This window comes from Vibrio thalassae (genome assembly GCF_900089835.1).
Lineage (GTDB): Bacteria > Pseudomonadota > Gammaproteobacteria > Enterobacterales > Vibrionaceae > Vibrio > Vibrio thalassae.
The window spans coordinates 1-54429 of record NZ_OANU01000047.1 but is presented as its reverse complement, the minus strand read 5'-3'; the positions used below and the strand labels follow the sequence as shown (position 1 = coordinate 54429).

Sequence of the window (54429 nt, the reverse complement as noted above, 5' to 3'; positions counted from 1 at the left end):
TTAGTGCGTCTTCTGACAACGAACCGTGGTTTCTTACTCATTAAGTGGCCATTGGGACAGTTTTAAAGCTTTGTGTGTGTATCGCAAAGGTAATTGTTACTGGGTGCTTAACGGTGCCTTTGTGGAGGCTTGAGCCGTATGCAGTGAAAGTTGCACGTACGGTTCTGAGGAGGGAGGCACCTGGTAACAGGTGCCGCCTATCCGACAGTTTATGGTGATTGAGTTATATTACAATAAGATTACTCTAATTCGGGCTCAGTTTGAATAATCAGGTTGATAGTGCACTGCTTAGCGAGGAGGTCAATGCTATGTTTGACTTTACGAATAAAAAGGCTTACATCGAGTCAGTGGCGAAGGATGTAGCGCCTAAACTATGTTGCAAATTTGGGAAGAAATACGATTATTCGTTTCAGGAGATTAGTTGGGTATTGAACCAAGTCGATCGAGCCGACGATAAATTATATAAATCCGTTGCTTACGGAATGATTCGTCCCTACAGTAATGCATTAGATCAGGAACTAAATGAACATTTAGGTGATTTATTGGAGTTTAAAAAGTCCGTCGGAAAGTCCCTATTTAACGTATTTGAAGTTCCTTCTTTTGATAGCTACTTATTATATGCCGAAGTAAATTTAGTCCCTAATAATAAAGTTACGAATACTAGTCTAGATAGCTTCGGTGCAATAAACTTTCTTGATTTGTGGAATGGTGAATAGTAAAAAGGGCTTTGCTCCCTAAATTCAGAGGGCTAAATCATTAACCTGTGGTCTGCTCGGCTAAGTTCACTCAAATACTTAGACTGATCTGTTCCAGCCAAACTAGACACCGATAGAAGAGACTTTTGCCATACCTGAAGTTATTCATTAATTGCTAATGTTCGATTTTCCGAAGCTTATAATTGTCCAAAAACGAGCTTAAAAGCGATCAATCTCTATTGTATTTTTTTGCTCTTTGGAAATGGTAAATCTCTGAAAAACGATCAAACTTTAGCTTTAAAAATGGCCATCCATGCCAGTTTTAAGTGCAAAACCGATCAAACATTATTGTTGTATCCCGACACTTGGATAACCCACCTGGCCATAGTGGTTCGTGATAGCTCGATTCCCGACTGGGTAAACAGCGACTCTTGGCGGTAAAGTGGCATCGCGTACTGGTATTTGAGCCCATTTCACAGTGGCTTGTGCATGTCATCAAGGTCCAGCGAAAAAAAGTGATTGTAGCAATGCATGTACATACGCGTTATGCGATGGTATTTTGCGGCGTGAAGAAGGGGGATTGGCTTGAATTTACGAACTTACTTGTCGAGCGCCTGTTTAACAACCTTCACTTCTTTATGGAAGAGTTAGGGAGGGGCGAGGATGACAGTTTTCGTGAGATGTTTAACTGCTTCCCTGCTCACCATCCACGTCCTTATTTTTGCCAGCGAGGCGATCGCAGCGTGCAAAGCCATATCAATGATGTAGCTTGGCAATTCGAAGACCGCGTTTATCAAGTGGGTACGCTGCCTGATAATGAGTTTGAATCCGCTTCGTTTGACGAGTGGGTGAATAGCTTGCTTCGCAAAACTAAAGTAAGTAAGGATTACTTCTGTCCCGATGAAGAGATGTTCCTGCAGTGGGCAAGCCATTATGGTCAGTTGCACGACGATGAATTGCGGCTAGTTCGTCCGTTTTTCTCCTCCCTACGTTGTCAAATGATAGATAGTATTCAAGATGAAGCAAAAATAGCGGAAATCCAGGCACAAATGGAAATGGTCGCGGCCTCGATGACGGATGGGACTTCACAAGAAAAAGCGACCATCCCAGATCACGTGGTTGATCTCTTTGCTTTCAAAAGTGACGTTAAGCATTAAGTGGAGACCTAGCATCTTAAATAGGTGTTCCTTTTAGGAGGTCGATTCATCCCCACCATTTAGGTTCATCATCATAATCCCCATCATATGGAACAAATGCAGCAAAAGTGGCGATGACCGCTTAGTTTTTGACTGGTTGTTCATTCGTGACCCAGGGTGTGCTAACTCTAACCTAACTGCCCCTTGTGCTTTTTTACTACGACCTGATGGTTTCCTCTCCTTGTACGTTTTAATACCTTTGAGGGCACCGAGCCATTCCGATTTATTTATGCTGCTATCGAGGTATTGCGTTGCCGCGCGCCAGTGCGACTTAGGGATAAATAAGTGGGTTGTCGCCAGAAACTTGCTCAACTCAATGGGTGAGTTGAAATGAATACCCGAGCGAGAAACACTGGCGTGCTTGAGGGCATACGTAATGGTATCGACGATAGCTTCATGGTGTTGGTGGTAGTGTTCTTTCAAATCCTTTATGTATTGATTCTGCGTTTTGATTTCAATGGAAGTTTTGAGTGCTGAGGGCAGAAGTTTTGTCGAGCGGGCATTAGAAAAATGACGGGAGTATTGCTGACCAGCCGACTCCGTGGAAAATGCTTTGATGTGTTTGGCATTGCTGATCCACTTGTTTAGTGTTGCGTCGGTGATTCTTAGCCTCGCACAAATGTCTTCACGACTAAAACCTTGCTGATAAAGCTCTAGAGCACTTTGGCAAATCGGAAAGGATTGGACTTCTCTATCTTTTTTAATATGGAGCGTGGGAACAATACCATTGTCTATGTTGGTTGATAGCTCTTGAATAGCGAGCGTTTTCATCAAGTAAGGCAGGACATATCGTTTGAGTCTTTTCTCTAGTGGGACCCTTTGAGGCAATAAGCCCACTTGGCTCATTGCGCCTTGAGGAAGTGAAAAGTCGATCTCTTTCAGTTTTTGAGCAACGATCCAATCAGAAAAATGGAAGTAATGCTCAAAGGTCATCCGTGGCGATTCATGACCCGCCATAGCGGCGATGGCATCGTAGCCGTTCATGGCCGATCGTCCAAACACGATGCCTTTGATTTTCTGGAGCTGGCTTCTATCGTATGGGGATAACTGTTGGGATAGTGATCTTAAGTCATCGACTTCCAAGATAAGTTGCAGCCTACTTAGACAGCTATGGCGAAGGTGGTGAAACACAAAATAGTTCAATTGGGAAAGGGACTTGAGCAGTTCCCCGACAAGCATAGACACTCGAAAGCTATCTACTGGAAGCTTTGCGTCGGCACCAAGCGAAAAGAAGGGGTGTTTTTGTCCAAGCTGTTGTTCCTGCTTGATATGGTAATAGTCGTTGATGATTTTGGTTTCGTGCTCAAGCAACATTGGGTAGAGCGGTACTTTACGTAAACTTGCCGCGGTTTTGTTTTGACCGAGGTGATTGTCTCGAATGGAAAGCCAGCCAATTCTGGAAGGCTCAATGTCTTTGATTCGTAACTTGACCAACTCATTGAGTCGTAGACCACATCGATAGGAGAGGATACACATTGATTGAAGGCACAGCTTATCGGCTTCATTTAGCCCCTCAGTAGAAGAGATACCGTTAAGTAGACCTGTGAATAGTGCTTCATCGACAAATGCGGCGCGAGTATGGGCTTGCGTAGGGTCAGTGTGTAAATAGTCACTCGAAATAGGCGTAAGCACATTGGCTTCCACAGCAAAAGCGTGTAAGTCTTTGAGTCGACCAGCAAAGTACTTCTTTGACTTGACTGTCGTGTGGCTGTCGATGGTTTGCTTATAGATTTGTTCTAATTCTTCACTGTTGAGTGAATTCAGTTGATATCTTTCGCTGAGGTAAAGCCATTTGCGTGTTAGGCTCGAATGGTACGCTTTTAAGGTGCCGACACTGCAAGAGTCTAGCTTGTGGCGATACCACTGGATGAGTAAGCGCTGGTTTATTGCTTCTTCACTCGATATTTCCGCTATTAACGTTTCCAGGCTTTGCTTGAGTGTTGCTTTGCTCACTGGTTTGAGGGTTCCTTTGGGGCGCAAACAAGCTTTTAGTTTGTCAAAGAGCTCAAGGTGTTGTGATATTGGTGTCGCATTCTTTGCGCTTAACTCAGAATCTGAGGAAGCCGAAGCGGAGGTAAAGTCGATATCCGTCAATGGATAGACCATTGGGTGAATCAAGCGGGCAAGATTGCTCGGCGGAAGACCGTAAGATTTTGTTTTGCTCACCTGGTATTCAATGAGCGCTTGGCTGATCGCTAAATCAGATTGGTTTTCTGCCACGTATACCGAGGTTTGGCAAAGTTGACTGAAAGTCAGGTCGCATTGATTTCTTGTCAATATGGTGCCCAACTCGCCTCTATCTCTAGGCGCATGCCAACTATGGCGCCGCCACCGTTTCCATAAACGCAGTAAGCCAAGCGTAATCGGGTGAAGGTAGCAATGAAATTGGGTAACTTTATTTCCCGCGACATCAACATTGGTGTTAAAGCGTTCAGAGTCGATAGTCACGCTAATAAAAGGCGAGTAATTCCAATGGTCCACTTTGACGTTTGAGCTAACAATTAATCGTTGGAAGGCGTCTACAACATCAGGATTCGCTTGGCCGCTATGATAGATGAGCGAAAGTATGAGATTCCGAAAAGCTTGCTCTTTGGATTGAGTGGGCGACTTCAGTAGCTCACTGAAGTACCAATGTTGATAGAACTCATAGCCTTTCCAAGCATTCTGCATCCAATCGAGCGTGCGAAGTGGTTTAGGTGACTTTTTAGTGACAATGTAACTTGGAGGGCTGACCTTCCAGTTATGGAGTTTTTGATAACTGAGGACGTTTTTTACACCGATGTTAAAGGCACGTCGGTAATCGCCAATTCGCCCAAATATGTGGGTGATGTCATCGATGAACTTCGCCCAATCTTTATAAAAACGTTCTGGTTTCGGTACTATGACTGGGTTCGGGAAATATTTCTCAAATACTTGCTGTGCTTTTTGATTGACTCGCTCTATCTGGTTCAGTCGATTTTTACGGCGAGCCTCAACACCAATCTCAGTCATATGTGGCCTCCACACCAATATCTAACAGATGTTCGTTAAGGATGTGTGAGATCGTCACCATATGTTGGCGGGTGAGCGTACTAAACTCGTGAAAACTGCGCTTCGATTGATTCATGTGTCCCATCCAGGCGTTAATGACTGAGGTGTCAACGCCCTTTGCCGTTAATAGTGACCGAGCGTGATGCCGTGCCCAATTGGCTTGGAGAGGGAAGACAGAGTCAATGAAAAATGTGTAGTTTGATGGTGTACACGGCTCATACTGACTTTCTCTTAAGTAGAAAAAGAGATGAGTCTCCCCTGTGAGTAAACGTTTATACTCGAGTGATAGTTCCGGTTGAGTGTTGGCGAGCTGTAATACTCGTCGCTTGCAATAGCTCAAATAGTTGTCGAGGATTTTAATCGTGATGTCTGGAAGCTTGATGACGCGGCTATTATCACCAATACCGGACTCTTTGTCTGAAATCCAATAGTCGCCTGTTTGCAGCGATAGGTGCGTGATTTTTCCAAACCAACCGGTGACGGGGCGATAGCCTGATGCAATCGCAAGAATAAGCTGAGTGTAAATCGTGATGTTGTTATGGAAGCATTCATCTTTTGGCTGCTTTGAGTTCAGTTTTGACTGAAGGTGTGAAAACAATGAAGACAAGACATCCGTTTCAATAAATAGGGGTGAACCAAGCGATGAAGGGCTGGGAGCTTCATCGAACAGAGTTAACGCGGAGGGAGCTGGGGTTAAGTGTGATAGGAAGTCCAAGTAACGGTTGTATGTTTGAAGTAGGTAGCCATCAGAAAGCTGTAGGTAAAACACAGCAGGTATGGTGTTAATTGGCTCACCTGTAAGCAAAGCAATAATGGTCGATTCAACATTTTCATGCGACAGCTTCTGTCTGAGATAGGATGTAACTTTTCTCAGTGTTAGATGTGTAACATGCCGTTTGTTAATGTAACTGAGCAACCCTTTCAGCTCCGTTTCTTCCACACCCTTGAAAGTAAGGCTGCTCAAGCTCTGACAGACAATCTGCGGTAAAGGCAACCAAAACTCTTCCGAGGTTTTTTTCAGAAGGGGTAGGAGCTCAGCACGCTGCTTTTGAGAAGGCAGCCTGTGCTTTCGGCAAAAGCCTACGAGCTTTCGGTGCGAGGAGCGTTTACTTTTCAGCTTTTTTGCTTGGGTGTAGGTACTGCCGCTAAATAGCATAACAAGCAATAACTTGGCTGCCATCAAAGTGTTTGAATTGGTGCTGATTTGTTCCATGCAATAGCGAACCAAGGCACCTATTTCATAAATAGTCGCACTGTCTATATCGCAAGCAAGACTCATGTCTCTCTTTTCAATACGAGCTTGAATGGCGCGAGCATGCAATGCCCCAGCTGCATAGCTCGGTTGATTATGGGTATAGCTGCTGACTATACTTGTCGTTCGACTGCTCTCACCGTGGTGGTCTTCTTTTTGCCAGCTATGACTCGTTGATTTGGGGCCTTCGTTGAACTGTGTTAGCTCAAATAACCCCTCTTCACCATCGTCATCGAGTGTTTTGAGTTCACCTTGTTCAAGGCGACCACTTTTTTTGAATTCGCTGCCAGTAACATTACGGCTGTAGCCGTCCAAGTAGTTTAAAGTGGACTCATAGGGTCGGCGATAGTGATTAAGTTTGTCGACCACTTGGTTCGGGGGACGATCTTCATTCTCTTCATCAACAAGAGTTTTAAACGCTTCTACTAGCTGGTGAAAATTGAGTTGCTCAATGTCTGGCAAGTAAGCTGCCATCGTTTCTCGTTTACCATTGGCAAATAACCTGACGTCATTACAGATTGCTTCGATTTTAGATTGATGCGTGCCAATAAATGAAAGACGCGCCACGGACAAAAAAGTCAGCGCTTTGTATTGATCGAATTTGTTGCCGTCATAGGAAGTAAGTAAAAGATTGGATGACAAGAAAGCAGGCAGATAGTGGACACCAAGATTCTTATTATTCGAAATTGAGATGACTATGTCGTGCAAATTTGCCGAAACTTGCGGGCGTTGTATTCTTTGGGCTTCTGAAACAAGAAAGGGGATTTCGGGGAACTCGTTTCTATATTCTTCTCTGATGATGGTACATAGCCGAATGACTTCGGTTGCGAGAAGGGCATTGTGACTCTCATCGAATGGGAAGAGTTTCCTCAAAAAACGCTCGATATTCTTGTGTTTAAACCGCTCTTTTACGCCCTCAAACATCTCGTTTTGTCTCCCGTAACAGCTGCTCAAAAATCGAAGGTTCTTCACTGGACGGCGTTTGTAGGGTTTGCGCTTTTGCGTTTTGCTGAGCGAGAGAACTTCTCGAAGAGTGTGTCATGACGGAGAGCTGTTTTTGGCTCAATTTATTCTTATCAAAAAGAGATTTAATGATTGTGTTTGGCACCTGTTGATTAAGTGCTCGACGAAAGTCTTCTGCTGATTTGTTGTCGATTGAGGAAAGCATGGTGCGTAACACGGCCAACCAAGCTCTTTTCTCGACTTCAACATCACTCATCTCATCGTGAATAAGTACTTCGCAGTCGACGAGCTTCAGTGTTGTTAATGAAAAACTGAACGATTCAAATCCGGAGATAATGGCGATTTTGTTGTTTGATATGCGTACGGCCTGAAGCGTGAGTCCGACATTAATCTCATCTAAAGACGACTGCTGCATAACCGCTTTATCCACCCAAAACTGCCGAGAATGAAAGAACGAAAAGGCGGGTAGGGCAGCACTATGAATCGAAAATTCTAATCGATTTTTTGAACGATTCGACAAAAGATGAGACATTTCAAACACTCGTTTAAGTCACAAAATGTACAATAAGTGTACATTAACTGAGACTCAAAATTAAAATATTCGATCAAAAATGGTCAAAAATTGGGTTGAGATTTGATAGGGGGTGGTTGAATAACACATTGAAATTAAAAATTTTTAGAATTTTTCGCCAATAAAAAATTGAGTGGGTGTAATGCTTCCAAGCTGATGATGCGGGTTCGATTCCCGCTGCACGCTCCAAGTCTTCTTCAGTTACATCTCCTAATATTCATAACACATTAATCCACCCCTCGTAGCTGTGCCTTTAAGTTTGCTAATATCTTCAAGTGTTCTGTTTCTTAAAATAGTCTAGATTGGTTTTACTTTTATGCTGCCAGCGTAGGTAGAGTATTGAGTAGGAGCGTTAGGATTATCCACTTCATCCTTCTGGTTGCTCAACGTTAAAACCGCGTAGAATGTTCGAAAGAGTAACAACAGCAAAAATAGCAATCACAATCGCTAAGTGCCATGGCTGACTCAGTCCTACTTGCACCAGTGTCATACTCACGATGGATGATACGACCATCTGTCCGCCACCCGATAGCGCTGCCGCCGCACCTGCTTGCTTCTTATAGGGCAGCATAACCATTGCTTGAGCACAGGGTAGAGCGATACCATTGCCAAGAATCATCACCAGTTGACCGAGCATTAGGTATAAAGGCTCAAGCGGAGCAAAGAATAACCATATAGCCGACAATCCATGAAGAATAGGGGTACAAAGCAGCATTTTCTTAGTACCTATTAATGGACGAACGCGGTTACAGATGGTGGTGCCTAAAATCATTCCAAGTGCTGGAATCAAAGCCCAAAGCGCGTATTCATCAGAGTTCATTCCGATTTGATTTTGCATAATAAATGGCATCACCGAAACGGTCGTAATCATCAGACTAAAATTGAGCCAGCTAATACTAGCAAAACTCATAAAATAGCTAGAGCGTATCAATTGCCAATATTGAAATAACATTTTCTTTGGTGATGGGATCGAAGACTTTTGGGCCACCGTTTCTTTGAATTGAAATGCGATCACCACCCAGGCTAAAGCAACATAACTGAACAAAGAAACGAAAACCATACTCCAACCAGAGTGGAAATTGATAAACCCGCCGAGGACTGGAGCGATCACGGGTGTGATTGATGCGGCCATCGCAATATAAGACATAGCAAGGGGTAAGTCCGCTCCGTTAAATTGGTCACGAGTCGACGCTCTTGCGAGCACTGCGCAACATCCCGTGCCTAAACCTTGCAGAAAACGACCCAGTACCATTCCCTCGAAGGAATGTCGAAAGAACAGAATCGTAACAAGTCCAAACAGAGCAATAACCAGACCAGACAACAAGACTTTCTTTCTCCCGACCGCATCTGAAATTGGGCCATATAAGAACTGAGAAGGACCGAAACCTAACAGATAGATGCCAACAAGCAGTTGTGCTTGATCTAGAGAAATATCAAAGTCCGCAGCGATCCAAGGTAATGAGGGAAACACCAATCCCATACTCAACTGGCCAACACTGATGATTAAGCAGGCAAGCAATATTATTCTGTAGCGAATTCCGTTTGTCATTATGGTTCCGTAGCGGGAGACTAGAAATGGAAAAGAGGTTATCTAGATATGGCTGATATAGTACTCGGTTTATTATCACTTTGCGCTATGGATGAATGTAAATCTACGTAAAAAGCCAATGGTAACAATGTGCTACCGTTGGTTTGACGAGGCTAAATTCCCTTTGAATATTGATTATTGGTCGTGGGCGATATCAACGCCCCGATAGTGTCATTGTGCGTATGCTCAGGTTGGGCCAACCACTGTAAAAATGTTTTGATAATAAGTGGCTTGTCGTCGCTGATTTGAGTTTCTGTTTGAATGCCTCGCAAATCTATAAACACATCGGTAATCAGATCGTTATGATCGTTGACTACCGCTAAGTTAAGGACATTTAACTCACTATAAAGACTGTTGTATGAACCTCTTTGTTTATCGATCACGTATGGATTGTCTTTCAAATTGATGATGGATGTGCGTTTATTACAGCGTTTCAAGCACCCATTGTTTACCTTTATTTTTTTACATCCTGCGGTCTGCTGGAACAAACACTGGCGACTGGTAAGCAGTGTATTTGGGTGATAGATACTATAAAAGGTTCGCATCTTTGTCGGGCGACGGATGTGTTTTAGCTGCTTACTACTCAACTCATTAGACAAAAACGCACCGCTAGCCTTATATTCTTCGCTGAGGCATTTTAGCGAGTAAGAATTTGCCGTGTTCATATGAGGCCCTGCCACCCAGTTGAGCCCGAGCCTCTGAGCATGAAAGCCGACACCAGAGTTGTTAGCGATTAAGATTGAGGGTGCTACGGTCTCTAGCAATAATTTTGCCGTTTCAAAATCGTCGCCGATTAAAATAGCAGGGAACCACGGCTTGAGTAGAGGATTAGCCTCAAACAGGGCGATAAGTGACGTTAATTCAGCATGCAACCCCATAGGAAGTTGGTAATAGACATCAACGTCAGTATTAACAGACAGCGCAGCGTCCTCTGCGGATGAAATTAGGATAGATAGGCCCTTAGTGTTATCAAGTGCTGGGTTGTCAGGCAAGCACGCTAACACTGGAGCTTCAATCGCCCCTTTTAGGCTGCTCGCCGCTTTTGTCGTATTGAGCGTCATCGCCGAGATTTTTCTCTCAACATTCTCAATAATATCCGTTTTCTTGTCATATAAACCACGCTTAACCGACTGTATATCATCGGTGGTTGTACACTGATAAACCTTTGAAAAGTGCGTTACTGCATGGTCGCGTGGGTTATTGATATACATGTTTTTTCCGTAGTCAACTTGTAAGAACCCGTTAGAAAAATCGCGATTGAAGACAGTGTAGAGCTCGGTGGTATCTGTTGACAGTGCTTCGCCTTGGCAAAGACGATCAATCTGTTTTCGCCAGTTGTCGACGACGGTATAAACATAATGAGCCTTCTTAATGCGTCCCTCGACTTTGAGTGAATAGACGCCAGCATCGGCGAGAGCTTGAAGGTCATTAAAAGCAGAATTATCTTTTAAATTTAGAGGATAGTCTGAGCCTGCGTTGGTCGTTTCATATTGTTCACGGCAGGGTTGACTGCATCGACCACGGTTACCAGAAGCGCCATTACGGGCAGAACTAATATAACAAAGGCCAGAAAAACCGATGCAATAAGAACCGTGAACGAAGACTTCCATTAATACATCATGTTGGTGGCAAAAATGCGCTAGGTGGCGAATCTCTTGGAGATTCAACTCGCGCGAAAGATTGACGCGACTGACAGTCATGCGCTTTAGAAATTCGATTTGTCCCGCATTGTGAGTATTCAGCTGCGTAGATGCGTGAACATCCAAGTTGGGAAAGTGATGCTTAAGTAAATACGCGAGCCCCAAATCTTGAACGATAACACCATCGATATCCGTTTGCGCGAGTTGGGAAAGAAGTCTTAGAACCGCAGGAATTTCACTTTCCAAAATCAAGACATTGAGAGTGAGAAAGATCTGACAGTTGTTCGCATGTGCTAGTGCTAACACACCGGTTAAGTTAAGTTGTCCAACGTTAAGTTTGCCGCACGGTTTCTAGCATTGAAACGATCTAATCCGCAGTAAACTGCATCAGCACCCGCTGCAATGGCTGCTTTTATCGATTCAACATCACCACCAGGTGCCAATAGCTCAAACTGATCTCGCGTCACTTCTTATACCTTACTAACAAAAATGAGGACGTATTTTACGGCAATTAGCGCTGAATGGCTAAAGTAGTGTCCTCACAAGTAGTAGGGAGGTTTAAATATCGATTTTTCTAAACAATGCTATCAGTGGCTGGATGCGTAAAGCTAAGCAAACAGGGAGTTAAAGAACAATCTATAAAGAGGAAAAACAATCGACTCGGAGGATTATTTTAAACACCGGCAGAATATTGAATGGGTATGAGAATACTTAAAGATGCCAATTGTCTTCCCTCTGCGATTTAAATGATAACAGAGATTGAGGCTAAGAAAGCGCCGTATAAACAAGCGATTGACGAGCAAATAAGAAAAGGTTTAAGAGAAGAAATTATCGCGTTAGATCTCAAGAGAAATCTGCCGATAGAGAGCCAATAGGTAAGGGTTCTTGCTGAGCATAGCTATTAACAATTGGCGCATTCTCACCCAAGGATCTTATTACGACCTGTCGTTAGGAGATTGATGGCGAGAAAATCGATGCGAAAGCAAAAAATAAAGTTCCAATTTCCTGTATCGACGGCACTGACTTCACGATGGCACAATATTGACTTGGTTCACAAAAAAGCTCAGAATCGCCGCTTAAATTACAATGTGGACTTCCGTCTCATCACTAATGAAAGGCAAAACTATGACTAACTCAGCAACCATCGTGTTGGAAAAACCGGTCGAACTTATCGATTCGAAATCTAAAGTGTTTATGCGCGAAGCGCTTACTCTAGTGACAATGGCTGCGTCAATCGCAGTACCTTTACTCTTTATCGCTCTTGTTTGGATTTAACATTTTTTATTCTGCACACATGGACGTGCAACATTTCTAATTAGCCTCACTACCACTCAAAAGCGACGTTGATTAAACGGGGTGTGCAAACGGTCGTTCTCAATCATATCTTGAGTCAATTTTCGGTCAATTCTCCCTAATTCTGATTAAGATCAGTGTTATAGCTATTTGTAGCTTAGCTGCTCACGTGTTGTGAATAAGATCACTCCTCGAACTAGCATTAGTCAGTAAAATGATCGGTCTGCACGATGTAGTCAGTACGCTCGTCAAATACTATCCGTTTCGCTAGGAAGCGAACAAGTCTGGTTTATCAATGCTGTCCATAGAAGATAACAAAAAGAAGTGGGATTTTTTCCAGAAGCATCATTGGGTTTCTCCTGAATTCATGTTGTCACCTATTCTGGAGTCGTGGGAACGTTGCTCGAAGCAATCTAGTCCTTATAACTGGTCGAAACCTCATATTGCTTCAGGCTATACCTTAAAGTCACTCATCAAGCGCAATGAGCGAGTGATTACCTGCGCAACGACTGTCATTGAAGATACTTACGACTTGCTGCGTGACGAAGCTGTTATTCTGTTTGTGACAGATGATAGCGGCTGTGTCCTATTTACGGTTGGACACGACGATTTACTGCGTGAGGTGAATGAACTGGGTTTGAAGAAAGGCTGTTTCTTCTCTGAGGGGAAAATAGGAACCAACGCTATCAGCCTGACCTTAAATACACACATGCCAACGGAAGTGTTTGCTGCTGAGCATTTCAATCGTCATTTGCACCCTTATGCGACAACAGCCGCACCGATTTTTGATACATTTGGTCGCTTAAGAGGCACCATTTCTCTACTTAAGCGAGCCAAAGAGTACAGCAAAGAAAACCATGTCATTATCTCTTCTTGTGCGAAAGAAATAGCCTTGCAAATACATGTTCAAAACGAGCAGGAGAATATGAATCGTCTTTTGAACGCACACAATGCAACGCTAGAGTGTATGGATGATGGCTTGTTAGCATGGAATGATGAAAACCGTATCACCATGGCAAATCAACAAGCAGAACGTTTGCTGAAGTTCAAAACGTTGGATGTGATAGAAAAAGACATCTTTTCTATTGTTCGTTTTGCGCCCTCTATTGTGACAAGTATTAAAGAAAATAAGATGATTCGTCGCAAACAAACGACGGTGGAGATTGGTGGCGAATTTATTGAATCGATCATCACTCTCAGACCGCTAGTCGATGGGTCTAAATTACTGTTCATTCACCCAATCGACAAAATTCGTGAGCTAGCGCAGCAGCAAATTGGTGGGAGCGCAAAATACACCTTTGCTAATCTTAATGCACAATCAAAAGGCATGAAACATGTCATCACGGTTGCCAAACGCGCGATCAAATCTAAATCCCCCATCTTGATTACTGGCGAAGAAGGCGTTGGAAAAGCTGACTTGGCGATGGCGATACACAATGAAAGTGACTTTAAAGAAGGCCCGTTTATTAGTATCAATTGCCGCTCACTGTCGTCAGAAACCATGATTCGTGAAATGCTTGGTTATGATGATGAAGAAGGGCATGGTTTGCCCTCTAAGTTCGAGCTGGCGCACAACGGCACACTGTATTTGGAGAAAATAGAGTATCTGAGTCCAGAGTTGCAAACGGTTATTTTAAAGCTGCTGAAAACTGGCTTAGTCAGCCGAAGTGACAGTCAGAGATTGATTCCGGTTGCATTTCAACTGATTACCAGTACTACCTCTGATATCAGTGAGTATGTGGCCCAGCGCTCCTTTGGTCGTCAACTGTATTACGAAATTTCTTCTAATGAGCTTAATATTCCTCCGCTAAGAAAGCGTAAGGAAGACATCGAACAGTTGGTGATGATGATCATTACCAACTATGAGAAACGTCACAATGTGGCGGTGTCTATTGAACGTACAGTAATGGAAGCGTTAGTGCAGTTTAGTTGGCAAGGAAATAATTCGGAGCTAAAAAGTCGTATGGAACGGATTCTACTCAATCGCAGTTCTAATATGATTGCTTTGGACGATATTCCTGAAGAGATTAAACACAACTCTAACGATGCTATGGGCAAAAGTGGCAAACAAATTCTGACACTTGAGGAAGTAGAAAAGAAAGCCATTATTCAAGCTTGGAATCTGTTTGACGGTAAGATGCAAGACATGGCGAAGGCACTGAACATAGGCAGAACGACGCTGTGGCGTAAGATCCAAAAGTATGGGTTGGATGAGCAGACCTTAAGTTGATGTGTAGTTATTCATAGTCGATCTTTCACTGCGTTTAGGTGACTAAAAACATTCGACTAAGTCACGTAAATCAGTTTCGCGACGCGCTGGATGAGATCCCCTTTTTCAAGGGGATGACGCAAATTTTGGGAATGGTTTGAAACGCGAAAAGGAGTAGATTAGAGCCAGCCACAACAGCGAGCTCAGAGATGAACAGAAACGCTCTATACTCCTTCATTTTTGCTACACTCAATTTTAGTCGTCATTCTAACGAAAGTGAGAATCTCCCACCGCGCGTAGGTGACTATAAATAATCGATTAAGTCACGTAAATTGGCTTCGCGACGCGCTGGATGAGATCCCCTTTTTCAAGGGGATGACGCAAATTTTGGAAATGGTTTGAAACACGAAAAGGGCCAAACCGATTTGGGGAGCGCCTGTCAGTTCTATGCACATCAGCGAAACAAAACCGACAGAGTGCATTTAGACTAATTCAGTTGATGGTTAAAAATGCTGACTACTACGGCGTAACTCTGCTGGGTTTAAACCATAGTGTTTTTTAAACTGTTTACAGAAGTAACTCACATCACCAATTGCGATTTCCTCGGCAATACGGCTTAAAGGTAGAGTCGAGTTACTAATGCGCCAATGAGCATGTCCAAGTCGAACTTTTAACCAATATCCTTTCGCTGTAGTATCGTATTCTTCCTTAAACAAACGATCCAATTGACGTCGGCTAACACCAATTCGGTTTGCGATATCATCAACGGTTTGTTTTTGAGAGAGCAACTGTCGCATTAGTGCAGTCGCTCGTTTGAGTTGAGGCGGTGAGTAAGAGCTGTTGGTTTGTCCAATGGATAGGGACTTTACGCCATGATGATTTTGCCGAGTTTCATCGACGAACATGTCGGCAAGCCCTTTTAGCGCTCTTTGTCGACCGCTGTGCAATGCAATCAGTTCTACGGCCAGTTCAATCGCGGCAGTGCCACCTACGCAGGTAATTCTCTTTTTATCAATACAGTAGAGCTGTTCAGAGAGTAACTTAATATCTGGGAATTCACTTGCAAATTCCTGTTCATGACGCCAGTGAACAACAGCGCAGTGGTCACTCAATAGTTGACAGGCAGCAAACAAGAAACTGGCATTATCGATAGCGACTAATGTTGCTCCTCTCGCCGCGGCTTTCTTAAACAATGGTTTGTATTGTGCGGCACTTTGCATACTTTGCGCTGCACCTCGTGATCCAAAAACTACCACATAGTCATAGCGTTCAAACTGCGCCTCTTTAAGAGCGAACTCAGCTTCAATCGACACACCGCTGCTCGAGGTAACCAAACCCTTTTCGAGAGAGACGACGTTCCACTGACAGTAACGTTGCTGACTATAATCCTCTTCATCGGCAGAAAACCGTAGTTTGTCTAAAAATCCCCCAAAAGGAAGCATGTTAAATTGAGGCAAAACGACAAGTAGAAAGCGAACATCGATGTGCGCAGATGAGGTCATGGTAGTCGCTCCGCGAGTGAATGAAGTGTCTAAAAATTACCGTATAAAGTCTATATATTACCTAGTCCAAAGGCTAGCGATTCGTATACTGACGTCATAAGTTGTTTACTGAGATCATGAATAATGACATTTGATGTCTGGCTTGTTTATCTGTTTAGTGTGGTGTGTTTGTCGTTAGCTCCGGGACCCAATGGCATGCTGGCGTTAAGCCATGGTGTGGTTTATGGCAAAAGGAAAGTACTAGCAACGATTTCTGGGGGAGTGGTTGGCTTTATCTTAGTGATTGCGATGACGATGTTCGGTGTTGGCGCGGTGATGTTAGCCACTTCAGAAGCGTTAACCATCTTAAAATGGCTAGGGGGAGCTTATCTTATTTATTTGGGCTACAAGCTTTGGAATAGTCCAAGCCCGTCTGAGGTAGATATTGATAAGACGACGAGTACAAGAAAGCGTGGTTTGTTTATCCAAGGGTTTGTGGCAGCGGTTTCTAATCCTAAGGTGTTATTGTTTTTCGGTGCGTTTCTACCCCAGTTCATGAATAGTACTACGCCGTTAGTTCACCAATTTGTGGTCATTGCTGCGACGTTTGCGGTGGTGGAATTTGCGGTTGAATACCTGATTGCTCGCTTAGCAAACAAGCTGCGTCCGTGGTTAGCGCAACATGGGAAACGTTTTAATAAAGGGTGTGGGTCCGTTTTTGCGGTACTTGGAGCGAGTTTTATCGCTTCCTAAATCAAGTTAGGTCTGACGATAGATGGCTCTATCGAAAACTCGCGACCAATCAAACATGAATCGTCATCACAAGCGTGTAAAAAAGACACCTGCTTATTGCTGCAAAACTAAATTCAGCGATTATGAACGTTCAAAATAGTAGGAGAGGTTAGCGATTACTCAATGGAAGTCAGTAATAGCACCAACTCCCAACTAGAGCGTGGACGTGTATGGTTTGGGTTTATCAGGAAAGATTCCGAAAATAAGCGAATTAGCTTTCCTTCATTGCTGAAATGACTGAAGGATCATTGAGCAAGTTGAATAATAGGCTTTTAGCCGAAGAACGCTGTGAATCAGTCAGCACTTTTTTCGGGTTGTCTCTGGTTTGAGTGATAATATTCTTTACAAAGCGACTGTTTGTACCAGAGAGCTCATAGACATAGCTAAGTGTGCTGATCAGTTCGTCCTGAGGTAAGCTATAGACCGCCATTTCACAACTCAGTCCATCCATAGCTAGGAAGTTGTTGACCACCTCTTTACGCTCGGCATTGAACTTTTCTTTTGCTATATAGCCATCAATCAATGCTTGTACTCTATCTGCGATGGCGACAGGTACTTCCATTGTTTTTGTTTCATGGGTCATTATTAAATCTCCTCTAAATGGGATTAACCGCTGCTTCATTTCGCTACTAATTATTGCAACCATTGATATTAACACTGCAAATAATGGTGGCTTGAGCTTTCGTTGTTGTTTGATCATTCTGCCATACGCTGGGCGTGCTTAATAGTCACCAAGTTCATTTCTGCGCTTATTGGAGACTATTCGATGGGGATTTGTTCGATTATTGCAAATAAGCCGATGTTGAAAGGTTTTAATACTGAGAGAAGGCGATTATTAATAATGAAAATAGCTGAAGCTCTGCGCTTCAGCTATACAGGATTGCTATAAAGATGATCAGTTGCTCACTCGCTCAAGTACGGATGAGTCCGTATGAGCAAATTCTCCGTCGTAAATACTCAGAATCGTAGACTGTGAGTAGGTTAGCGTGTCACCATCGATTTTGATATTCATGCTAAAGCCCGTTGTACTGGCCTTGTCTTTCATAAAATTGGACTCGGCTACACCTCTTGAAGACATAACCAATGTCATATTGTTACCAGCGGGGCCTTCTGCAGTGACGCATGTTGTGCGTGGTACACAAAAGGAGTTATAAACGATTTGGTTTTCCTGATCATAGATGAAGTAACCTCGCTGATCATGGAACTTAGAATCGTCCGCTTTTCGGAAAACTTCTTGTTTGTAATACAGGGCAACTAACGTTTGCTCGCTCGCGTTAACCGCATCGGCAGCGACTTCAAACGTCATTGTCTCATAAAAGGGAGTAATTGCAGGCGCACCTTTACCTTGTGCCGTTCCTTCTTGCGCAGGAGAGATATCAACGCCGCCACTGTCGACTGATTTCCAGCTCCCGACGAGCTGAGCAAGAGGACCAAAGTCCATACCATCGATGACAGTGTGATCCGCCATCGCAGGCAGAGGTGCCAATAATAAGGCTGAGAGACTGAACGTTATCGTTTTATTCATATTTGCTTCCTTTTGTGTATTTAGAATTGTTGTGATGACAAAATGTTAGCCAAATACAGGTGAGCAAAAATTATCCGAAATCATCTTAACTGTTTGGAAAGTAATGAATTATGCAAAGATAGGTAACAGCTTGTAACAAAGGATAAATATCAGGGAACTTTCTCACGCCGAATAAAAAAGAGCCAGCATAAGCTGGCTCTTGTTTCTCATAACGACAGAGACAATATTATTGACCAAGTTGGTGTGCAGTAAGGATTGCTGCAAATACACTTTGTGCCGTGACAGGGAATGGCATGTTGTGAATGGTTTCACCTTCAGCTGTTGCGCCTTCTGCGACTGCAAATAGTTTGTCTTTATTGATTTCTTTCACGCCCATGTCAAATAGGTTGGTTGGTAGACCTACTGAACGACAGAAGTTAAGAACGGTGTTGATCTCTTCCATTGGTGCATTTTCTAATACAAGCTGAACCAATGTACCGAATGCTACTTTTTCACCGTGATAGAGGTGGTGACACTCTTCAAGCTTAGTTAGACCGTTGTGAATCGCATGCGCTGCAGCTAAGCCAGAACTTTCGAAACCGATACCACTTAGATATGTATTTGCTTCGATGATGTTTTCAACAGCGGTTGTACTCACGCCATTTTCTACAGCAACTTTTGCTTTCAAGCCGTCTTCAAGCAACGTTTCGTAGCAAAGTTTAGCTAGAGCTTGAGCAGAGCGTGTTAGTGCGCCGCCAGCCATCGTTGACTTGCCAGACGTCATGTTTGCACGGGCTTCGAAGTAAGTAGATAAAGCATCACCCATACCAGCAACGAGTAAACGAACCGGTGCGCCAGCGATGATTTTGGTATCCATAACAACCATATCTGGGTTTTTCGGGAAGAGTAAATATTCAGCGAATTCACCCTCAGGCGTGTAAATTACCGCTAGAGCACTGGTTGGTGCATCGGTAGACGCGATAGTCGGCACAACCACAACAGGAATCTTAGTGTAGAACGCAACCGATTTAGCAGTGTCGAGTGTTTTACCACCACCAATACCGATGATGACGTCATTCTTCTGTGTCGCGCAGATGTCTGTAAGACGGTCGATCTCGACACGTGAACACTCGCCATTAAATACATCCATTGCTAATGGCATATCTTCTTTAGCAAAGCTTTCTTTTACCGTTTCGCCTACCAGGCCAGTTACAAATTCATCAGCAATAGCAAGTGGGTTAGCGCCAAGTGCTTTTACATAGCTAGCGATAGAGCCTAAGACGTTTTCACCTTGAACATACTTACTTGGGCTAATAATAATCTTGTCCATTTTTTCAGACCTTCTGTTAATGGTTATCTTTGTTTCAACGTTGGATTCATCATAGGTATCGAGACTGCGTTTACTAAGTCATTCTCCACTGTGTTTGTTGTTTTTATGACATAGCTAGCAAAGCAAGTTTTACTGAGAATACACAGGAAGCTTATATCTTGGAGTAGATCACTAAAATGCCGAAATAGCGAAATTCACGTTCCAAAATGAAACGATAAATAAAGCGAAATGTTTCATTTTGGAACGTAAATTCTTTTCGTTGTCGGTGCTGAAATTGTTCATATTATAGGTTCAAACCTACACAAATTTAATTAAACGAACATTAAAAATTACAAAAGAGAAACATGGCATGAAAAAGCTAATCAATAGTGTTGAAGACGTTGTAAAACAGCAAATGGAAGGTCTTGCGGCCTCTCGCCCTCAATTGAAAGCAAACTACGAGCCTCGCTATATGTGGCATGAAGAAACGCCTGGACAAGTTGCGCTTGTCTCTGGTGGTGGTGCAGGACACGAACCATTGCATGCGGGCTTTATTGGTAAAGGTATGTTGACCGGTGCTTGCCCAGGTGAAGTGTTTACCTCTCCAACACCAGACCAAATGTACGAATGTGGTAATCAAGTGAATACGGGAGAAGGTGTTTTATTCTTCATCAAAAACTACACAGGCGATGTGTTGAACTTTGAGACAGCTGTAGAGCTGCTTCATTTTGATGGCATCAAAGTTGGTTCTGTGCTGATTGATGACGACGTAGCGGTAAAAGACAGCCTATACACAGCAGGTCGTCGTGGCGTTGCCGGTACCGTTCTTGTAGAAAAAATTGTCGGCGCTGCAGCAGATAAAGGTTATTCGTTAGAGCAATGTGAAGAACTGGCACGTCGCATTAATAACAATTGCCGTTCGTTCGGTGTTGCCCTAGATGCATGTGTTGTACCAGCAGCGGGTAAACCATCGTTCCAACTTGAAGATGATGAAGTTGAGTTTGGTGTAGGGATTCACGGCGAACCAGGCATTGCGCGTATCAAATACACCAATGCTGATGAGTTGGTAGATAAGATGTTCCTTGAGCTAAAAGAGAACATTGCCTACAGCCGTACCTTGCGTATTTGGAACCGTGTAGAAGGCCAATGGGATGAAGTGGAGTCTACAATCGAGAACTTCGAAACGGATCATGATTACATCGTGATTGTTAACGGTCTTGGTGCAACACCTGAGTCTGAGCTTTACGGCGTTTATAACCGTCTTGCTCAAAACTGTGCGAAAGAAGGGTTCTGCATCGCTCGTAACTTGGTAGGTAACTACTGTACATCACTGAACATGGAAGGCGTGTCAATCACACTTCTAAAAGCAGATAAAGAAATGCTAGAGCTATTCGATGCTCCAGTAGATACAGCAGCAATGAAGTGGTAAGCCGAGGATTTAGACATGCAAATTGAAAAACAACACATCATTAATTGGCTTGAACTTTGCGCGGTATCGTACGAAGAAAACCAAGATTTTCTCACTGATCTTGATCGTGATATTGGTGATGCAGACCACGGCCTTAACATGAACCGTGGCTTCAAAAAAGTAAGAGAAACATTACCGAACGTTGAAAAGCAAAATATTTCAGCGATCTTGAAAAACACCGGTATGACTCTGCTTTCTAGCGTCGGCGGTGCGAGTGGTCCGCTTTACGGTACACTATTTATTCGTACAGCTGCTTCGGTGGGAAGCCGTGAATCGTTGACCTTTCAAGAGCTGATTGATGATCTCAAGAGCGGTGTTGATGGCGTTATCTCACGCGGTAAAGCGGAGCAGGGTGACAAGACGATGTGTGATGTCTGGTTACCTGTGCTTAATGAGATGAAAACATCTCTAGAGAACGGTACTAGCCCAGACCATCTACTTGATGAAATGGTGGAAGTCGCAGAGAAAAGCGCAACTTCAACGATTGAAATGCAAGCGAAGAAAGGCCGTGCAAGCTATTTAGGTGAGCGTAGTATCGGTCATCAAGACCCTGGCGCGACGTCATCACTTCTTATGATTAAAGCGCTAAGACAGGCGATAGCAGGAAAGTAAGCATGGTAGGCATTGTAGTAGTATCGCATAGCCGCCTATTAGCAGAAGGAGTGGCCGAACTGGCCACTCAAATGACGCAGGGCAAAGCTAATATTGCGATTGCAGCTGGGGTAGATGATCCCGAGAACCCAATCGGCACCGATGCCATCGCCGTGATGGGTGCGATTGAACAGGTCTGTGACCAAGATGGCGCAGTTGTTCTTATGGACTTGGGTAGTGCGCTACTGAGTACTGAAATGGCATTGGAGCTGTTGGATGATGAGATTCGTGACAAAGTCGCGTTAGTCTCTGCGCCAATCGTCGAAGGTACAATGGCTGCGTCAGTTGCCGCCGCCGCTGGTTTATCCATTGAAGCGGTTATCGCAGAAGCATCAAGTGCTTTAGACGTGAAAAAAGAACATCTAGGCGAAGAGAACGCCCCGCAGGCGGTGAATGTTGTTCCTGAGCTTGCTGACGATGTGAATGCGCTCAGCTTTGAATGGGACGTCAAAAACCCGCACGGTATCCACGCGCGACCAGCAGCGGCAATCGTTGGCTGTCTAGCGCCTTTTTCTTGTGATATGTATCTAGAAAAAGCAGGGCAAAGAGTCAGTGCTAAAAGTCTGAATAGTATTGCCAAATTGGGTGTTCGTTGTGATGAGTCGATTACCTTCTATGCCAGTGGTAGTGATGCCCAGCAAGCACTAGAGGCGTTTATTGGTCTTGCTAATGATCACTTTGGCGAAGCAGAACAAGTGGCGAAAGGCGTTACGGCTCAAGAGGTACTGGAAGAAGCTCCAACCATTTCAAACGATATTGAAGGTGCGTTGGCTGGTATTAGTGTCAATGGCGGCATCGTAACTGCCCCAGCGGTCATCTTTACTCAAGAAATGCCAGTGGTTCCGTCGCGTCCATTTACCGACATACAACAAGAAGTTGCTAAGCTGAAACATGCTGTTGCCGACGTTAAACAACATCTAGAGGCTCAAGCTAAGCTCCCTCATGGTGATATTTTTGCTGCTCATGCCATGATGTTAGCTGACCCTGAAATTGCCGCTCAAGCAGAAGCAAAAGTGTCAGCGGAGTTAATCGCTGAACAAGCGTGGATGGATGTGATGATGTCGCTCGCGGCACAATACCAAGCGGCAGACAGCCAATACATGCGCGAGCGTGAAGCGGACGTTTATGATATTTGTCGTCAAGTGATGCTGTCATTAACGGGTGAGAAGCCAAAGGCGATCACCATTGCTGAGCCAAGTGTTCTACTAGCGCGAGATTTGATGCCTTCTGATGTAGCAGGTCTTGATAAGTCGAAAGTCGTCGCTATCTGTTTAACTGAAGGCGGTAAAACGTCCCACAGCGCTATTCTAGCCAGAGCGATGGGAATTCCTGCGATCGTTAAAGTACAAAGCTGTCTTGAACAAGTGAAAGTAGGCGATATCATTACGGTAGATGGCTTTAGTGGTCTATTGTGGTTTGCGCCAACTCAAGCGATTCAAGAAGAGCTCAATAGCAAGCGTCACGAATGGCTTGCGGCGCAAGAAATTGCGTTACAGCACGCTCAATCACAAGCAGTGACCCAAGATGGCACAACGATTCACGCACTTGCGAACATAGGTGGCCCGGAAGATGTTGAAGCGGCGATAACCAATGGTGCAGAGGGCGTGGGTCTGTTCCGCACCGAGTTCTTGTTCCAAGAAAGTGCGGAGCTGCCAACAGAAGATGAGCAATATATCGTCTACAAAGAGATTGCAGCGGCGTTTGGCGACAAGCCAATTACAATTCGTAGTCTCGATGTTGGTGGTGACAAACCGCTTGCAGCGTATCCGATGCCGGAAGAAGAAAACCCGTTCTTGGGTCAGCGTGGCGTGCGCCTTTGCTTGAAGCATGAAGCGCTATTTGAAACCCAGCTGCGTGCTATTTTAAGAGCTTATGAAGAGCAACCTAATATTCAATTGATGATTCCAATGATTGCAACGGTTGCGGAAGTGAAAGCAGTGAAAGCGCTGATCACGAAACAGTGTGAAAAGTTGGGCATATCTGAATCCACTTTGCCGGTTGGTATTATGATTGAAGTGCCAGCGGCGGTGTTCAACGCGGACGCTTTAGCGGAAGAGGTCGATTTCTTCTCAATCGGTACTAATGACCTGACTCAGTATGTTATGGCTGCTGACCGAGGGAATACCGAAGTCGCCGAGCTCGTTAATTACTTTGAACCGGCAGTGATCAAAGCCATCGAACTGACCATTCAATCGGCAAACAGAGCCGGCATTTCGGTCAGTATGTGCGGTGAGATGGCCGGGGATGTAAAAGCGACAGAACTATTGATAGGTCTTGGGCTGAGAAAATTCAGCGCCAGCTCTACGCTGATTCCAGAGCTTAAACAAAAAGTACGTTCTCTTGATTTTGCACTTGCATAACTATCGTTGAGAAACCAAAAAGCCAGTAGTTCACTACTGGCTTTTTGGTTTCTCACCTCTTCTAACGAGTGCCGTTACGTAAAAACTTAACATGTGAACGTAATGAAAAACTCGCAATCCGAGCAACGTGCGCCACACTTGGTTTACCAGAAGTGGAGGAATGTACAATGCAAAGACGAGATTTTCTAACCGTTTGCTCAGTGTGGTTTGCATGGCCAGTGTTAGCTAAGGCACGCTGGTCCAAAACGCCTTCACAGGCACAAGGTCCATTTTATCCTGTTAACACGATTCCACTTCGCTCAAACCTCATTGTTAATCCATCAACGCTTGTAGGCAAAACCCTCGAGCTTTTTGGCCAAGTAAAAACGGTAAAGGGTGAACCTTTAAAGCAAGTTCGCGTGGAAATCTGGCAATGTGATGGTGCAGGGGTATATGACCACCCGAGACAGCCTAGCGTAGAGCGATTTGACCGCAGTTTTGCAGGTTATGGCGCGACTGAATCAAACGAAGAGGGGCGGTTCAGTTTTACTACGTTATACCCAGTACCGTACACCGGCAGACCACCTCACATTCATGTCAAACTATGGCACAACCACAAAGAACTGCTGACGACACAATTGTATTTAAAAGGCCAAACAGGAACGGAGTGGTGGGGTGGGAGTGAGCGTGAGCTACTTCAAATCGACGTCAAAGACGTGACAGGAAGCGCACGCGCTCAATTTGATTTTATCGTAGCCTAGCCCGGACGACGCTTAGAAACCGAGTTCTAAGACTGGCTCGGCAGAGGCTGATAGCGCCCCGGCTTGTGGTTCATTGCTAAAATGAGGTTGGTTGCTATCGCGCCGACAACGGATAGCGCGATGAGATAAACATCGACCACAAATAGTGATAAAACGACAATAGTGCAGTCTAGCGCCATTTGAACTTTACCTGCACGAATGCCAAATCGCTCTTGCAGGAACAGAGCAAGAATATTAAAGCCACCCAAGCTCATTTTATGGCGGAAGATGACCAGCATGCCGATACCGATGAGCCCTCCGCCAATAAGTGCGGCATAGATAGGTTCGATATGGGCGATTTGGATCACATGATGGAGATGGTCTACCGCGAATGACACGATACTCACGGCAATAAAGGTATTGATGGTGAACTGCCATCCCATTCGTGTGACCGAAAGAATGTAAAAAGGCAGGTTAAGCATGAAAAAGACTTGACCGAAGCTAAGCCCAGTCACCTTTGTGATAAACAGTGCAAGTCCTGCGGTGCCACCTGTGAGTAGCCCTACTTGATTGAAAAAGATAACGCCAAGTGATACCAGTGCACTGCCAAGAATTAGAGCGAGCAGGTTCTCTCTAAGGCTATGATCTTTGTCCATAAAGACACTTCCTTTGATAATCCGAACGATATGAAATAGCAAAAGCTTCGTCATGAAGCTTCGCAAATCTAGGGGACGCGATGTTATATGCGCCGACAAGGGGTGTCGAGTGAATGACTCAGATCAGGTTTTTATTGGGTGTTTCGTCAGATTTACACTGCAGGTGCTGACAGTGTCTCAACGCTGCTCGATTTGACCATCTGAATAACAGACACCACAATGTAGCAAACACCACGCAACGGAGAGTTATGAACTTTTTAGCACATCTGCATATCGCTGATCATTGCCAAAGCAGTTTGCTGGGAAATCTGCTTGGCGACTTTGTAAAGGGAGACCCTTCGAAGGCCTATAGTGCCAAGATTAGCCAAGGAATAAAATTGCATCGCTTTGTTGACTCCTATACCGACAATCACATCATCATAAAACACTGCAAACAGCGCTTTGACTCAAGCTTAAAACGATTTGCACCTATCGCAATGGACATGTTTTGGGACCACTGTTTAGCCAAACATTGGCAAGACTATCATCCTCAATCCTTGAAAGAATTTGTTGATCGTGCCGAAACGGACATTACGCGGGAGAAAGAAGTGTTACCCGAGCGATTCATTGCGATGACCGCTCATATGTGGCGGGGGCGTTGGCTAGAGTCCTACAGCGATCTTGCGAACATCAAATACGCCTTGGAAAGAATGTCCCAAAGAAGTATGAGGATGACGCCGCTGGCAGATTGCGGCCTGCAGTTGGAACAGAACTATCATGAATTCTCTGGCTTTTTTGCTGAGCTATACCCCGAAGTTCTAGCGCAAACGATAAAAGTTGCCAAGGTTATGCAATGATTCGTTTTGTTCAGTCAATCTTGTTTGAACTTATCCAAGTTATTAAGCGTAAAAGAAATTTTAGTGATATACAGACGATGATGGGCTATCGATGAATCGTATTAATCCAATAAAACTTCCCAATAGTAAATGGACGGCAGTCAAGCCACTCAAGAGGGAAAAGCACTTTTTAGTGTCACAGGTGAAGTTTGACGAAGATGGCACGGTGATGTCGTGCAAGCTTGAAGCTGTGCTGTCTCGCAAGGAGTATCCTATTGATTGGACCGAGTTGAAAGACAGCGATAAATGGCTTCAAGGATGGAAATAGAGCGGCTAGGTCTCTAATGCGATGCTATGCCGCAAATTTGCTTTGCACGCCAAAGCTTTTCTTTAACTCAGCTAAAAAGACCTCGTCTTCACACATCGCTTTCTCAGGCTCGTCGCTGATTTTTGCAACCGGACGACCATTGCATTCGGCCATTTTGACGACGATAGACAAGGGTTGATATTGAGCGCCATTTTGATGCCAATCTCCCATATCGTTAGCAAGGAAAGTACCGATGCCAAAACTGATGTTCGCTCGACCTTCGAAATACTCGCAGATATCGAGGGCATCCGTGAAATTTAAGCCATCGGTAAAAATCAGAATCTTCGACATTGGATCAATATTTAAAGATTGATAATGAGCGATCATTTTATCACCCCACTCATAAGGGTTGCCTGAATCGTGACGTACACCAACGTAGTCAGTCGCTCGCTCAAGATTGAAGTCTCGTAAAAAGGCATCAATACCGATGGTATCAGTCAGAGCAATGCCAAGTTTTCCGTCGAATGTTGTTTGCCAAAGGTCAAGAGCGATTTGTTGCGACTGAGCTGGCTCTACAAGTGCTTGATGAGCCATAAACCATTCGTGTGCTACCGTCCCAATTGGCGTCAGATTTAATGCTTTTGCTAAGTGGTAATTGCTCGTGCCACTCATCAGCTCAGGCGCGTGCTGGCTGAAATAGCGAACGACATCGTGTTGAACTTGAGCACTATAACGGCGACGGCTGCCCATCTCTGAAAACTGAAGGTTGCTAATCGATCGCTGCTTTAGCTCGGCTTTAAGTTTTGACACTTTTTGCTCAAGGGTGTCAATAAACTGTGAATAGGGAATATTACTCCAACGATGACGACTGCGAACTTCTGAGATAATACTCATCACCAAGGTTTCGTAAAGAGTGGTTTCGTGCCAAATCCCTTTAATTGACACACTTAACTGTCCATTGTTTTCTGATACTGTGACTTGCTGCAACGGGTTGAATGAAAAACCTGACAAATAAGCGAGGAAATCTTGGCTCAAATAAGGCGCTTGAACCTGTAAATAAGCGATATCAGCCGGGGAGAAATGACATACTGATAGCCCGTTTATTTCCTTCTCAATTGAAGCTTTTAGGTCAGACAAGTCTTCTTCTGATCGCACAATGAGCTCATAACGCACCTCTGTCTGCGGGTAATGCGTGAACGCCGCAAACATCATATTGATTTTGTATACGTCTAGGTCTAATGCGCTTTGAATAATACGATCGTTGAAAAGTGAGCCTGACATCCGGCATTCCTACTGTGTTACTAGGATTGATAAAGAAGTGGCACTCTAGATAAGGCTGAGAAAATTGTCAAATATCCTGTTAAGTGAGGATGTTATTCGTAAACATCGTGAGTTCTTAAATAAGTTAAGTATGATATGCAGCAATACTGTGTTTATCCGAGACAAATCGCGAAGGAACCCCCATGTCTTTGACCGTTTTACAACTTCTAAAATCCCAAACTGCAGCCCTTGATGTTGACCCTCAGAAAGGATTTAGTGAGCTTTGCCCTAACGAGTTACCCGTGGTAGGTGCATTGGACATCGTCAAGGAGCTTAAAAATAACCACAGTAAAGCATCGGTGACGTTGGTGTCGCGAGATATGCACCCACCGGGAGCTCTTTGGGAAGCAGAAACACCAGAGCAGATGCTCGAACCTGTTGGTTTACCTGAGGTCGATATTAAATGGAATCCCCATTGTGTAGTAGGTACTCTAGGCGTGGAACTATTACCAGGCTTACCCTCCGTTCGTGACTATGATTTTCAGATTAACAAAGGTATTGATCCAGATGCTCATCCGTACGGGGCATTTTTCCACGATCAAGCCGATACTTTATCCACTGGGGGCATCGAATTTTTGCAATATAAGCAAATTAAAAACGTTGTCGTAGGTGGCTTAGCGTTAGACTTTTGTGTAAAAAAATCGATTGAACAACTCATTGAAGCCAAGTTTAACGTGATCCTTAATTTAGCGGCCACTCGTGCGGTGTTCCCAGAAAATGTTCAAGACGTTGTGTCTCATCTTTCTAACTTGGGTGTCAAGGTTGTAAAAGACTCCGCTGCTATTCAATTGATCGATGGCTAGACGAGGCATTTGAACATAATGACGTTAACCAATGTCGAGTTATCTGATACACTCGCGCCCCCTAAATACAACCTGTTGGCGAATTTATGACAGACAAGACTATGCTTGATGCTTCCGAAAATGTGACGTCGTTTGATTCTTTTGCTTTTTCTAGCACCATTTATCAAAACTTAACCGCTTTACATTATGAGTCGCCAACACCTATTCAAGCACGAGCAATTCCACACGTTCTTGATGGCAAGGATATTTTGGCAGGTGCACAAACGGGTACGGGAAAAACCGCGGCATTTGGGTTGCCATTGATTCACAAGCTTGCTCAAGAGCCAAGGGAGCGGGAGTCTCACTCAAAAGTTATTCGTTCTTTAGTCCTGACACCAACAAGAGAGCTCGCTCAGCAGGTGTTTGATAGCCTAGTACCACTAGCAAAAGACACTGGACTTAAAGTGGTCGTTGCATACGGTGGCACCAGTATGGGCGTGCAAACTAAGAACCTAGTTGGTGGTGCTGACATTTTGGTAGCAACGCCAGGGCGTCTTTTGGATCACCAGCATAACCGTAATCTCACCTTATCTGAATGCGAATATCTTGTTTTGGATGAAGCCGATCGTATGCTCGATATGGGATTCATGCCTGATCTTAATCGTATACTCAAACGTTTACCCAAAGAGCGCCAGAATATGATGTTTTCTGCGACGTTCGAACAGCGCATTAAAACCTTAGCGCATCGAATTATGAACGAGCCGGTGGAAGTTCAAGTCACGCCTGCTAACTCAACGGCGGATACGGTAAAACAGATGGTGTATCCGGTTGATAAAAAACGCAAGCACGAACTGCTGGCTTATTTAATTGGTTCTCGTAACTGGCAACAAGTCTTGGTGTTCACCAAAACAAAGCAGGGCAGCGATGCACTAGCAAAAGAACTCAAGCTTGATGGAATCAATGCGGTCTCAATTAATGGTGATAAGAGTCAAGGTGCGCGTCAAAAAGCATGGGATGATTTTAAATCTGGAAAAGTACGAGCATTGATAGCGACAGACGTTGCAGCTCGCGGGTTAGACATCCAACAGCTTGAACAAGTCGTCAATTTTGAGCTGCCTTATAAAGCGGAAGACTACATCCATCGTATTGGCCGGACCGGTCGTGCGGGGCATGCAGGCTTCGCTGTTTCTCTGATGAGCCACGATGAACAATACCTTCTAGAAGCGATAGAGCGTTTACTAGATACTCGCTTACCACAAGAGTGGTTGGCAGGTTTTGAACCAAGTCCAGTTTCTGAGATTGACCCTGATCGAGCACCGCGACGAAACAGTCGAGGAGCGGATAAGCGCAAGATGAAAGCTAAGCTTAAGATTCATGCGAATCGTGGTAAAAAGCGTTAGTTAACCTCATATAAAACAAGGGCAAGAAGTTTACTTCTGCCCTTATTTTTCGCATAGAGATCAGCTACAATTTCGTCATTATTTTCTCTGTAATCGTGGTACACAGTAATCCGATGACGTCACCTCAAAAGCCCCAAAACCTGCATGATAAATATCATGCGCACGTCTACTTTGAGCAGTCTTCTTTAGCAGAGGCTACTGCATTAAGTGAGACCATCACAAAAAAGTTTGGTTTGCATGTCGGCCGTGTACATCAAAAACCGGTTGGGCCTCATACCAAATGGAGCTTCCAGATCTTGTTCTTTCGTGAAGATTTTGAGGCGCTTATCCCTTGGCTAGACAATGCGAGAGGCGAGCTTAGTGTTTTAGTTCATGCCGACACGGGGGATGATCTGATTGATCACACGACTTATGCGTATTGGCTCGGTAAAGAGGTGCCCCTTAATCTAGAGGGGTTCTAATTTACTGCGCTATTTAAAAGAGAATACATGCGCTGTTATTTAACGGATGAATAGAATGCAGCGATGTCTTTTAAGTCCTTTTCATTTAAGTGTTGAAGTTGCGCTTTCATAAGCGCTGCCATTGCTCCTTCACGCTCGTCATTTTGATAGGCCTTCATTGCATTAAAGAGGTAGAGCGAGTTTTGCCCGTTAAGATTTGGATAGTCAGCATGGTTGGGCGCGCCATTAGGGTTATGGCAGAAAATACAGCTTGGCGCTTTCATTTCTCCTAGCTCAGGATTTCCAAACTCATTAGCATGAGTAAGTGACGAACATGCCATTAAAGCGACAACGGCTAATATTTTGTGTTTCATAAAGATGTCTCTAACTGCGGTTAGCAAAACCATAAGGCTTTACCTAAGGTCAACCTCAAGAACTTATTATTTGCCAAACTCAACTTGTTCCAACAAAAAAGAGAACTCAACGTTCTCCTTTTTGTGTTGGGTTGATGCTAATTAACCAACGAGTGTTCTGATCTTCTGAAGCAATGTATCAACGTCAGTGCTGCTGATGTCTTTGTGAGTAACGAATCGAATTGGGTTGCCTGGGGTAATGGTAATACCGTCTATAGATAACGATTCTGCAACGGCATTGATATTGATAGAATCATCGAGCTTGGCAAATACAATATTCGTTTGCACAAAGTTGGTGTTTACATGAAAACCAGCAATGTCGTTTAACCCAAGCGCCAGTTTGTTGGCATTAGCGTGGTCTACTTTTAACTGAGCAACTTGTTCTGTCAGCGCCAGCTTTCCTGCGGCGGCCAAAATACCCGCTTGACGCATGCCACCACCGACCATTTTACGTAATCGTCTTGCCCGCTCGATAAATGCACTTGAGCCAAGTAAGAGGGAGCCGATTGGCGCGGCTAAACCTTTTGAAAGACAGATCGTCATCGAATCAAAATGTTGAGCAATCTCTTTGACATCAACGTCGAGTGCCGCGGCTGCGTTGTATACGCGAGCGCCGTCCAAATGTAGGCTTAGACCGTTTTCATCAACGAATTTTCTTGCTTCAGCCAAGTAAGATAAAGGCAGAACTTTGCCATTAATAGTATTCTCGAGGCTGAGTAATTTAGTGCGTGCAAAATGGCTGTCGTCAGGTTTTATCGCCGCTTTTAACTTAGCAAAATCAAGCGTACCATCGGGGTTATTCTCTATAGGTTGTGGCTGGATAGAACCGAGTACGGCAGCACCGCCAGCCTCATATTTATAGTTATGGGCTTGTTGACCGCATAAGTATTCGTCGCCGCGTTGGCAATGTGCCATTAAACCCAGTAGGTTTGCCTGAGTGCCAGAGGTAGTAAACAGTGCTGCCTCGAAACCGTGTCGCTCTGCCGCCCATTGCTCTAGTTCATTGACCGTAGGGTCATCTCCGTAAACATCGTCACCAACAGGTGCATTGGCCATTGCTTCGCGCATGGCTGGGGTTGGCTGGGTAACTGTGTCTGAGCGAAAATCCATTGATACTCTCCTATATGTATCCGCATAGCGTAGCTTTACTTAAACACGCTATTGTTTTGGCATCTGTGATGTGACCATCTGCGATTCTTAGTTGTAATTGTGCTTTCGACATGGTCACCAGTTCAATAACTTCATCTTCATCGCAGGAAAAGCTGTGGTTTGGTTTTAAATCTTTGGCAAGATAAAGGTGTTGTATTTCGTCGCAAAACCCCGCCAGCGGCGTTACCTGCCCCAACGACACTAACGTACCGGCTTCGAACCCAGTCTCTTCTATGAGCTCACGGTGTGCGCACGTCGCCGAATCTTCACCTGGCTCCATTGTTCCAGCGGGTAGCTCCAACAGCCATTTTTTTAAAGAAGGTCGGAATTGATTGAGAAGAAGAATGTCTCCAGAGTTGGTGACAGGCAGAATAACTGCTGCACCGGGATGCTTGATAGTTGTATGGGTAATGTTTTTCTGGTTTGGTAATTCAATGTCTTCTTCTACGAGAGCGATAGATTTCCACTGGTGAATAGTTCTTTGGGCCATAAAATCATCCGTTGATGGCGAGTAATAAGGACGTAGAAGGTGTACGTAACGAGTCATCAATATGACCATAACGTGACATAAATGTCGATGGATAATGAAAGAAACGCCTTATTTCGTAATGATCGAAAATGAAAACTAGGATTTCCTGTCTGTAACATTATGAAAAAGTTAGGTATATCAAGAGGTCTACGTAATTGTGAAGTTTATTTATAGGTAGTGAGATGCTTGGGGCAGACAGTCTAAATTTGGCGATGATGGTGGCAGAATCAGGGATCATTGATTCTGCAGTGAGAGACATCATGCAGCAAACCGATCTGCTATCCATTGGCAACGACGAAGGATTGAAAGAGAGTCTCACGGCTTCTATGGCCAAATGGTCGAAGTCGGTTAAACGCAAACTCGTTAAGGGACAAGAAACCGTTTCTCTGCAATCTGAACTTGAACTCTATCAGCACGCTGTCTACCTTACCGAGCAAGAGTTTGATAGCCAACTTAGTCGTCTCATCGACCAACTTCCCGAAGATTCAGCATTTTTGCCCAAAGCTCGTCAGCTAGCGAGTAACATTGATGCCTATCCTCAATCACTGTTTGCTCGTCAGTTTTGTAAACAATGGTATGAAAGCCTGAAGCAATCAGTTGAATCGAAACAGCAACAAACCGTTGACCAGCAAAAATCTAAGTTCTTAAAGCAGATGTATCAGAAAATCGATACGCTAAAAGATATGGAAAACCTGCAGAAAGGGGGCGAGCAGGGCAAATTAGGTAGACTCTGGGATTTAGCAGGTGCTGAACTTACAAAACAGGATTGGCGACATATAGAGCGCTCGGCTGAATACCTTGAGAATCACCAGCAGTTAAAGCATATCGCTGACAAATTGGGACGCATGGCTGAAGAGGTCGACGCTCCAGAGCTAAATAAGGTGTTAACCCAAGATGACGTAGTGGTCGAAGAGAAAACGGACTTTGCGACCGATGATATTGTTGGTATTCACGAGAGTAACGATATTAACAATCTTCTACCTAACGAAACCATGTACTTGGCCTATCCAGAGTTGGAAACGGTTTTCTATCAGCATTTGGTGGAGAAGCGCCTGTTAACTTATAAATCGGAAGGGAAACAACGAACAGTACGCCAGTTGCATTCACCGAAGAAAAAAACCGGTGAAGCGACAAAAGAGACAGGTCCAATGCTGATAGCAATAGACGTTTCAGGCTCAATGCAGGGCGCTCCAGAAAAGTCGGCAAAAGCGATGGCGTATTCATTGATGAAAATGGCGGCACAGCAGCAACGTGAATGTCATGTAATTTTGTTTTCGTCAACATTCATTAGTTACGATTTAACAGGCACTAGTGGTCTGAAAGAAGCGAGCGATTTTTTATCTTATACATTTAAAGGTGGTACAGACCTTGGAAAAGTGTTGAACCATTGTGTAGAAATGATGCAAGGCGACCAATACAAAAATGCCGATTTGTTAGTGATCTCAGATTTTATTGTCCCTAAGCAAGAACAAGAAATTACAGACAAAGTAGCAGCGCTAAAAGGCCGCTACAATCGCTTTCATTCGCTCTGCCTATCGAAATATGGCAATCCGGAAGTACTCGGTTTGTTTGATACGCAATGGCGTTACCATCCTAGTTTAGTTGGTCAACTAATAAAGAAACCAACGTTTCAGTTCCAAAGAGCAAAACAAGCGCTCTCTCATACTTTTGGCTAATCATCCTAGCGATGTGATTCCATTATTGGTGACAAAACTTCATAAAAATCAGCTTGATAATTTTAACTAAGCCGTCATGCTTAAAAGAAGGCATAGATGAAAAATCTTGTAACATAATAATAACAAATGTATAAAATCATTTATGCATTCCTGTTTTGTGCACAGAGGTAAAGGCATGATTAAGCCCACGGTTGTCTCCCACGCTGATAAAGCGTTGTTATCTGAACGAATTAATAAACTCGCCTCAGCACTCTCAGATGGTGTTTATGAACGAGAAGAAACGATCAAGCTGTGCTTGCTGGCGGCGCTGTCAGGGGAAAGTGTATTCCTACTTGGCCCTCCTGGAATTGCAAAGAGCCTAATCGCGAAGCGCCTTATTCAAGCGTTTGATAATAGTAGTTATTTTGAATACTTAATGACTCGTTTTTCAACACCTGAAGAGGTGTTTGGCCCCCTTAGTATTCAAGAACTCAAAGATCATGGTCGTTATTTGCGCTTAACTCAGGGTTACCTGCCAACCGCACAAGTCGTGTTCTTAGATGAAATATGGAAAGCGGGCCCTGCCATTTTGAATACGTTATTAACGGTCGTGAACGAAAAAACGTTCAAAAACGGCAGTGATATAGAAAGAGTACCGATGCGCCTACTGGTATCTGCCTCGAACGAATTACCTGACGAAGACAGCGGATTAGAAGCGTTGTACGATCGCATGCTGGTGCGCATTTTCGTCAATCGTATTCAAAATAAACAGAACTTCAAATCGATGTTAACTGTCGGCACACCAGAAGAGGCAAAAATACCAGACGGTCTTGCTATTACCGATCAAGAGTATCATCAGTGGCAGCGCGAACTTGACGGTGTCAAACTTACCGATGCTGTGTTTGAAAAGTTATATCAACTAAAAACGCTACTTGAGAGTGCTGCTGAAGAAAATCAGGGTCGTTTGTCTGAATCGGACTTATATGTTTCTGACCGCCGCTGGAAGAAAGCGGTGAAACTGCTCAAAGCTAGTGCGTTTTTTAATGGGCGAGATAGCGTCAACCCACTAGACCTTTTGTTATTACAAGATTGTTTGTGGAATAGTCCGGAATCGTTAGAGATCGTTCGAAATGTGGTACGCGACTTTGCATTGAACCATGCTTTTGACCAACAAGAAGTGTTTCAACAGATTGAAGAGGGCAAAGAGCAACTTGCCGATATTCAAGAGGAAATTGAAGCAGAGTTTGCGATGCCGCTATCAATGGAATCCACTACGGGACTGCTGAGAAAAGATATCTATCAATATGACATTAGTAACGCAAAGTCATATAAAGTGGGTGCCGCTACCGATCTAGTAAAGCTGGTGCTTTTACAAAGTAATATGTCAGTTTCAGAGAATGAGAAAGGCGATAGCCGATGGGTTTACGTTGCAAAAGATGAGCTCGGCCGTGCTATCAAAGAAGGTGGTAGTGAAGTGTATGGATATGTGAATCAAAATGGCCATCTGTGCCGCTTAAAACTCGATGTCGATGCGGCCAACAATCTGGTTATCAAAGATATTGCTAATCGTTCTGTTCTCACCACATTGGTTACCACTTCAGGGCTTGATGCTAACTTGTTGCAAGAATGGACCACCCGGGCTGATCAAGTGCTAACTCAGCTCACTCATGCAGAATATCACTTAAGACAAGTTCGCTCTAACTTCCATGGTGCGCTGCCTCACGGCTTTATTCAGCAAGAGATTCCAACAGAGATGGAAGTCAGTTTACAAAGTGTCACTCAAACACTCGAAACGACGAGTGCAGATGCGGAGAAAGCGGTCGCTCGGATTAAAGGGCTTAGCGGTTTTTTTGCCTAATCGTTTTGGTGATTAAATTCACCCAGTCACCCCGTAAGATATTAACCCGGAGGCATGGATGCTCGGAGCAGACGGACTAAACTTAGCGCTTATGATCGCTGATTCAGGTTTGATTGACTCAGCGGTTAACGATCTGATGGCGAGGTCACAGGTTGCTGCGCTTACTGAAAAACGAGGCGTTCGTTCGGCGGTTAAGAGTCATCTATTGAAATGGCGAGGGTCAGTAAAAAAACGGATGACTAGAGTGTGTGAGACTGAACGTTTCCAGAAAGAACTGGCGTTATACCAAAAAGTGATTCATTGGGATGAAGCGACGTTTTTTGAGCGCATTAATGATGTCGTCAAACAGCTTGAGTGGCATTCTGCGTTCTATATGCAGGCAAGACGTTTGTTGGAAAAAAACAAGTCTGTCCATAACCCCATGTTTCCTCGTTTCTTCTGTGATTTGTGGTACAAAAGTTTAGCGGATGCCATCAAACAAGCCGAAATCTCTGAGCTAGAGGCAAGCAAAGAGAAGTTTTTAGCCGACTTGTATCAACGGATGGAAACCATGCAAAACATGGATACCGTGACAGAGCAGGGCGATGAAGCTGCGATGGGACGTCTGTGGGATATGGCATCGGCTAAGTTGACAAAGACCGACCTTAAAGTCATGCACAACCACGCCGAATTTCTTAAAAAGAATAAAGGTTTGCAAGATATTGCCGAGCAACTTGGACGAATGGCTAATGAGCAAGATGACCCTGAGCTCAACAAAGCGCAAGCAGAAGATGTTGAGATGGTTGAGCAACTCAGTGATGAAGCCACGGATGATATTGTCGGTATCCATGAGTCAGATGATCTTAATAAGCTCTTGCCTAATGAGACCATGTTTTTGGCGTATCCAGAGTTAGAAGTTGTGTTCTATAAGCATCTTGCGGATAAACGTCTAATGAACTTCAAGACGCAAGGCAAATCTCGCACGTTGAAAAAGGTACGCACCAGAAAGCCAGATAATAACGAGGTAGAGCTTGAAAAAGGTCCGTTTATCGTTTGCATTGATGCTTCGGGATCAATGAGTGGATTTCCGGAGCAGTGCGCCAAGGCAATGGCCTATGCGCTGATGCAAATTGCACTCGCAGAAGACCGAGAGTGTTATGTAATCTTGTTTTCTACCACTCATATTACCTACGAGCTCACTAAACAAGATGGTTTGCGAGAAGCGGCTGACTTTCTAAGCTATTCATTTCATGGTGGTACAGATTTGGAACCTGTGTTGCAACAGTCTGTTAGTTTGATGAGGTCAGATACATACAAAAATGCGGATATGGTTGTGATTTCTGATTTTATAGCGCCAGAGCAATCCGATGAGATGAAACAAAAAGTGAATCGCTTGAAAGAGTGCAAGAATCGTTTTCACGCTATTAATCTGTCCAAATATGGTAACCCTGCGTTGATGAGCATGTTTGACCATTGTTGGTCCTATCATCCTAATTTGGTTGGACGTTTGCTGAAAAAGTGGTGAAGGACAGATAGCCTTTACTCCGCTATCAATGATACGCGCATGAAACATGGTGTTGAATTATGCAAAGTGGCGTGAATCTCGACAAGCAAACAGACAATGACGATTTTTATTTGACTAATGTCTCGTAATCCTTAAAGTACGTGCCGAACACGACAGACTAATGTCTCTATGTGTTACAGAAAGGCGCCTTGGCAGAGTGGCTATGCAGCGGATTGCAAATCCGTGGACCTCGGTTCGACTCCGGGAGGCGCCTCCATTATTCAGAAACCTCGACAAATGTCGGGGTTTTGTTCGTTTTAAGCCCCCCAATATACACTTCTATCTTTTATTCACACATTTGCTTTAGAATAATCCGACTGAGATCTAAGCCCCGAATTACCGCTTCGACATTGCTAACCGTTTGCGTTTAAGTCTGCCGACGACTATGGTGAATTATCACTATAGCCGCAGAGGTGCTTATGTCCGAAGTGTTAGTTATTCTTATTATTTTTGGCGCTATTTTTGGGCGAGGTATGTTACGCAACTTTTTGGCTCATCGTGAAAAGATGAGAGTCATTGAACTTGAGAAAGCCAATGCGAATGCTGACAGTGCGAATAGTGAACTGAGCCAACAGATAAAACGGTTAACGGAACGCGTTGAGGTTCTTGAAAAAGTTATCACAGACGAAAAATATCAACTCGACCGCAAGATCGCCAGTTTATAACTGGCGTGGAATTAGCCGAATTGTATGGGGTTCGTACCGCTTGGCTCGATATTTAGGCAGTTGATTCATAAAGTTAAAATTTACTATTGACGCAAAAATAGAATCCGTTAAAGTACACCTCGTTCTCACGGAGAAGTCTGTTGAAAACGCATGCGACACTAGCTCAGTTGGTAGAGCGCAACCTTGCCAAGGTTGAGGTCACGAGTTCGAACCTCGTGTGTCGCTCCAAATTAAAATCTTACGGCAATAGCGGTAAGGTATAGATGGTGTTTTACTATTCGGTAAGCGGCATCGCAAGTTATTGCGTGCCCTGGTGGTGGAATTGGTAGACACAAGGGATTTAAAATCCCTCGGCGTTCGCGCTGTGCCGGTTCAAGTCCGGCCCGGGGCACCATCTCTTAGCTAATCAAATAGCATACAAATTTAAGGCGCCTTGGCAGAGTGGCTATGCAGCGGATTGCAAATCCGTGGACCTCGGTTCGACTCCGGGAGGCGCCTCCATATTAAAATCTTACGGCAATAGCGGTAAGAAACAGATGGTGTTTTACTGTTCAGTAAGCGGCATCGCAAGTCATTGCGTGCCCTGGTGGTGGAATTGGTAGACACAAGGGATTTAAAATCCCTCGGCGTTCGCGCTGTGCCGGTTCAAGTCCGGCCCGGGGCACCATCTCTTAGCTAATCAAATAGCATACAAATTTAAGGCGCCTTGGCAGAGTGGCTATGCAGCGGATTGCAAATCCGTGGACCTCGGTTCGACTCCGGGAGGCGCCTCCATTCTATTACTCATGACTCGACTCCCATTGTCAGTAGATATTGTTCAGTAGATGTAACAGCTATTATCGCTCTCGCGTATTGCCAATTAGTCAACTACAACCGCTGTACCGCTGGCAGACACCATAAGCATGCCATTACCTGTACCTAGTACTTCATAGTCTAAATCGACGCCTACCACCGCGTTAGCGCCAACATCTGCTGCTTTTTGTTCAAGTTCTCTTAAAGCAATTTCACGCGCACGTTGCAACTCTCTCTCATAGGTGCCTGAGCGCCCACCGACAATATCTCTAAGGCCAGCAAACATGTCTTTGAAGACATTGGCACCGAGTATCGCTTCACCAGCAATCACGCCCTTATATGCGACAATACGTTTCCCTTCAACGGTTTGAGTGGTAGTTACGATCATACTTGCCTCCTATTAGGCTAGAATTATGTTGGTTACATAACATATCAATTTGCAGTGAGATGGGAAATGACGAAAGTGTCGGATTTACGTATTGATGATGTCCAGCTTTGATGGGATTAAGGGGAGCGGTACTCCCCTTGAATCACAATGGACTACTTTTTAATTGGCGTGTAGCCATATTCTTGAATCAGTAGCTGTCCTTCGCGCGATAAGACAAACGAGATAAATTTATCTGCATCATCATCGATGTCATCTTTCTTGTGAAGTAATAGGAAAGGTCGCGCAAGTTTGTATTTACCCTCGGCAATGTTTTTAGTCGTTGCTTCTACGCCTTCAAAGGTGATCGCTTTGATGGAACGGTCGACCGAACCTTCGGAGATATAGCCTATAGCGTGCGGGTTGTTATTAACAATGGTTTTTACCATGCTGTTGCTATTTACGACGAGATTGGTTGGATTGATGTCAGAGACTAACCTGTCATTAATCACTTGGGTTAATCCCAACAAACTTTCGAAACTTGAACGTGTACCAGAAGAGGCTTCTCTGGTCACCACCGCAATTCTTTGGTCTGGTCCGCCAACTTGTTTCCAGTTGGTGATCTTTCCTTTATAGATATCGAATAGCTGTTCACGTGATAGGTCTTGCATTGGGTTAGCTAAGTTAACCACGATAGCTAGGCCGTCATAAGCGATCGGCAACACATCGAGATGTTCGCCATTTTCGCGCTCGGTAAGATAGCGACTACTCATGCCAATATCGGTCGCTCCTTTCTCTACAAGCGTAATGCCTGCTGTACTACCGATGCCTTGAACCGCAATAAATGTATTACTATGGTTGCTGTTGTATTGTTCTGCTAATACATCCATGACTCGAGCAACAGAAGTAGAACCAGAAATATTGACTTCTTGTGCCGAGACAGAACTGACAGCGGAGAAAGAGAGAAGGGCGGCTAACGCGACGCGAAGCATAAATAAACTCCAAATTAAGTGAGAATTTGCCACATCTTATTTCGTTTGTGTGACAGTTTTGTGAAGTGGAGTTGCATAGTCGACGAATATGAGAATAAAAATGATTGCAGTGTGGTGTGGAGCGCTAACAAATTTTGCCAAAAGCAGTTATATTAAACGCATAGTCAGCCAAAAGGTGGGGTATATGACACTTATTGAAATGTCACAATGTCGCCTAGAAAGATGTGCCGAAATTGTGTGCAGCAACCGAAACAAGAGTATGCCTGTCGAGTTAGGTAAGTCATTGTTTGAAATGGTTGAACATGGCGTATTGTTTTCCAAAGCTCATTATTTATTGGACTCAAGCTCTTCAAGCTACACCAGTGTTGTTGCAAAAGTATTGTTCGACTCCTCGAATAGAGAATGGTCTATTCTTGTCCCCGATGAAGATGAAGGGGACAATTGGATGTCATATCCTTTTCTGGGCAAAAGCAGCGATCTCACCGCAGTGATGAGAGAGATCGAAAAAGATCCTAAAGCGTATTTTTGGTGATTTGAAAGCTGAATAACATTACTCGTTACTACGAAAAAAGGGAGCTATCAAGCTCCCTTTTTACATTTTACTCTTGGACTATTGAGTGGCGCTATCACTGTTTTCTGTTGCTGTATCAGCAAACACTTCGACAGGTTTAGCGATTAAGCTACGGGTTTCTTGGTTTACGTCGTTTAACGTGACTTTAAGTGTATCACCTAGTCGATACACCACTTCTTTATCAACCAATACTGTGCCGTTCTCATTGTTGCCTTCGATTCGCTCTTTATTATCAACGATCAATGGGTTAGGAATAAACACGGAAGCCCCGTTCTCAAGTAGGCGTGCACGAATTCCAGCGCGATTAATATCGAAGATTTCTGCAGTGAACTGAGTTTGCTTTTTAGGCTCTTCTGCTAGGGTGCGTGCGTATAACCAATCACCCACTGTGCGCTCAGCTATCTTGTGATGTTTACGATGTAGAGCAAGCTCTTCACCTAACGCATCATCCGGTTGTTGTGTTGGTTCACAACCAAGAATGTAGGCTTTCAACAGACGATGGTTGACCATGTCACCATATTTACGAATCGGCGAGGTCCACGTTGCGTACACGTCCAAGCCCATCGCGTAATGTGCATCTGGCTGGTTGCTGATTTCACTATACGCTTGGTATTTGCGAATTCGATTATCTAGGTAACTTGAATCTAAACTATCAAGGTTACGACGCAATTGAGCGAATCCTTCAAGAGTCGATAGGCCTTCTTCAGTATAAAGGTTGTCTTCTTTGCCTTGGTTGACTAGCTCCACGACATCTTTTAGCTTGTCTGCCTTAAAACCAAGATGAGTGTTGAAGACACCATAGCCGTAGGCTTTGCTCAGCACACGGCCTGCACAAATATTAGCGGTAATCATGGACTCTTCAACTAGACGGTTCGCGACGCGACGCATGTCTGCGTGGATCGCTACCACATCGTTGTCTTCACTTAACTCAAAACGGTAGTCTGGGCGATCAGGGAATACAACGGCATGAGTCTCGCGCCACGTTGCACGAGCGTTGGCAAATTCATTGAGCTCAGTGACAACTTGGGCGATTTCATCACTTGGTTGCCACTTGTCACATGTTCCAGTCTCTAACCAATCAGACACATTGTCGTAAGCTAGGCGAGCGTGAGACTTGATGTTAGCGGCGAAGAATTGAATATCATCTTGAATGACGCCGTCCGCACCTACCGTGACTTTGCAACAAATCGCAGGGCGTACTTCGTTTTCAATTAGCGAACATAGGTCGTCTGCTAAATCACGAGGTAGCATAGGGATATTGCGTCCAGGAAGGTAGATAGTAAAGCCGCGTTCTCTCGCCACTTTATCCATATCGTCTTCTGGTGTGATATAAGCGGTTGGGTCGGCGATCGCAATAGTCAGCTCAAAGCTGCCATCATCATTTTTCTTTGCGTAAAGCGCATCGTCCATGTCTTTTGTTGATTCGCCATCAATAGTGACAAAAGGAACGTTTGTTAGGTCGACACGCTCTAGATCAGAGTGATCATTAATTTCCCAGTTTTCGATGCCTGCAGGCTCGGTCTTTGGTAAATCGTTTTGAGCTAACGTAACCCACCAAGGTGCAATTTTATCATCAGTGTCGGTGATCTTTTCCGTGATTTCTACGAAGAAACCGCCATCATCTTTTAAAGGGTGACGAATGACGTGCGCTACAACCCAGTCACCGTCATTTAAATCGTCAGACTTAATCCCTTTTTTAGTTTTGGCTTTAAGTGTGAGCTTTTTAAGAGTAGGGCTATCAGGAACAACGTTGAGCTTCCCTTTAATCAGTTTCACACGACCAATGAATCGAGTGATAGCTTGTTCTACAAGCTCTTGAGGCTCCGCTACTTCTCTGTCTTTTTCAGTACGGATAATTGCGACAACTTTGTCACCATGCATACACTTTTTCATATATGGTGGTGGGATAAAGAAACTATTTTTCGCGTCAACTTCTAAGAAGCCAAACCCCTTTTCGGTGGCTTTAATCGTCCCTTCTTTTTTAGGAAGAGTTTCTTGAATTTGCTGCTTTAGCTGTGCAAGTAACGGATTGTCTTGGAACATGTATCTACTTCTTAACAATGAAAGTGCGGACACTATACCCAAATGCCCGGAGTATGCCTAGCCGAAATACGGAGCGAGAGATTAGGTTTTAAGCGTATTGGATGTAAAACTGATAACGGTTTATACAGAAATTTGTCATCGACAAGAAAATTGTGATGTATTTCAATTTTTTCTGGCTTTTTTTGTGCTTTTAGGGAATAATCCGCCTCCTTGTTTACGTCCCTAGCGGCTTGATGCGATTTGCTACTTATCCGCATCTGAATGGAATCAGCTCTTTAAGGTTTGCTTTAGAAAGCAATCTGGATCAGTTTGGAATTGGTAGAGCTCGTGGGACCTTAGTTAATAATTGATAAATGGGATCCCAATGCAAGATTCTTCAATTCAGTTTAGCGATTTATCGCTGAACGATTCAATCCTTTCTGCTCTTGACGGAATGGGTTTCGTATCTCCAACTCCTATCCAAGCTGCGGCAATTCCGCACTTGTTAGCGGGTAAAGATGCACTAGGTAAAGCTCAAACTGGTACTGGTAAAACAGCTGCATTCTCTCTTCCACTGCTTAACAAGCTAAATCTTGACCAGCGTAAGCCACAAGCTGTGGTTCTAGCGCCAACTCGCGAACTTGCTATTCAAGTTGCAGCGGAAATGAAAAACCTTGGTCAAAATATCAATGGTTTAAAAGTATTAGAGATCTACGGTGGTGCGTCTATCGTTGATCAAATGCGTGCACTGAAAAACGGTGCTCACATCGTTGTTGGTACGCCTGGTCGTGTTCAAGACTTAATCAACCGTGACCGTCTACACCTAGACGAAGTACACACGTTTGTTCTTGATGAAGCAGACGAAATGCTGAACATGGGCTTTGTTGATGACGTAACAGAGATCATGGAGCACGCTCCAGAAACAGCACAGCGCGTTCTATTCTCAGCGACTATGCCTCCAATGCTTAAGAAAATCGTTGATCGTTTCTTGCGTGAGCCAGAGTACGTTGACGTTGCTGGTAAAAACCACACAGTAGACAAAGTAGAGCAGCAGTTCTGGGTTGTTAAAGGTGTAGAGAAAGACGAAGCAATGTCACGTCTTCTTGAAACCGAAGAAACCGACGCGTCAATCGTATTCGTACGTACTCGTCAAGACACTGAGCGCCTGGCTGATTGGCTTTCTGCGCGTGGCTTCAAAGCTGCAGCACTTCACGGTGATATTCCTCAGTCTCTGCGTGAGCGTACTGTTGATCACATCAAACAAGGTGTTATCGATATTCTAGTAGCGACTGACGTTGTTGCACGTGGTCTTGACGTACCGCGTATTACACACGTATTCAACTATGACATCCCATTCGATGTTGAGTCTTACATCCACCGTATCGGCCGTACTGGTCGTGCTGGACGTAAAGGTAAGGCGATCCTTCTAGTTCGCACTAACCAAATTCGCATGCTTCGTACCATTGAGCGTGTAACTAAGTCTTCTATGGAAGAAATCCAACTTCCTCTACGTGACAAAGTTGCAGAAGCTCGCCTAGTTAAGCTGGGTGCTGAGCTAGAACAAGAGAAAGAGCATACCGCTCTAGATAAGTTTGCTGAGCTTGTAGAAAAACTACAAGAGAGCTTAGAAATCGACGCAGCAACATTGGCAGCGATTTTACTTAAGCGTCAACAAGGCAAACGTCCTCTTTTCTACATTGGTGAAGACCCAATGGTTGCGGCTATTGAGCGTGACAAACAACGTCGTAAAGAGCGCCGTGAAGGTGGTCGTGAGGGCGGTCGCGAAGGTCGTGAAGGACGTCGTAGCTTTAACACTGCTGATTGGGATACATACCAATTACAAGTTGGTCGCGAACAAGGTGTTCAAGTCAAAGATATCGTAGGTGCGCTTGCGAACGAACTTGGCCTGACGAAAGGTTCTATCGGTGCTATTAAGCTAGATCGTGAATCTACGTATGTTCAGCTTCCAAAACAGATGACTTCTGAAGTTGCTGGTAAGCTTCGTAAACTTCGTATTCGCCAGAAAGAAGCGGGTGCGGTAGTGGTTGATTTCACTGATTTCCGTGAGCCTCGCGGTCGCCGTGAAGGTGGACGTCGTGATGGAAACCGTGATGGCAACCGCGGTGGTTACCGTGGTAACCGTGAAGGTGGCAGCTATCGTGGTAATCGCGAAGGCAACCGTGAAGGCGGTCGTGGTCGTGATGGCGAGCGTCGTTTTGATCGCAACCGTGGCGGTGACCACCGTGGTAGCCATCGTGGCGAGCGTAGTTTCTCACGCAACCGTCGTGACGAAGCATAATACTTCGCATACTCAAAAATAGTTGAAAGCCGGGCTGATGCCCGGCTTTTTTGTATGATGAATATGCAACTTAGGCGAAGATGCCCTATAATCGAGGAATACGAGGGATTAAATTCAAGATTCGAATTAAAGAAGACCTTGATCGTTGTCAATAAATATCATTTTGATACAGTTGTTTGTATAAAAGAAAGTTGAAAGATTCAAAAAATATTGAATAATACAAACAATTATTAGGAAGTTGTCTTCCCGCAATGCCCAAAACAGGATATCCCCCCATGTCTAACTCGTTTGTTCTCGTGATTAACTCTGGTAGTTCATCTTTGAAGTTTGCTGTTATCGATTCAGCGAATGGTGAAGCAGTTCTGTCTGGCCTTGGAGAGTGCTTTGGCCTTCCTGAATCTCGTATGAGCTGGAAGTTTAATGGCGAAAAAACAGAAATCGCTATTGAAGGTGATGATAGTCACCACAAAATCGCCATCAGTAAATTGGTTGGTTTAACCGAGGAGCTGGGTCTTCAAGAGAACATCGTGGCGGTTGGTCATCGTATCGTTCATGGTGGCGAGAAATTCACTAAAACTGTGCGTATCAACGAAGAAGTGACAGCAGAGATTGAGAAACTTGCGGACCTAGCTCCACTGCATAACCCTGCTGGTGCAATTGGTATTCGCGCCGCAATGGAAGCTTTTCCTTCTCTTCCTCAGTTCGCGGTCTTTGATACAGCATTCCACCAAACCATGCCTGAGCGCGCGTACACAGGCGCAATCGCTAAAGAGCTTTATACAGACTACGGTATCCGTCGCTATGGTTTCCATGGCACTAGCCATTACTTTGTTAGCCGTGAAGCGGCAAAAATGATCAATAAGCCAATTGAAAACTCAAGCTTTATCTCTGTGCATCTTGGAAATGGCGCGTCTGTTTGTGCCATCAACAAGGGTGATTCAGTGGATACGTCGATGGGTTTCACACCGCTATCTGGCCTTATGATGGGAACGCGTTGCGGTGACTTAGATCCAGGTATCATTGAATACCTTTTAAAGAAAGGTTGGTCACAAGATAAAGTGTTTACCGCACTGAACAAAGAGTCAGGTTTCTTGGGTGTATCCGGTGGTCTAACGAGCGACGCTCGCGGTATTCTAGAAGCTATGGAGCAAGGGCATGAGGGCGCAAAACTGGCGTTTCAAGTCTTTACTTACCGCGTGTCAAAGTACATTGCTTCTTACTTGGCGGCTTTGGATTCATTTGATGGCATCATCTTTACTGGTGGTATTGGCGAAAACTCAATGCCTATTCGCAGCCAAATCCTAAGCAATCTAAAACTACTTGGTTTTAAAGAGGATGTGAAAGGCAACGAAGACGCTCGCTTTGGCAACGCTGGTATTATCGGTAACTCTGAGATGCTCGATGCGGTAGCAATGGTTATCCCAACCAATGAAGAGTATGTTATAGTACAGCAGTCAATGGCGCTACTTAACAACTAATCATAGCTACTAAATTTGATATACTAAGCCACTGGAAACAGTGGCTTTTTTTATAGGAGATGACATGGAAGTCAGAGATGCTTATATATATTCGCGCGTTAGTAAAGAGAGCCAAGCAAAAGAAGGGGAAGGTTTAAAAAGGCAAATTGAACGTGCTGAAAAGTTCATTGAGACTGAGAATAAGGTTAATACAGAATACCGCTATCAACTAGTCGATGAAATTGTAGATGCGGGTTTGTCTGCATATTACGGGAAGAACACTAGTCAAAATGGCGGACTTGGGGCTTTCTTAGAAGCTGCTAAGCAAGGAGAAATTAAAGAAAAGTCATTGTTGATTGTGGAGGCAGTGGACAGGCTGAGCCGTTTACCAGCCGATCACAGCCGCCAACTTTTTGCAAAGTTGAAACGGTACAAAGTTGATGTGGCTATTACTAAGTTTTCCCTCATAATCCCTCACGATGAGCAGCTTGATATGGGCGTCGACCTTCTCCTGACCGCTGCATTTCACTTAGCTCACATGGAGAGTGAACAGAAATCTCAGCGCATCAAAGCAACGTTTGACAAAAAACGCCGTGACGAAGCGGAAGGAGGTGAGAAACGTACCTCTGTTTGTCCCGCGTGGATGAGGCTTTCATCGTGCAAAACACACTTTGAGCTAATTCCTGAGCATGTTGAAGTGCTTACAAAGATGATTGATATGAAGTTGGAAGGTTATGGTTGTCATAGGATTACCAAATATCTGAATGAGAATAATATTTCCAGCTTTAGTGGAAAGTCTTGGCGTACTGAAGTGGTTAATAAGTATCTAAAAATGATACAACTTAAAGGCGAGTTCCAGCGTGTAGAGCATAAGGAAGTTGATGGTAAGACGAAGAAAGTACCCGTAGGTGCTCCTATTGAAAACTACTATCCTCGCGTCATCGACAACCCGAAATTTCTAGCTTTACAGAGTACATTCCCAACCTCCGTCAAAGGAAGAGTTGGCAGTTCTTTTCCAAATTTATTTCGTGGTCTACTAAGGTGCCCCAGCTGTGGAAACATTTTAAGTTACTCAAAGCCGTCACGCGGTCACCCTAAACTTCGCTGTCGTTCAAGACTTGATAATCAAGGTTGTACGCAAAAATTCACTAGATACGCCCCAATAGAGAAGCACCTTGTTCAGAGCTTGGTGGGCTTAGATTATAGCCGATTGATGGATAGTTCTTACAAAAAGCTTGAGGCAGAGATTTCGACTATTGATGGTGATATCAAATCCAAGCAACAATACCTTTTAGATCTATCTAGTGAGATAGAATTGGCAGAGCATATTGAAACAATCAAATTGCTTCGCTCTAAAATGGACAAAGCGAACAATACACTCGATGTTTTGTATGATAAACGAGATGAGCTGACTAAAGTTTCATCAAACTACGACTATAATGCAGTCAAAGACTTGGATTTATCAACCGTAGAGGGAAGGCAGAAATACCACGAGTATGTATCTAAGTTTATTGAATATGTAGTTGTTCAAGATCCAGACACAAAAGGCTCTGCTACAGCTGTGAAGTTTCGGACGCAAAAACTAGGGCTATTGTTTTTTCCTTATGACAAATTGAGTTGGGACTTGTCTCATGAAAAGATCTTGACGGACTATTACACTAAGGAAGATGATATTGAAGTTCAAATTGAAAGGCCGCTTTCATTGACATATGCACTTACTCAAAGGGATTTACTCAAGCAAGTTAGCGCTGTAAAAGCACCAACAGAACCGGAATATTTATCTGATATTAAGTATCTATTTGAAATCAGGCAAGAGTTTAAGAAAGAACCAGAGAAGTGGCGAACTCTGAAAAAGAAGTTGAGACTTTAGTTTTAATTTCAGGTAATTATATTGTGTTGGTCGAAAAATGTGGGCCAACACATATACATAAGCTAATCCGAATTTTGCTAATGTAGTAAAGCCCCCACCAAACATCTGCCTGAAGGTCTTGTTTTCGATTGGCGCATAATTTATTTCTACTAGCAAGGCTAGAAATCGAAACTCAAAACTGAAGAAAAAACAACTGGTTCCATCCCGCGCAGCGGGCTATTCACAAAAACAGCTTGACGTCAACAAATATTTATGATAAATTACCTCTCCACTCAGCGAGGGGTATATCAATGCTTAGATTTATTTCTTTTCGATACATTGCTTTGCTTATCATCGTCATTCTCATTGTAGATTACGCCTTTTTCAAATCATCGCAAACAGCAAGTTTGCTTGAGACAGCACTGTTCAGCAGTAAGTCATATTCTTAGTTTTTAATAGTTCAATCTGCAAAACCAAACGTTATGCGCTTAAAGCGTAGGGCACTTTACATCCTCACAACAGGAGTTTGAACTATGGCAACTAAACCAAATTTTGATCGCAAGAAGTTCGAGCGATTGATTGAGATAGCAACTACACAACCGGGCATGCTGGATACTCTTGAACAAATGGAATCGCTCGTTATCAAGTTGTCTCCTGAGGTCGATCAATTCATAAAGAAATATGGTTGCATGAGCTTAGATAGGTTTTTGAGAGTGCTTCCTTATGCACCAGTTGCAGATGATCTTCGTAGCTTTTTCAAATTTCAAGCCACTGATGAAGCTGTGCAGTTTTACATGTGCGCTTATCAAACCAGTATGAGTGCTGAGTTAGATACCTTTGTCGTTTATATCTGTACTCAATCAGAAGACGAGGAATTCGGTATCATCGATACGCTTTTGCAAGCGAGTGATAATCAGCTTCCCAATTTGCCGCCTGATGGGTTGCCAGTTTCGATAATCGAACCAACCGTCGACTGGGGGGACTTGGACAGCATTGATTTGAACGATCTCGAAGAATTCGACGAGTTGGTGAAATGATGTTCGTAGAACAAGCAGCAGAAAGACTTCAGTTGGATATCCGTAATCTGACAGACATGGAAACAAAGTTTTTGATAGCAGAAACATATCGCGACATTAATCGAGCAGTGCTTCAGTCTTTAGCGCTCAACCAGGATGGCGAGAACCTTAAAGCTCTGGGTGGTGCTAAAGTGCGCTTTCGCACGTGTAATTTTCTTAGGTTCAAAGCTCTTTATAATGAGCGCGATGTGAGAGAAATGTTGGGCGTATTGGTTGATTGTCGCAAACCAGAGTATGAGCACGACGTATACCAAGTTGGTTGGCTTCCGTACTGCCAGTATGTTCTCTTTTGGCATATTCAAGCTTACAGAAATAAGCGATTAATCAATATGTACAGACTGCCTGCTCGAGATTATTCGGACATCGAATTTCGTGTGTATGTGAGCGCTGAAATCGTCGAAAATAAATAAGGGGATGATTATTGATTGGTGGAATCATTGGAGATATTGCCGGATCGCTGCTTGAGGGAGCGCACCTACGAACTTATAACTTAACCGAAGCGAAGATGTTTTGCCACAAGGCTCATCCGACAGATGACTCTGTTTTATTGACTGCTACAGCACATGCAATGCTTGACGATAGCGACGACTTCGCAATGTACTACAGAATGTATGCTAATGCTTTTAACGATTGCAAGTTTGGCTCTAGCTTTTCGCATTGGTTGATAAGCGGTGAACCAAGTGTCAGTAGCTATACGAATGGCCCGGCTGCGAGAGCGGGAGTGCTCGGTTATCTTGATAATGAAGAAGAGGTGGTAAGCCTCGCTAAGAAATCAGCAGAAGCCACGCACTCACATCAAGAAGCAATCGACGGAGCTCAGGCAATGGCTTGGATGATTTGGGCAATGCGTAAGCGTATTTCTGAACAAGAGATCATTGAAGAGCTTTATCAGCGCTGGAATTACTACGTTGATGCTAATCATTCGCATGATTTAAATAAAATTAGACGCGAAACACTTGGCGTTGATTGCAGTGCAACAAACACTGTTCCTTTGGCCATTTTTATTGCGCTTTTTCAAGCACGCAGTGTTGAAACTTCGATAAGACTTTGTCAGTACGTCGGCGGAGACACTGACACGTTGGCATGCATGTCTGGACTGATAAAAAGTCAGCAGTTTGCGCCAAATCCGCGATGGGAGCACATGAGCAAGCAAATTTTATGGCGAAAAGCACAGCCTATTTTGCAAGTAGTCGAGCAGTTTGAAATGAGATTTGACGACAGTAAGTCGTTGCCATTTTGATATCAAATTAATCACAATTAGGAGCACAAATATGCGCAAATTTATATGTAGCGTAGGGATAGTTGCATCTTTAATTCTTTCATTAATTGGCTGTGGTGGCGGTGATAGCGGAGGTGGCGGTGATTCACTTGGCTCTACTAGCATTAGTACAAGTTCCTACATTTTAGTCTCAGAGCAAAGTGCTGCGCTTACCCCAAGTGAAAGTATTTCCCAGCATTTAATGAATGATTCTGAAATCATGGGCAGCGGCATTAATGCCGCCAGCTCAGACCGATACTACACCTCTGATAACGGTCGGATCATTGTCATCGGTCCCGACCATTTGCCTGAAGACGATTTCAAATGGGCGGCTACTTTGGGCAATGTTGCCCTATCTCGCGCATTAACTGCGATGCAAGTCACTTACAGCGAATATCTTGCGTTGAAATCTGGCTTGTCGGAGGGCGCAGCGAGTGAAATTGATTTTATGATCCGCGACATGGGTGATTTCAGCTCATCGGATTATACGGATGATTATGCGCCGATCCTTAATGGGATTCTTGATGGCAGCAACGTATCTTATGTACACGGGTCCGTTGCCGTGCCGACTTGGGCCGGTCTGCAAGCGCATTATTCCGCTTTTGAACAAGCAGAATATCAGCGTGAATTAGCCGTGGCTTTAGCGATTCTACCTGGCGCAAAAGAAGTCGAGCTTTATGATGATTTGGTGGCTGCTTACTTAAGTAATGGCGAAGATCGCTCTGTTCCAGCGCCTTACGGCATTACGCCAATGGTGGTGCGATTGGATCACACGCGCAGCAATTCAGAATGGGGTGCTGGCACTCGGTACGGCTTTGAAGTTACCGCGAAATCAGCCACTCAACGCTCTGATGACATTCAAATCGCGACGCATGAGGTCATTCACCATCTGCAAGTGGTGATCACCAATCCAACAACGGGCGATATTGCACTGGAGCGCTGGTACAGCGAAGGTCAAGCCGTGAAATTGTCTGGCATGAGCGTGGGAAGCAGTCAGCACTCAACGCCAACGTTGAACGTAGAAACCTTCTCTGATGTACCGAGCTATTACCCAGGCTTTCCCGAGCATGAATACGAGCATTATGGTCAAGCCTATAACTGGTTTGCCACCAAGTTTGGTGCTTCGGCTCAATACGATATTCTTTACGATATTCGTGACGACATGAGCTCCATGATTGAAGATGATTTCAGCAAGCGAGAAGCCTTCATCAACAGCTTTAATGTGTATGCATCGCCTCTGGATATTGATTATTATCGTGTCGATTACCCAAATCAAAATAAATAGCACACAAAATTTCCTTAATTCAAATGGAGTTAGCTATGATTTTAATAATTTTTATTGGTGTTGCTATGTCTTATTGGCAAGTCGATCTTCTGTTTGAGTTCATGCGAACATTTAGTGTTTGCGAACCTTATTTGTCTTACAATAATGAATGGTCAGACGGTTTTTATCAGTGCCACGGTTTGGACGTTGATTTCGTCAAGCATGCGAGAAGAAATTTGAAAGATCTTTTCTTTTTTCTTTTTATCCTGCCATATGGCAGATTTGCAGCACTCACTTTTATTAAAACTGGCATATAGAGAATCGTATCATCCTTCATGGGAGTTGCGTAGTTCTTAGCATTAATATCTTATTGTTTACCACAGAGACTAATTATTATTTTTCGAAATTAATTTGTTATCACAGTTAAGATTTATATTTGGCTATAAATTCATTTTCTGTGAGTTTTGAGGAATGTTATTGTAAAAATTAAAAAAGAGTGTTCGATTTATATATTGAGAGTTAAAATATTGGTTGCATACACTCGGTATTCAAGTTCCTTCGAGGTTGAAGTAGAGAGTTTGGTTATTCATTATTCAATTTTTAAATGCTGGTTATCTTCAGCGAGGAAACGAGCTGGTCTAAACTAAATTTTGTTGTTGCCCTTGTCGCTGAGCGACAAGAAAGTAACCAGTTTAGTTAGATAAGTCGGCACGTAGCTATGCTACCAAATAGTATGAACAATAGTCTAAAGTCCGCAATTAGAGCTGCTGAATATATCTGTGCTTGTTCTTATTATGTTATAAGATGAAATTGGTATACAATTGAAAAATAAGAAGTTTTCCTTGTTTTTTTGTTCTGAGTAGCTATAATAACAGTATGAGTTCTACTAGTTTCGGCTGGTAGATTTCAATTTATGTCTCGGGGGAGACTGCCTTTACCTCCATATGAAGGCTTGCAATGACAATCGACATCAACTTGATGGGGTATCAGTTGGTGACTTAATAGAAAGAAAGGGAGAAATGATGAAATTTATTTACTATCAATAGGATAAACGTTTATGTCTAAGTTAATGTTTCTCAATATCTTGAAAAAGAATCTTAAGTACTACGCTGCTCAAACTAAAAAGGGTGATAATTGCAGAGTGCTTATTGATGAATTTTCAGAGAACCTCTCTATTGGAGAACAAACACTATTAGTCGACGACATCTCAGTCAGGACTCGTAGCTATGGGACTGACCTAAAATTCAAAATTAGTTCTGATAATAAATCATGTCCACAAATTGGGACAACATCCCTCAAATCTGAATATAACTCCATTCTGGTACAGCTCTGTAGAAATATCGGTGGCACTTGGGATGATGAGGAACAAGCATGGATCTTTCCTTACCGTTTTAGACAAGACGTCGAAGAGCTCGATGTAATCTTCAACAGCCAACCTGTGACAATAGAACTTACTGCGATTGTAGATATCTATGAAAAAGGCACAGAAGTACACTTTCTTGGTAAACCACTTTGCAAGTCAATAAATTATTCTAGTGGCCCAAGACCCATGCCAGGCGTTTGGATACTTACGGGCTATATTCTTCCCAAAGTAGCAGGCTCAAACTGTACAACCCATATTCCCAAGGGAAGCACGCTACAACTCAAAGTGCCATCTGAATTGTTGGATAGATACAACGACCCGAGATTCGATGTAAGAATAATCGGATAGTTTCATTCTTTCGCGATATTCAGTGTTCCATTTAAATGGAACACTGAATTAACACACCCTAAATTTACCTCCCCTATAGAGATTGACACAATGAAAGTACTTAGAACACTTGGCCTAGAGCTCACTCAGAAAAACGCACAAATTGCCCACTCAATGGCATTGAAAGGCATAAAAAATGAACTTGGATCTCGAAATTTTCATGCGCTGATTAGTAGCTGTTATTTGACCAAAAAGGCAATGGTTGAATCAATTAAGGCTGTTAAGAATGGAAAACCATGTACACAAAAGCGCTTTATTGAACTTTGTAATTTATACTGTCAGCGCCGATGTAAAAATGACCCACTAACGTCGATTTAAAATTGACCCACCTGAGGCAAACTATCCGTTCGTAAAATGGACAAAGCGGCGGATTATGATCAATCAGGAGCAACTAGTGGAAATACACGTTTTACATCAGCAAGGACAAAGTATCCGCCGCATCGCGCGTGATTTAGGTGTATCTAGAAACACCGTTCGCACTT

General features: G+C 43.8%; 45 protein-coding genes, 6 tRNA genes and 2 pseudogenes. 35 read left to right on the top strand and 18 right to left on the bottom strand.

Annotation, left to right across the window (positions count from 1 at the left end; genetic code table 11):
- Positions 1–308 precede the first annotated feature (308 nt).
- Complete coding sequence (locus tag VTH8203_RS14160) at positions 309–716, top strand: hypothetical protein (protein ID WP_096994259.1); 408 nt, start codon at positions 309–311, stop codon at positions 714–716.
- Between the two features lie 338 nt (positions 717–1054).
- Here the strand turns inward: VTH8203_RS14160 and VTH8203_RS14155 are convergent.
- Positions 1055–1159 (bottom strand): annotated as a pseudogene (locus VTH8203_RS14155) (IS66 family transposase); the annotation flags it as partial.
- Here VTH8203_RS14155 and VTH8203_RS14150 point away from each other — a divergent pair.
- Positions 1127–1852: a DUF6933 domain-containing protein gene (locus tag VTH8203_RS14150; protein WP_370739236.1), complete on the top strand. Its 726-nt coding sequence runs from the start codon at positions 1127–1129 to the stop codon at positions 1850–1852. The pseudogene VTH8203_RS14155 and the gene VTH8203_RS14150 overlap by 33 nt on opposite strands.
- Positions 1853–1885: 33 nt before the next feature.
- On the opposite strand, the gene VTH8203_RS14145 is transcribed toward VTH8203_RS14150, so the two are convergent.
- The 5 genes and pseudogenes from VTH8203_RS14145 to VTH8203_RS14125 form a co-directional block, all read right to left on the bottom strand.
- Entirely contained in the window at positions 1886–4882 is a 2997-nt protein-coding gene (locus VTH8203_RS14145; RefSeq protein ID WP_096994257.1) for a tyrosine-type recombinase/integrase, read from the bottom strand.
- Positions 4875–7097 carry a hypothetical protein gene (locus tag VTH8203_RS14140; protein WP_096994256.1) on the bottom strand — a complete coding sequence of 741 codons (2223 nt, stop codon included), beginning with the start codon at positions 7095–7097 and terminating at the stop codon, positions 4875–4877. Before VTH8203_RS14140 ends, VTH8203_RS14145 begins: the two co-directional genes overlap by 8 nt.
- On the bottom strand, positions 7090–7668 hold the full coding sequence (locus tag VTH8203_RS14135) for a hypothetical protein (RefSeq protein WP_096994255.1): 579 nt from the start codon (positions 7666–7668) through the stop codon (positions 7090–7092). Before VTH8203_RS14135 ends, VTH8203_RS14140 begins: the two co-directional genes overlap by 8 nt.
- 406 nt (positions 7669–8074) lie before the next feature.
- Positions 8075–9256 (bottom strand): multidrug effflux MFS transporter, encoded by a 1182-nt coding sequence (locus VTH8203_RS14130; RefSeq protein WP_096994254.1) that lies wholly within the window; start codon positions 9254–9256, stop codon positions 8075–8077.
- 152 nt (positions 9257–9408) lie between these two features.
- A pseudogene (locus VTH8203_RS14125) lies at positions 9409–11402 on the bottom strand (peptidase U32 family protein).
- A 658-nt stretch (positions 11403–12060) separates the two neighbouring features.
- Here VTH8203_RS14125 and VTH8203_RS24780 point away from each other — a divergent pair.
- A complete protein-coding gene (locus VTH8203_RS24780; protein ID WP_167385825.1) occupies positions 12061–12210 on the top strand; it encodes a hypothetical protein in 150 nt (49 codons plus the stop codon).
- A gap of 313 nt (positions 12211–12523) precedes the next feature.
- Positions 12524–14458 (top strand): dihydroxyacetone kinase operon transcriptional regulator DhaR, encoded by a 1935-nt coding sequence (dhaR, locus tag VTH8203_RS14120; RefSeq protein WP_096994253.1) that lies wholly within the window; start codon positions 12524–12526, stop codon positions 14456–14458.
- Positions 14459–14940: 482 nt separating this feature from the next.
- Here dhaR and VTH8203_RS14115 read toward each other — a convergent pair whose 3' ends face one another.
- On the bottom strand, positions 14941–15939 hold the full coding sequence (locus tag VTH8203_RS14115; RefSeq protein WP_096994252.1) for a GlxA family transcriptional regulator: 999 nt from the start codon (positions 15937–15939) through the stop codon (positions 14941–14943).
- A gap of 123 nt (positions 15940–16062) precedes the next feature.
- Here VTH8203_RS14115 and VTH8203_RS14110 point away from each other — a divergent pair, with 123 nt between their 5' ends.
- Entirely contained in the window at positions 16063–16671 is a 609-nt protein-coding gene (locus VTH8203_RS14110; protein ID WP_096994251.1) for a LysE family translocator, read from the top strand.
- Between the two features lie 250 nt (positions 16672–16921).
- On the opposite strand, the gene VTH8203_RS14105 is transcribed toward VTH8203_RS14110, so the two are convergent.
- The 3 genes from VTH8203_RS14105 to VTH8203_RS14095 all read right to left on the bottom strand — a co-directional run bounded on the left by VTH8203_RS14105 (position 16922) and on the right by VTH8203_RS14095 (position 19544).
- Positions 16922–17293 (bottom strand): hypothetical protein, encoded by a 372-nt coding sequence (locus VTH8203_RS14105; RefSeq protein ID WP_096994250.1) that lies wholly within the window; start codon positions 17291–17293, stop codon positions 16922–16924.
- 312 nt (positions 17294–17605) lie between these two features.
- Positions 17606–18235 carry a heme-binding beta-barrel domain-containing protein gene (locus VTH8203_RS14100; RefSeq protein ID WP_208617751.1) on the bottom strand — a complete coding sequence of 210 codons (630 nt, stop codon included), beginning with the start codon at positions 18233–18235 and terminating at the stop codon, positions 17606–17608.
- A gap of 226 nt (positions 18236–18461) precedes the next feature.
- Complete coding sequence (locus VTH8203_RS14095) at positions 18462–19544, bottom strand: glycerol dehydrogenase (RefSeq protein WP_096994249.1); 1083 nt, start codon at positions 19542–19544, stop codon at positions 18462–18464.
- A gap of 349 nt (positions 19545–19893) precedes the next feature.
- On the opposite strand from VTH8203_RS14095, the gene dhaK reads away from it, so the two are divergent.
- The 4 genes from dhaK (at position 19894) to VTH8203_RS14075 (ending at position 24742) form a co-directional block, all read left to right on the top strand.
- A complete protein-coding gene (gene dhaK, locus VTH8203_RS14090; RefSeq protein ID WP_096994248.1) occupies positions 19894–20952 on the top strand; it encodes a dihydroxyacetone kinase subunit DhaK in 1059 nt (352 codons plus the stop codon).
- Between the two features lie 15 nt (positions 20953–20967).
- Entirely contained in the window at positions 20968–21603 is a 636-nt protein-coding gene (dhaL, locus tag VTH8203_RS14085) for a dihydroxyacetone kinase subunit DhaL (RefSeq protein ID WP_096994247.1), read from the top strand.
- A 2-nt stretch (positions 21604–21605) separates the two neighbouring features.
- Complete coding sequence (gene ptsP, locus VTH8203_RS14080) at positions 21606–24002, top strand: phosphoenolpyruvate--protein phosphotransferase (RefSeq protein WP_096994246.1); 2397 nt, start codon at positions 21606–21608, stop codon at positions 24000–24002.
- Between the two features lie 167 nt (positions 24003–24169).
- Positions 24170–24742, top strand: coding sequence for a dioxygenase family protein (locus tag VTH8203_RS14075; protein ID WP_096994245.1), 573 nt, complete (start codon positions 24170–24172; stop codon positions 24740–24742).
- 26 nt (positions 24743–24768) lie between these two features.
- On the opposite strand, the gene VTH8203_RS14070 is transcribed toward VTH8203_RS14075, so the two are convergent.
- Positions 24769–25377, bottom strand: a complete 609-nt coding sequence (locus VTH8203_RS14070) for a YitT family protein (protein WP_096994244.1) — start codon at positions 25375–25377, stop codon at positions 24769–24771.
- Between the two features lie 248 nt (positions 25378–25625).
- On the opposite strand from VTH8203_RS14070, the gene VTH8203_RS14065 reads away from it, so the two are divergent.
- Both VTH8203_RS14065 and VTH8203_RS14060 read left to right on the top strand, forming a co-directional pair.
- Positions 25626–26213 carry an acyl carrier protein phosphodiesterase gene (locus VTH8203_RS14065; protein WP_096994243.1) on the top strand — a complete coding sequence of 196 codons (588 nt, stop codon included), beginning with the start codon at positions 25626–25628 and terminating at the stop codon, positions 26211–26213.
- A gap of 91 nt (positions 26214–26304) precedes the next feature.
- Complete coding sequence (locus VTH8203_RS14060) at positions 26305–26520, top strand: TIGR02450 family Trp-rich protein (RefSeq protein ID WP_096994242.1); 216 nt, start codon at positions 26305–26307, stop codon at positions 26518–26520.
- A gap of 24 nt (positions 26521–26544) precedes the next feature.
- Here the strand turns inward: VTH8203_RS14060 and pncB are convergent, their stop codons facing one another.
- Positions 26545–27780, bottom strand: coding sequence for a nicotinate phosphoribosyltransferase (gene pncB, locus VTH8203_RS14055; RefSeq protein WP_096994241.1), 1236 nt, complete (start codon positions 27778–27780; stop codon positions 26545–26547).
- A gap of 182 nt (positions 27781–27962) precedes the next feature.
- Between pncB and VTH8203_RS14050 the strand changes: the two genes are divergently transcribed.
- From VTH8203_RS14050 to VTH8203_RS14040, 3 genes are all read left to right on the top strand, one after another.
- Complete coding sequence (locus tag VTH8203_RS14050; RefSeq protein ID WP_096994240.1) at positions 27963–28622, top strand: cysteine hydrolase family protein; 660 nt, start codon at positions 27963–27965, stop codon at positions 28620–28622.
- An 86-nt stretch (positions 28623–28708) separates the two neighbouring features.
- Positions 28709–30001 (top strand): DEAD/DEAH box helicase, encoded by a 1293-nt coding sequence (locus tag VTH8203_RS14045; protein ID WP_370739235.1) that lies wholly within the window; start codon positions 28709–28711, stop codon positions 29999–30001.
- Positions 30002–30114: 113 nt separating this feature from the next.
- Positions 30115–30462 carry a DOPA 4,5-dioxygenase family protein gene (locus VTH8203_RS14040; RefSeq protein WP_096994239.1) on the top strand — a complete coding sequence of 116 codons (348 nt, stop codon included), beginning with the start codon at positions 30115–30117 and terminating at the stop codon, positions 30460–30462.
- Positions 30463–30497: 35 nt separating this feature from the next.
- Here the strand turns inward: VTH8203_RS14040 and VTH8203_RS14035 are convergent, their stop codons facing one another.
- From VTH8203_RS14035 to VTH8203_RS14025, 3 genes are all read right to left on the bottom strand, one after another.
- On the bottom strand, positions 30498–30815 hold the full coding sequence (locus VTH8203_RS14035; protein WP_096994261.1) for a c-type cytochrome: 318 nt from the start codon (positions 30813–30815) through the stop codon (positions 30498–30500).
- A 141-nt stretch (positions 30816–30956) separates the two neighbouring features.
- Positions 30957–31964: a low-specificity L-threonine aldolase gene (gene ltaE / locus VTH8203_RS14030; RefSeq protein WP_096994238.1), complete on the bottom strand. Its 1008-nt coding sequence runs from the start codon at positions 31962–31964 to the stop codon at positions 30957–30959.
- Positions 31965–31974: 10 nt separating this feature from the next.
- Positions 31975–32493 carry an NUDIX hydrolase gene (locus VTH8203_RS14025; RefSeq protein WP_096994237.1) on the bottom strand — a complete coding sequence of 173 codons (519 nt, stop codon included), beginning with the start codon at positions 32491–32493 and terminating at the stop codon, positions 31975–31977.
- Between the two features lie 221 nt (positions 32494–32714).
- Here VTH8203_RS14025 and VTH8203_RS14020 point away from each other — a divergent pair, with 221 nt between their 5' ends.
- The 10 genes from VTH8203_RS14020 to VTH8203_RS13975 all read left to right on the top strand — a co-directional run bounded on the left by VTH8203_RS14020 (position 32715) and on the right by VTH8203_RS13975 (position 39027).
- Positions 32715–34208 carry a VWA domain-containing protein gene (locus VTH8203_RS14020; protein ID WP_096994236.1) on the top strand — a complete coding sequence of 498 codons (1494 nt, stop codon included), beginning with the start codon at positions 32715–32717 and terminating at the stop codon, positions 34206–34208.
- 175 nt (positions 34209–34383) lie between these two features.
- Positions 34384–36045, top strand: a complete 1662-nt coding sequence (locus VTH8203_RS14015; RefSeq protein ID WP_096994235.1) for an ATPase RavA domain-containing protein — start codon at positions 34384–34386, stop codon at positions 36043–36045.
- Between the two features lie 58 nt (positions 36046–36103).
- A complete protein-coding gene (gene viaA / locus VTH8203_RS14010) occupies positions 36104–37549 on the top strand; it encodes an ATPase RavA stimulator ViaA (RefSeq protein ID WP_096994234.1) in 1446 nt (481 codons plus the stop codon).
- Positions 37550–37731: 182 nt separating this feature from the next.
- Positions 37732–37805, top strand: a tRNA-Cys gene (locus VTH8203_RS14005).
- A gap of 202 nt (positions 37806–38007) precedes the next feature.
- Positions 38008–38253 (top strand): nitrite reductase, encoded by a 246-nt coding sequence (locus VTH8203_RS14000; protein ID WP_096994233.1) that lies wholly within the window; start codon positions 38008–38010, stop codon positions 38251–38253.
- 152 nt (positions 38254–38405) lie between these two features.
- A tRNA-Gly gene (locus tag VTH8203_RS13995) sits at positions 38406–38481 on the top strand.
- A gap of 79 nt (positions 38482–38560) precedes the next feature.
- Positions 38561–38647, top strand: a tRNA-Leu gene (locus VTH8203_RS13990).
- Between the two features lie 33 nt (positions 38648–38680).
- Positions 38681–38754, top strand: a tRNA-Cys gene (locus VTH8203_RS13985).
- Positions 38755–38833: 79 nt separating this feature from the next.
- Positions 38834–38920: transfer RNA gene (locus VTH8203_RS13980), tRNA-Leu, on the top strand.
- A gap of 33 nt (positions 38921–38953) precedes the next feature.
- Positions 38954–39027: transfer RNA gene (locus tag VTH8203_RS13975), tRNA-Cys, on the top strand.
- An 85-nt stretch (positions 39028–39112) separates the two neighbouring features.
- On the opposite strand, the gene VTH8203_RS13970 is transcribed toward VTH8203_RS13975, so the two are convergent.
- Positions 39113–39433: a heavy metal-binding domain-containing protein gene (locus VTH8203_RS13970; RefSeq protein WP_096994232.1), complete on the bottom strand. Its 321-nt coding sequence runs from the start codon at positions 39431–39433 to the stop codon at positions 39113–39115.
- 152 nt (positions 39434–39585) lie between these two features.
- Positions 39586–40401, bottom strand: coding sequence for a phosphate ABC transporter substrate-binding protein (locus VTH8203_RS13965; RefSeq protein ID WP_096994231.1), 816 nt, complete (start codon positions 40399–40401; stop codon positions 39586–39588).
- 184 nt (positions 40402–40585) lie between these two features.
- On the opposite strand from VTH8203_RS13965, the gene VTH8203_RS13960 reads away from it, so the two are divergent.
- Complete coding sequence (locus VTH8203_RS13960; RefSeq protein WP_096994260.1) at positions 40586–40933, top strand: DUF3024 domain-containing protein; 348 nt, start codon at positions 40586–40588, stop codon at positions 40931–40933.
- A gap of 78 nt (positions 40934–41011) precedes the next feature.
- Here VTH8203_RS13960 and rnb read toward each other — a convergent pair whose 3' ends face one another.
- The gene (gene rnb / locus VTH8203_RS13955; RefSeq protein ID WP_096994230.1) at positions 41012–43015 is read right to left on the bottom strand and encodes an exoribonuclease II; all 2004 of its coding nucleotides are present in this window, start codon (positions 43013–43015) and stop codon (positions 41012–41014) included.
- Positions 43016–43379: 364 nt separating this feature from the next.
- On the opposite strand from rnb, the gene VTH8203_RS13945 reads away from it, so the two are divergent.
- The 10 genes from VTH8203_RS13945 to VTH8203_RS13895 all read left to right on the top strand — a co-directional run.
- The gene (locus VTH8203_RS13945; RefSeq protein ID WP_096994228.1) at positions 43380–45293 is read left to right on the top strand and encodes a DEAD/DEAH box helicase; all 1914 of its coding nucleotides are present in this window, start codon (positions 43380–43382) and stop codon (positions 45291–45293) included.
- Between the two features lie 275 nt (positions 45294–45568).
- A complete protein-coding gene (locus tag VTH8203_RS13940; RefSeq protein ID WP_096994227.1) occupies positions 45569–46771 on the top strand; it encodes an acetate/propionate family kinase in 1203 nt (400 codons plus the stop codon).
- A 64-nt stretch (positions 46772–46835) separates the two neighbouring features.
- Positions 46836–48620 carry a recombinase family protein gene (locus VTH8203_RS13935; protein WP_096994226.1) on the top strand — a complete coding sequence of 595 codons (1785 nt, stop codon included), beginning with the start codon at positions 46836–46838 and terminating at the stop codon, positions 48618–48620.
- A 512-nt stretch (positions 48621–49132) separates the two neighbouring features.
- Complete coding sequence (locus VTH8203_RS13930) at positions 49133–49636, top strand: hypothetical protein (protein ID WP_096994225.1); 504 nt, start codon at positions 49133–49135, stop codon at positions 49634–49636.
- Positions 49633–50085 (top strand): hypothetical protein, encoded by a 453-nt coding sequence (locus VTH8203_RS13925; RefSeq protein WP_158296146.1) that lies wholly within the window; start codon positions 49633–49635, stop codon positions 50083–50085. Before VTH8203_RS13930 ends, VTH8203_RS13925 begins: the two co-directional genes overlap by 4 nt.
- A gap of 11 nt (positions 50086–50096) precedes the next feature.
- Positions 50097–50915, top strand: a complete 819-nt coding sequence (locus tag VTH8203_RS13920) for an ADP-ribosylglycohydrolase family protein (protein ID WP_096994223.1) — start codon at positions 50097–50099, stop codon at positions 50913–50915.
- A gap of 31 nt (positions 50916–50946) precedes the next feature.
- The gene (locus VTH8203_RS13915; protein WP_096994222.1) at positions 50947–52218 is read left to right on the top strand and encodes a hypothetical protein; all 1272 of its coding nucleotides are present in this window, start codon (positions 50947–50949) and stop codon (positions 52216–52218) included.
- 35 nt (positions 52219–52253) lie between these two features.
- Complete coding sequence (locus tag VTH8203_RS13910) at positions 52254–52514, top strand: hypothetical protein (RefSeq protein ID WP_096994221.1); 261 nt, start codon at positions 52254–52256, stop codon at positions 52512–52514.
- A gap of 740 nt (positions 52515–53254) precedes the next feature.
- A complete protein-coding gene (locus VTH8203_RS13905) occupies positions 53255–53908 on the top strand; it encodes a hypothetical protein (RefSeq protein ID WP_096994220.1) in 654 nt (217 codons plus the stop codon).
- Positions 53909–54320: 412 nt separating this feature from the next.
- The coding region (locus tag VTH8203_RS13895) for a helix-turn-helix domain-containing protein (protein ID WP_158296112.1) at positions 54321–54429 on the top strand (109 nt) is incomplete at its 3' end.

Coding starts and splice junctions, on each gene's coding strand:
- dhaL (WP_096994247.1), top strand. CDS start 20,968: ATGCAAATTGAAAAACAACACATCATTAATTGGCTTGAACTTTGCGCG.
- viaA (WP_096994234.1), top strand. CDS start 36,104: ATGCTCGGAGCAGACGGACTAAACTTAGCGCTTATGATCGCTGATTCA.
- VTH8203_RS13910 (WP_096994221.1), top strand. CDS start 52,254: ATGATTTTAATAATTTTTATTGGTGTTGCTATGTCTTATTGGCAAGTC.
- VTH8203_RS14060 (WP_096994242.1), top strand. CDS start 26,305: ATGAATCGTATTAATCCAATAAAACTTCCCAATAGTAAATGGACGGCA.
- VTH8203_RS13960 (WP_096994260.1), top strand. CDS start 40,586: ATGACACTTATTGAAATGTCACAATGTCGCCTAGAAAGATGTGCCGAA.
- VTH8203_RS14075 (WP_096994245.1), top strand. CDS start 24,170: ATGCAAAGACGAGATTTTCTAACCGTTTGCTCAGTGTGGTTTGCATGG.
- VTH8203_RS13970 (WP_096994232.1), bottom strand. CDS start 39,433: ATGATCGTAACTACCACTCAAACCGTTGAAGGGAAACGTATTGTCGCA.
- VTH8203_RS13915 (WP_096994222.1), top strand. CDS start 50,947: ATGCGCAAATTTATATGTAGCGTAGGGATAGTTGCATCTTTAATTCTT.
- VTH8203_RS13935 (WP_096994226.1), top strand. CDS start 46,836: ATGGAAGTCAGAGATGCTTATATATATTCGCGCGTTAGTAAAGAGAGC.
- VTH8203_RS14110 (WP_096994251.1), top strand. CDS start 16,063: ATGACATTTGATGTCTGGCTTGTTTATCTGTTTAGTGTGGTGTGTTTG.
- VTH8203_RS13930 (WP_096994225.1), top strand. CDS start 49,133: ATGGCAACTAAACCAAATTTTGATCGCAAGAAGTTCGAGCGATTGATT.
- VTH8203_RS14000 (WP_096994233.1), top strand. CDS start 38,008: ATGTCCGAAGTGTTAGTTATTCTTATTATTTTTGGCGCTATTTTTGGG.
- VTH8203_RS14095 (WP_096994249.1), bottom strand. CDS start 19,544: ATGGACAAGATTATTATTAGCCCAAGTAAGTATGTTCAAGGTGAAAAC.
- VTH8203_RS14070 (WP_096994244.1), bottom strand. CDS start 25,377: ATGGACAAAGATCATAGCCTTAGAGAGAACCTGCTCGCTCTAATTCTT.
- VTH8203_RS14100 (WP_208617751.1), bottom strand. CDS start 18,235: ATGAATAAAACGATAACGTTCAGTCTCTCAGCCTTATTATTGGCACCT.
- rnb (WP_096994230.1), bottom strand. CDS start 43,015: ATGTTCCAAGACAATCCGTTACTTGCACAGCTAAAGCAGCAAATTCAA.
- dhaR (WP_096994253.1), top strand. CDS start 12,524: ATGCTGTCCATAGAAGATAACAAAAAGAAGTGGGATTTTTTCCAGAAG.
- VTH8203_RS14140 (WP_096994256.1), bottom strand. CDS start 7,097: ATGTTTGAGGGCGTAAAAGAGCGGTTTAAACACAAGAATATCGAGCGT.
- dhaK (WP_096994248.1), top strand. CDS start 19,894: ATGAAAAAGCTAATCAATAGTGTTGAAGACGTTGTAAAACAGCAAATG.
- VTH8203_RS14035 (WP_096994261.1), bottom strand. CDS start 30,815: ATGAAACACAAAATATTAGCCGTTGTCGCTTTAATGGCATGTTCGTCA.
- VTH8203_RS14160 (WP_096994259.1), top strand. CDS start 309: ATGTTTGACTTTACGAATAAAAAGGCTTACATCGAGTCAGTGGCGAAG.
- VTH8203_RS14135 (WP_096994255.1), bottom strand. CDS start 7,668: ATGTCTCATCTTTTGTCGAATCGTTCAAAAAATCGATTAGAATTTTCG.
- VTH8203_RS13965 (WP_096994231.1), bottom strand. CDS start 40,401: ATGCTTCGCGTCGCGTTAGCCGCCCTTCTCTCTTTCTCCGCTGTCAGT.
- VTH8203_RS14015 (WP_096994235.1), top strand. CDS start 34,384: ATGATTAAGCCCACGGTTGTCTCCCACGCTGATAAAGCGTTGTTATCT.
- VTH8203_RS14105 (WP_096994250.1), bottom strand. CDS start 17,293: ATGACCCATGAAACAAAAACAATGGAAGTACCTGTCGCCATCGCAGAT.
- VTH8203_RS13945 (WP_096994228.1), top strand. CDS start 43,380: ATGCAAGATTCTTCAATTCAGTTTAGCGATTTATCGCTGAACGATTCA.
- VTH8203_RS14145 (WP_096994257.1), bottom strand. CDS start 4,882: ATGACTGAGATTGGTGTTGAGGCTCGCCGTAAAAATCGACTGAACCAG.
- VTH8203_RS24780 (WP_167385825.1), top strand. CDS start 12,061: ATGACTAACTCAGCAACCATCGTGTTGGAAAAACCGGTCGAACTTATC.
- VTH8203_RS14020 (WP_096994236.1), top strand. CDS start 32,715: ATGCTTGGGGCAGACAGTCTAAATTTGGCGATGATGGTGGCAGAATCA.
- VTH8203_RS14040 (WP_096994239.1), top strand. CDS start 30,115: ATGACGTCACCTCAAAAGCCCCAAAACCTGCATGATAAATATCATGCG.
- VTH8203_RS13940 (WP_096994227.1), top strand. CDS start 45,569: ATGTCTAACTCGTTTGTTCTCGTGATTAACTCTGGTAGTTCATCTTTG.
- pncB (WP_096994241.1), bottom strand. CDS start 27,780: ATGTCAGGCTCACTTTTCAACGATCGTATTATTCAAAGCGCATTAGAC.
- VTH8203_RS14115 (WP_096994252.1), bottom strand. CDS start 15,939: ATGACCTCATCTGCGCACATCGATGTTCGCTTTCTACTTGTCGTTTTG.
- ptsP (WP_096994246.1), top strand. CDS start 21,606: ATGGTAGGCATTGTAGTAGTATCGCATAGCCGCCTATTAGCAGAAGGA.
- VTH8203_RS14050 (WP_096994240.1), top strand. CDS start 27,963: ATGTCTTTGACCGTTTTACAACTTCTAAAATCCCAAACTGCAGCCCTT.
- VTH8203_RS14025 (WP_096994237.1), bottom strand. CDS start 32,493: ATGGCCCAAAGAACTATTCACCAGTGGAAATCTATCGCTCTCGTAGAA.
- VTH8203_RS13925 (WP_158296146.1), top strand. CDS start 49,633: ATGATGTTCGTAGAACAAGCAGCAGAAAGACTTCAGTTGGATATCCGT.
- VTH8203_RS14065 (WP_096994243.1), top strand. CDS start 25,626: ATGAACTTTTTAGCACATCTGCATATCGCTGATCATTGCCAAAGCAGT.
- ltaE (WP_096994238.1), bottom strand. CDS start 31,964: ATGGATTTTCGCTCAGACACAGTTACCCAGCCAACCCCAGCCATGCGC.
- VTH8203_RS13905 (WP_096994220.1), top strand. CDS start 53,255: ATGTCTAAGTTAATGTTTCTCAATATCTTGAAAAAGAATCTTAAGTAC.
- VTH8203_RS14130 (WP_096994254.1), bottom strand. CDS start 9,256: ATGACAAACGGAATTCGCTACAGAATAATATTGCTTGCCTGCTTAATC.
- VTH8203_RS14045 (WP_370739235.1), top strand. CDS start 28,709: ATGACAGACAAGACTATGCTTGATGCTTCCGAAAATGTGACGTCGTTT.